This is a genomic window from Mixta mediterraneensis, assembly GCF_014946725.1.
GTDB classification, from domain to species: Bacteria; Pseudomonadota; Gammaproteobacteria; order Enterobacterales; family Enterobacteriaceae; genus Pantoea; species Pantoea mediterraneensis.
Genome location: NZ_JACFXY010000006.1, coordinates 114,935 through 167,085 on the forward strand (window position 1 = coordinate 114,935; position 52,151 = coordinate 167,085).

At 51.8% G+C, this 52,151-nt stretch carries 73 protein-coding genes and 2 pseudogenes (2 of these 75 running past the window's edge); 17 read left to right on the forward strand and 58 right to left on the reverse strand.

All coding sequences use genetic code 11. The features are described 5' to 3' along the window. A protein-coding gene (locus H2P46_RS12445) for a D-ribose ABC transporter substrate-binding protein (protein WP_193405362.1) crosses the window boundary here: on the reverse strand, positions 1 to 62 show its 5' end (the start). 880 nt of this gene lie to the left of the window's left edge; only the first 62 of its 942 coding nucleotides appear in the window; it begins with the start codon at positions 60 to 62; its stop codon lies beyond the left edge, outside the window. 184 nt (positions 63 to 246) lie between these two features. On the opposite strand from H2P46_RS12445, the gene H2P46_RS12450 reads away from it, so the two are divergent. Further along, positions 247 to 1,194, forward strand: a complete 948-nt coding sequence (locus H2P46_RS12450) for a sugar-binding transcriptional regulator (protein ID WP_193405363.1) — start codon at positions 247 to 249, stop codon at positions 1,192 to 1,194. A gap of 26 nt (positions 1,195 to 1,220) precedes the next feature. On the opposite strand, the gene emtA is transcribed toward H2P46_RS12450, so the two are convergent. Beyond that, complete coding sequence (gene emtA, locus H2P46_RS12455; RefSeq protein ID WP_193405364.1) at positions 1,221 to 1,850, reverse strand: membrane-bound lytic murein transglycosylase EmtA; 630 nt, start codon at positions 1,848 to 1,850, stop codon at positions 1,221 to 1,223. A gap of 167 nt (positions 1,851 to 2,017) precedes the next feature. Here emtA and ldcA point away from each other — a divergent pair, with 167 nt between their 5' ends. Further along, the gene (gene ldcA, locus H2P46_RS12460; protein WP_193405365.1) at positions 2,018 to 2,938 is read left to right on the forward strand and encodes a muramoyltetrapeptide carboxypeptidase; all 921 of its coding nucleotides are present in this window, start codon (positions 2,018 to 2,020) and stop codon (positions 2,936 to 2,938) included. A gap of 24 nt (positions 2,939 to 2,962) precedes the next feature. After that, complete coding sequence (locus H2P46_RS12465) at positions 2,963 to 3,625, forward strand: MBL fold metallo-hydrolase (RefSeq protein ID WP_193405366.1); 663 nt, start codon at positions 2,963 to 2,965, stop codon at positions 3,623 to 3,625. On the opposite strand, the gene H2P46_RS12470 is transcribed toward H2P46_RS12465, so the two are convergent. The 4 genes from H2P46_RS12470 to H2P46_RS12485 all read right to left on the reverse strand — a co-directional run bounded on the left by H2P46_RS12470 (position 3,626) and on the right by H2P46_RS12485 (position 5,075). Further along, complete coding sequence (locus H2P46_RS12470) at positions 3,626 to 4,039, reverse strand: GNAT family N-acetyltransferase (RefSeq protein WP_193405367.1); 414 nt, start codon at positions 4,037 to 4,039, stop codon at positions 3,626 to 3,628. A 21-nt stretch (positions 4,040 to 4,060) separates the two neighbouring features. Next, positions 4,061 to 4,444, reverse strand: a complete 384-nt coding sequence (locus H2P46_RS12475) for a hypothetical protein (protein ID WP_193405368.1) — start codon at positions 4,442 to 4,444, stop codon at positions 4,061 to 4,063. Between the two features lie 108 nt (positions 4,445 to 4,552). Next, positions 4,553 to 4,777, reverse strand: a complete 225-nt coding sequence (locus H2P46_RS12480; RefSeq protein ID WP_193405369.1) for a YgdI/YgdR family lipoprotein — start codon at positions 4,775 to 4,777, stop codon at positions 4,553 to 4,555. 118 nt (positions 4,778 to 4,895) lie between these two features. Continuing rightward, positions 4,896 to 5,075, reverse strand: a complete 180-nt coding sequence (locus tag H2P46_RS12485) for a hypothetical protein (protein ID WP_193405523.1) — start codon at positions 5,073 to 5,075, stop codon at positions 4,896 to 4,898. Between the two features lie 213 nt (positions 5,076 to 5,288). Between H2P46_RS12485 and H2P46_RS22985 the strand changes: the two genes are divergently transcribed. Together H2P46_RS22985 and H2P46_RS12490 are read left to right on the forward strand one after the other, a co-directional pair. Then, positions 5,289 to 5,618, forward strand: a complete 330-nt coding sequence (locus H2P46_RS22985; RefSeq protein WP_238938991.1) for a hypothetical protein — start codon at positions 5,289 to 5,291, stop codon at positions 5,616 to 5,618. A gap of 65 nt (positions 5,619 to 5,683) precedes the next feature. Beyond that, positions 5,684 to 6,241, forward strand: coding sequence for a hypothetical protein (locus H2P46_RS12490; protein ID WP_193405370.1), 558 nt, complete (start codon positions 5,684 to 5,686; stop codon positions 6,239 to 6,241). A gap of 153 nt (positions 6,242 to 6,394) precedes the next feature. On the opposite strand, the gene H2P46_RS12495 is transcribed toward H2P46_RS12490, so the two are convergent. Next, the gene (locus H2P46_RS12495; protein WP_193405524.1) at positions 6,395 to 6,601 is read right to left on the reverse strand and encodes a DUF2767 family protein; all 207 of its coding nucleotides are present in this window, start codon (positions 6,599 to 6,601) and stop codon (positions 6,395 to 6,397) included. A gap of 187 nt (positions 6,602 to 6,788) precedes the next feature. On the opposite strand from H2P46_RS12495, the gene H2P46_RS12500 reads away from it, so the two are divergent. Further along, positions 6,789 to 7,037 (forward strand): ElaB/YgaM/YqjD family protein, encoded by a 249-nt coding sequence (locus H2P46_RS12500; RefSeq protein ID WP_193405371.1) that lies wholly within the window; start codon positions 6,789 to 6,791, stop codon positions 7,035 to 7,037. Between the two features lie 239 nt (positions 7,038 to 7,276). Beyond that, positions 7,277 to 7,447, forward strand: a complete 171-nt coding sequence (locus H2P46_RS12505) for a YgdI/YgdR family lipoprotein (RefSeq protein ID WP_193405372.1) — start codon at positions 7,277 to 7,279, stop codon at positions 7,445 to 7,447. A gap of 41 nt (positions 7,448 to 7,488) precedes the next feature. On the opposite strand, the gene H2P46_RS12510 is transcribed toward H2P46_RS12505, so the two are convergent. Together H2P46_RS12510 and H2P46_RS22795 are read right to left on the reverse strand one after the other, a co-directional pair. Continuing rightward, positions 7,489 to 7,656 (reverse strand): hypothetical protein, encoded by a 168-nt coding sequence (locus H2P46_RS12510; protein ID WP_193405373.1) that lies wholly within the window; start codon positions 7,654 to 7,656, stop codon positions 7,489 to 7,491. A gap of 716 nt (positions 7,657 to 8,372) precedes the next feature. After that, complete coding sequence (locus H2P46_RS22795; protein WP_202987437.1) at positions 8,373 to 8,585, reverse strand: hypothetical protein; 213 nt, start codon at positions 8,583 to 8,585, stop codon at positions 8,373 to 8,375. Between H2P46_RS22795 and H2P46_RS22800 the strand changes: the two genes are divergently transcribed. Next, positions 8,565 to 8,888, forward strand: coding sequence for an HXXEE domain-containing protein (locus H2P46_RS22800; RefSeq protein ID WP_202987438.1), 324 nt, complete (start codon positions 8,565 to 8,567; stop codon positions 8,886 to 8,888). The genes H2P46_RS22795 and H2P46_RS22800 overlap by 21 nt on opposite strands. Positions 8,889 to 9,120: 232 nt before the next feature. Here H2P46_RS22800 and H2P46_RS12520 read toward each other — a convergent pair whose 3' ends face one another. Beyond that, positions 9,121 to 10,080, reverse strand: coding sequence for a glycosyltransferase domain-containing protein (locus H2P46_RS12520; protein WP_193405374.1), 960 nt, complete (start codon positions 10,078 to 10,080; stop codon positions 9,121 to 9,123). A 552-nt stretch (positions 10,081 to 10,632) separates the two neighbouring features. Continuing rightward, positions 10,633 to 10,803: pseudogene (locus H2P46_RS12525) on the reverse strand (NADP-dependent isocitrate dehydrogenase); the annotation flags it as partial. 148 nt (positions 10,804 to 10,951) lie between these two features. Between H2P46_RS12525 and H2P46_RS12530 the strand changes: the two are divergent. Next, a complete protein-coding gene (locus tag H2P46_RS12530; RefSeq protein WP_238938992.1) occupies positions 10,952 to 11,293 on the forward strand; it encodes a hypothetical protein in 342 nt (113 codons plus the stop codon). 450 nt (positions 11,294 to 11,743) lie between these two features. On the opposite strand, the pseudogene H2P46_RS12535 reads toward H2P46_RS12530, so the two are convergent. Continuing rightward, positions 11,744 to 12,343, reverse strand: a pseudogene (locus H2P46_RS12535) (phage antirepressor N-terminal domain-containing protein); the annotation flags it as partial. Positions 12,344 to 12,440: 97 nt separating this feature from the next. Next, complete coding sequence (locus H2P46_RS12540) at positions 12,441 to 12,608, reverse strand: Arc family DNA binding domain-containing protein (protein ID WP_193405377.1); 168 nt, start codon at positions 12,606 to 12,608, stop codon at positions 12,441 to 12,443. 118 nt (positions 12,609 to 12,726) lie between these two features. Between H2P46_RS12540 and H2P46_RS12545 the strand changes: the two genes are divergently transcribed. After that, on the forward strand, positions 12,727 to 13,170 hold the full coding sequence (locus tag H2P46_RS12545) for an Arc family DNA-binding protein (protein ID WP_193405378.1): 444 nt from the start codon (positions 12,727 to 12,729) through the stop codon (positions 13,168 to 13,170). Positions 13,171 to 13,269: 99 nt separating this feature from the next. Beyond that, positions 13,270 to 13,515 (forward strand): DinI-like family protein, encoded by a 246-nt coding sequence (locus H2P46_RS12550; RefSeq protein ID WP_193405379.1) that lies wholly within the window; start codon positions 13,270 to 13,272, stop codon positions 13,513 to 13,515. 282 nt (positions 13,516 to 13,797) lie between these two features. Here H2P46_RS12550 and H2P46_RS12555 read toward each other — a convergent pair whose 3' ends face one another. The 27 genes from H2P46_RS12555 to H2P46_RS12685 form a co-directional block, all read right to left on the reverse strand. Beyond that, positions 13,798 to 14,334, reverse strand: a complete 537-nt coding sequence (locus tag H2P46_RS12555; protein WP_193405380.1) for a tail fiber assembly protein — start codon at positions 14,332 to 14,334, stop codon at positions 13,798 to 13,800. Continuing rightward, positions 14,331 to 15,377, reverse strand: coding sequence for a S66 peptidase family protein (locus H2P46_RS12560; protein WP_193405381.1), 1,047 nt, complete (start codon positions 15,375 to 15,377; stop codon positions 14,331 to 14,333). The genes H2P46_RS12555 and H2P46_RS12560 overlap by 4 nt, the downstream gene beginning before the upstream one ends. Then, on the reverse strand, positions 15,364 to 15,951 hold the full coding sequence (locus tag H2P46_RS12565; protein WP_193405382.1) for a YmfQ family protein: 588 nt from the start codon (positions 15,949 to 15,951) through the stop codon (positions 15,364 to 15,366). Before H2P46_RS12565 ends, H2P46_RS12560 begins: the two co-directional genes overlap by 14 nt. A gap of 2 nt (positions 15,952 to 15,953) precedes the next feature. Next, positions 15,954 to 17,033, reverse strand: coding sequence for a baseplate J/gp47 family protein (locus tag H2P46_RS12570; RefSeq protein ID WP_193405383.1), 1,080 nt, complete (start codon positions 17,031 to 17,033; stop codon positions 15,954 to 15,956). After that, positions 17,026 to 17,439 (reverse strand): phage GP46 family protein, encoded by a 414-nt coding sequence (locus tag H2P46_RS12575; RefSeq protein ID WP_193405384.1) that lies wholly within the window; start codon positions 17,437 to 17,439, stop codon positions 17,026 to 17,028. The genes H2P46_RS12570 and H2P46_RS12575 overlap by 8 nt, the downstream gene beginning before the upstream one ends. A 4-nt stretch (positions 17,440 to 17,443) precedes the next feature. Further along, positions 17,444 to 17,974 carry a phage baseplate assembly protein V gene (locus H2P46_RS12580; protein ID WP_193405385.1) on the reverse strand — a complete coding sequence of 177 codons (531 nt, stop codon included), beginning with the start codon at positions 17,972 to 17,974 and terminating at the stop codon, positions 17,444 to 17,446. Then, on the reverse strand, positions 17,974 to 19,038 hold the full coding sequence (locus H2P46_RS12585) for a phage baseplate assembly protein (RefSeq protein ID WP_193405386.1): 1,065 nt from the start codon (positions 19,036 to 19,038) through the stop codon (positions 17,974 to 17,976). The genes H2P46_RS12580 and H2P46_RS12585 overlap by 1 nt, the downstream gene beginning before the upstream one ends. Then, positions 19,035 to 20,360: a DNA circularization protein gene (locus tag H2P46_RS12590; RefSeq protein ID WP_193405387.1), complete on the reverse strand. Its 1,326-nt coding sequence runs from the start codon at positions 20,358 to 20,360 to the stop codon at positions 19,035 to 19,037. The genes H2P46_RS12585 and H2P46_RS12590 overlap by 4 nt, the downstream gene beginning before the upstream one ends. A 65-nt stretch (positions 20,361 to 20,425) precedes the next feature. Then, positions 20,426 to 20,878: a hypothetical protein gene (locus tag H2P46_RS22990; RefSeq protein WP_238938993.1), complete on the reverse strand. Its 453-nt coding sequence runs from the start codon at positions 20,876 to 20,878 to the stop codon at positions 20,426 to 20,428. A 12-nt stretch (positions 20,879 to 20,890) separates the two neighbouring features. Beyond that, the gene (locus tag H2P46_RS12600) at positions 20,891 to 22,798 is read right to left on the reverse strand and encodes a phage tail tape measure protein (protein WP_193405388.1); all 1,908 of its coding nucleotides are present in this window, start codon (positions 22,796 to 22,798) and stop codon (positions 20,891 to 20,893) included. A gap of 84 nt (positions 22,799 to 22,882) precedes the next feature. Further along, entirely contained in the window at positions 22,883 to 23,209 is a 327-nt protein-coding gene (locus tag H2P46_RS12605) for a phage tail assembly protein (protein WP_138211565.1), read from the reverse strand. After that, the gene (locus H2P46_RS12610; protein ID WP_138211566.1) at positions 23,206 to 23,562 is read right to left on the reverse strand and encodes a phage tail tube protein; all 357 of its coding nucleotides are present in this window, start codon (positions 23,560 to 23,562) and stop codon (positions 23,206 to 23,208) included. The genes H2P46_RS12605 and H2P46_RS12610 overlap by 4 nt, the downstream gene beginning before the upstream one ends. Beyond that, positions 23,562 to 25,076, reverse strand: coding sequence for a phage tail sheath subtilisin-like domain-containing protein (locus H2P46_RS12615; RefSeq protein ID WP_193405389.1), 1,515 nt, complete (start codon positions 25,074 to 25,076; stop codon positions 23,562 to 23,564). The genes H2P46_RS12610 and H2P46_RS12615 overlap by 1 nt, the downstream gene beginning before the upstream one ends. Next, positions 25,060 to 25,230: a DUF2635 domain-containing protein gene (locus H2P46_RS12620; RefSeq protein WP_138211568.1), complete on the reverse strand. Its 171-nt coding sequence runs from the start codon at positions 25,228 to 25,230 to the stop codon at positions 25,060 to 25,062. Before H2P46_RS12620 ends, H2P46_RS12615 begins: the two co-directional genes overlap by 17 nt. A 20-nt stretch (positions 25,231 to 25,250) precedes the next feature. After that, positions 25,251 to 25,808, reverse strand: coding sequence for a phage tail terminator protein (locus H2P46_RS12625; RefSeq protein ID WP_193405390.1), 558 nt, complete (start codon positions 25,806 to 25,808; stop codon positions 25,251 to 25,253). Continuing rightward, positions 25,805 to 26,317: a hypothetical protein gene (locus H2P46_RS12630; RefSeq protein WP_193405391.1), complete on the reverse strand. Its 513-nt coding sequence runs from the start codon at positions 26,315 to 26,317 to the stop codon at positions 25,805 to 25,807. The genes H2P46_RS12625 and H2P46_RS12630 overlap by 4 nt, the downstream gene beginning before the upstream one ends. Beyond that, on the reverse strand, positions 26,289 to 26,693 hold the full coding sequence (locus H2P46_RS12635; protein WP_193405392.1) for a phage head closure protein: 405 nt from the start codon (positions 26,691 to 26,693) through the stop codon (positions 26,289 to 26,291). Before H2P46_RS12635 ends, H2P46_RS12630 begins: the two co-directional genes overlap by 29 nt. After that, the gene (locus H2P46_RS12640; protein WP_138211572.1) at positions 26,690 to 27,013 is read right to left on the reverse strand and encodes a head-tail connector protein; all 324 of its coding nucleotides are present in this window, start codon (positions 27,011 to 27,013) and stop codon (positions 26,690 to 26,692) included. The genes H2P46_RS12635 and H2P46_RS12640 overlap by 4 nt, the downstream gene beginning before the upstream one ends. An 84-nt stretch (positions 27,014 to 27,097) precedes the next feature. Next, positions 27,098 to 28,327, reverse strand: a complete 1,230-nt coding sequence (locus H2P46_RS12645; protein WP_193405393.1) for a phage major capsid protein — start codon at positions 28,325 to 28,327, stop codon at positions 27,098 to 27,100. A gap of 10 nt (positions 28,328 to 28,337) precedes the next feature. After that, the gene (locus H2P46_RS12650) at positions 28,338 to 28,940 is read right to left on the reverse strand and encodes an HK97 family phage prohead protease (protein ID WP_138211574.1); all 603 of its coding nucleotides are present in this window, start codon (positions 28,938 to 28,940) and stop codon (positions 28,338 to 28,340) included. Further along, entirely contained in the window at positions 28,933 to 30,159 is a 1,227-nt protein-coding gene (locus H2P46_RS12655) for a phage portal protein (RefSeq protein ID WP_193405394.1), read from the reverse strand. Before H2P46_RS12655 ends, H2P46_RS12650 begins: the two co-directional genes overlap by 8 nt. Further along, the gene (locus H2P46_RS12660; protein ID WP_170879849.1) at positions 30,153 to 30,308 is read right to left on the reverse strand and encodes a hypothetical protein; all 156 of its coding nucleotides are present in this window, start codon (positions 30,306 to 30,308) and stop codon (positions 30,153 to 30,155) included. The genes H2P46_RS12655 and H2P46_RS12660 overlap by 7 nt, the downstream gene beginning before the upstream one ends. After that, a complete protein-coding gene (locus tag H2P46_RS12665) occupies positions 30,305 to 32,035 on the reverse strand; it encodes a terminase large subunit (RefSeq protein WP_193405395.1) in 1,731 nt (576 codons plus the stop codon). The genes H2P46_RS12660 and H2P46_RS12665 overlap by 4 nt, the downstream gene beginning before the upstream one ends. Then, positions 32,035 to 32,472, reverse strand: coding sequence for a phage terminase small subunit P27 family (locus H2P46_RS12670; protein WP_141176095.1), 438 nt, complete (start codon positions 32,470 to 32,472; stop codon positions 32,035 to 32,037). Before H2P46_RS12670 ends, H2P46_RS12665 begins: the two co-directional genes overlap by 1 nt. Positions 32,473 to 32,581: 109 nt before the next feature. Further along, the gene (locus H2P46_RS12675) at positions 32,582 to 32,944 is read right to left on the reverse strand and encodes an HNH endonuclease (protein ID WP_193405396.1); all 363 of its coding nucleotides are present in this window, start codon (positions 32,942 to 32,944) and stop codon (positions 32,582 to 32,584) included. A 1-nt stretch (position 32,945) separates the two neighbouring features. Continuing rightward, the gene (locus H2P46_RS12680) at positions 32,946 to 33,566 is read right to left on the reverse strand and encodes a methyltransferase domain-containing protein (protein WP_193405397.1); all 621 of its coding nucleotides are present in this window, start codon (positions 33,564 to 33,566) and stop codon (positions 32,946 to 32,948) included. After that, a complete protein-coding gene (locus tag H2P46_RS12685) occupies positions 33,547 to 33,960 on the reverse strand; it encodes a hypothetical protein (protein WP_193405398.1) in 414 nt (137 codons plus the stop codon). Before H2P46_RS12685 ends, H2P46_RS12680 begins: the two co-directional genes overlap by 20 nt. Positions 33,961 to 33,994: 34 nt before the next feature. Here H2P46_RS12685 and istA point away from each other — a divergent pair, with 34 nt between their 5' ends. Further along, positions 33,995 to 35,023, forward strand: coding sequence for an IS21 family transposase (gene istA / locus H2P46_RS12690; RefSeq protein WP_193403243.1), 1,029 nt, complete (start codon positions 33,995 to 33,997; stop codon positions 35,021 to 35,023). Then, entirely contained in the window at positions 35,020 to 35,808 is a 789-nt protein-coding gene (istB, locus tag H2P46_RS12695; RefSeq protein ID WP_193403211.1) for an IS21-like element helper ATPase IstB, read from the forward strand. The genes istA and istB overlap by 4 nt, the downstream gene beginning before the upstream one ends. Here the strand turns inward: istB and H2P46_RS12700 are convergent. From H2P46_RS12700 to H2P46_RS12790, 17 genes are all read right to left on the reverse strand, one after another. Continuing rightward, on the reverse strand, positions 35,769 to 36,383 hold the full coding sequence (locus tag H2P46_RS12700; RefSeq protein WP_193405399.1) for a hypothetical protein: 615 nt from the start codon (positions 36,381 to 36,383) through the stop codon (positions 35,769 to 35,771). The two genes, istB and H2P46_RS12700, sit on opposite strands and share 40 nt — an antisense overlap. 7 nt (positions 36,384 to 36,390) lie before the next feature. Further along, complete coding sequence (locus H2P46_RS12705; protein WP_193405400.1) at positions 36,391 to 36,930, reverse strand: hypothetical protein; 540 nt, start codon at positions 36,928 to 36,930, stop codon at positions 36,391 to 36,393. A 41-nt stretch (positions 36,931 to 36,971) separates the two neighbouring features. Continuing rightward, positions 36,972 to 37,169, reverse strand: coding sequence for a hypothetical protein (locus H2P46_RS12710; protein WP_202987439.1), 198 nt, complete (start codon positions 37,167 to 37,169; stop codon positions 36,972 to 36,974). Then, complete coding sequence (locus tag H2P46_RS12715) at positions 37,141 to 37,695, reverse strand: DUF2514 domain-containing protein (RefSeq protein WP_193405401.1); 555 nt, start codon at positions 37,693 to 37,695, stop codon at positions 37,141 to 37,143. The genes H2P46_RS12710 and H2P46_RS12715 overlap by 29 nt, the downstream gene beginning before the upstream one ends. A gap of 3 nt (positions 37,696 to 37,698) precedes the next feature. After that, positions 37,699 to 38,106, reverse strand: coding sequence for a structural protein (locus tag H2P46_RS12720; protein WP_193405402.1), 408 nt, complete (start codon positions 38,104 to 38,106; stop codon positions 37,699 to 37,701). Further along, positions 38,103 to 38,435, reverse strand: a complete 333-nt coding sequence (locus tag H2P46_RS12725; RefSeq protein ID WP_193405403.1) for a phage holin family protein — start codon at positions 38,433 to 38,435, stop codon at positions 38,103 to 38,105. Before H2P46_RS12725 ends, H2P46_RS12720 begins: the two co-directional genes overlap by 4 nt. A gap of 177 nt (positions 38,436 to 38,612) precedes the next feature. Next, positions 38,613 to 39,665, reverse strand: coding sequence for a DNA-methyltransferase (locus tag H2P46_RS12730; RefSeq protein ID WP_193405404.1), 1,053 nt, complete (start codon positions 39,663 to 39,665; stop codon positions 38,613 to 38,615). Positions 39,666 to 40,215: 550 nt separating this feature from the next. After that, on the reverse strand, positions 40,216 to 40,911 hold the full coding sequence (locus tag H2P46_RS12735) for a bacteriophage antitermination protein Q (RefSeq protein ID WP_193405405.1): 696 nt from the start codon (positions 40,909 to 40,911) through the stop codon (positions 40,216 to 40,218). A 21-nt stretch (positions 40,912 to 40,932) separates the two neighbouring features. Then, complete coding sequence (locus tag H2P46_RS12740) at positions 40,933 to 42,000, reverse strand: DUF968 domain-containing protein (protein WP_193405406.1); 1,068 nt, start codon at positions 41,998 to 42,000, stop codon at positions 40,933 to 40,935. Continuing rightward, complete coding sequence (locus H2P46_RS12745; RefSeq protein WP_193405407.1) at positions 41,997 to 43,724, reverse strand: DNA cytosine methyltransferase; 1,728 nt, start codon at positions 43,722 to 43,724, stop codon at positions 41,997 to 41,999. The genes H2P46_RS12740 and H2P46_RS12745 overlap by 4 nt, the downstream gene beginning before the upstream one ends. Continuing rightward, positions 43,717 to 45,051 (reverse strand): phage N-6-adenine-methyltransferase, encoded by a 1,335-nt coding sequence (locus tag H2P46_RS12750; RefSeq protein ID WP_193405408.1) that lies wholly within the window; start codon positions 45,049 to 45,051, stop codon positions 43,717 to 43,719. Before H2P46_RS12750 ends, H2P46_RS12745 begins: the two co-directional genes overlap by 8 nt. Next, complete coding sequence (locus H2P46_RS12755; protein ID WP_193405409.1) at positions 45,048 to 45,935, reverse strand: conserved phage C-terminal domain-containing protein; 888 nt, start codon at positions 45,933 to 45,935, stop codon at positions 45,048 to 45,050. Before H2P46_RS12755 ends, H2P46_RS12750 begins: the two co-directional genes overlap by 4 nt. Further along, positions 45,932 to 47,014, reverse strand: coding sequence for a host cell division inhibitor Icd-like protein (locus H2P46_RS23530; RefSeq protein ID WP_476738971.1), 1,083 nt, complete (start codon positions 47,012 to 47,014; stop codon positions 45,932 to 45,934). The genes H2P46_RS12755 and H2P46_RS23530 overlap by 4 nt, the downstream gene beginning before the upstream one ends. Beyond that, on the reverse strand, positions 47,014 to 47,193 hold the full coding sequence (locus H2P46_RS12775; RefSeq protein ID WP_193405412.1) for a DUF4222 domain-containing protein: 180 nt from the start codon (positions 47,191 to 47,193) through the stop codon (positions 47,014 to 47,016). The genes H2P46_RS23530 and H2P46_RS12775 overlap by 1 nt, the downstream gene beginning before the upstream one ends. Before the next feature lie 4 nt (positions 47,194 to 47,197). Beyond that, positions 47,198 to 47,902 carry a phage antirepressor KilAC domain-containing protein gene (locus H2P46_RS12780; protein ID WP_238938995.1) on the reverse strand — a complete coding sequence of 235 codons (705 nt, stop codon included), beginning with the start codon at positions 47,900 to 47,902 and terminating at the stop codon, positions 47,198 to 47,200. Between the two features lie 174 nt (positions 47,903 to 48,076). After that, positions 48,077 to 48,634, reverse strand: coding sequence for a YmfL family putative regulatory protein (locus H2P46_RS12785; protein WP_193405413.1), 558 nt, complete (start codon positions 48,632 to 48,634; stop codon positions 48,077 to 48,079). Positions 48,635 to 48,679: 45 nt separating this feature from the next. Next, positions 48,680 to 48,931: a transcriptional regulator gene (locus tag H2P46_RS12790; RefSeq protein WP_139569946.1), complete on the reverse strand. Its 252-nt coding sequence runs from the start codon at positions 48,929 to 48,931 to the stop codon at positions 48,680 to 48,682. Between the two features lie 99 nt (positions 48,932 to 49,030). On the opposite strand from H2P46_RS12790, the gene racR reads away from it, so the two are divergent. Continuing rightward, a complete protein-coding gene (gene racR / locus H2P46_RS12795) occupies positions 49,031 to 49,516 on the forward strand; it encodes a DNA-binding transcriptional repressor RacR (RefSeq protein ID WP_193405414.1) in 486 nt (161 codons plus the stop codon). A 305-nt stretch (positions 49,517 to 49,821) separates the two neighbouring features. On the opposite strand, the gene H2P46_RS12800 is transcribed toward racR, so the two are convergent. Further along, the gene (locus tag H2P46_RS12800; protein WP_193405415.1) at positions 49,822 to 50,157 is read right to left on the reverse strand and encodes a hypothetical protein; all 336 of its coding nucleotides are present in this window, start codon (positions 50,155 to 50,157) and stop codon (positions 49,822 to 49,824) included. A gap of 339 nt (positions 50,158 to 50,496) precedes the next feature. Between H2P46_RS12800 and H2P46_RS12805 the strand changes: the two genes are divergently transcribed. The 3 genes from H2P46_RS12805 to H2P46_RS12815 all read left to right on the forward strand — a co-directional run. After that, entirely contained in the window at positions 50,497 to 50,868 is a 372-nt protein-coding gene (locus H2P46_RS12805) for a hypothetical protein (RefSeq protein ID WP_193405416.1), read from the forward strand. A 57-nt stretch (positions 50,869 to 50,925) separates the two neighbouring features. Then, a complete protein-coding gene (locus H2P46_RS12810) occupies positions 50,926 to 51,753 on the forward strand; it encodes a YfdQ family protein (RefSeq protein ID WP_193405417.1) in 828 nt (275 codons plus the stop codon). A gap of 137 nt (positions 51,754 to 51,890) precedes the next feature. Next, positions 51,891 to 52,151 carry the start of an HD family hydrolase gene (locus H2P46_RS12815; protein WP_193405530.1) on the forward strand. It continues 282 nt past the right edge of the window, so only the first 261 of its 543 coding nucleotides appear in the window; its start codon is at positions 51,891 to 51,893; its stop codon lies off the right edge, out of view.

Sequence of the window (52,151 nt, forward strand, 5' to 3'; positions counted from 1 at the left end):
GAAACGGCTGAAAATGCCATTATTGATGCCAGTAAGGTAATTTTGACGAGAGGTAGGGTCATCGGTTATTCTTCGCTTGAATAAATATTCACGTTCGATTTTATATTCAAACAGACTATGCGCCGACCTTTACGCGCCGTCCAATGCCGGATTGCTAAAAAGCGAAAACGATCACAGTTTGTCCTGCATTGTGATTTTGACCGCCCTGGTTAACAATATCGGGCAGAAGCAGAGAAGGAATAACTGATGGCTAAACAGGATGAACAGCGACTAATGGTAAAGATTGCCACGCTTTACTATGTCGAAGGGATGAAGCAGTCAGAGATTGCCCAGTCGTTAAAACTGTCACAGTCTTTTGTCTCACGCATTCTGAATCGCAGCGTGAAAGAAGGTGTAGTGAAGATTAGCGTGGTGCCGCCTGCCAATGTCTTTCCCGAGCTGGAAAAAGCCATTGAGCAGATTTATAACCTGCCGCAAGCTATTGTGGTGGATGTGCCAGACAACGCGTCGGCGTTGCAGGTTAAACAGGCGATTGGTTCGGCGGCGGCACACTATCTGGAAACGCGTTTACGCGCTGATGAACTGATTGGCATCTCCTCCTGGAGCGGTACTATTCGCGCCATGGTCGATGCGCTGCATCCACTTAACGCGCCTTGTAAAGGTGTCATACAGTTGCTGGGCGGTGTCGGTGCCAACGGCAACGTGCAGGCGACAATTTTAACGCAAAATCTGGCGGCGCTGTTGGATTGTCCGGCATGGTTATTGCCTTCCCAATCGATTGAGCATTCGGTAAGCGATCGACAGCGCCTGGCGGCAAATGTCGATGTGGCTGAAGTGCTGCGTAAGTTTGACGAGGTAGATTTAGCGATTGTCGGTATTGGCGATCTGGAGCCTTCGGCGCTGCTGCGTAACTCTGGCAATTATTACGATGAAGAGATGCTGCGTATCCTCGCTGAACGCGGCGCGGTTGGCGATATTTGTTTGCACTACTTTGATGATACGGGCAAGCCGGTTTTGCATACCGACGAGGATCCGGTGATTGGTATGGAACTGGCGCAGGTTAAACAGTGTCCGCAAGTGGTGGCGCTGGCTGGGGGCACGGATAAAGCCCAGGCCATTCGCGGCGCGCTGCGCGGTGGCTATGTAAACGTGTTGATCGTGGATTATCCGACCGCGCGGTTATTGCTGGAGTAGCTGAACAGCGCACTTCTGCCGGGCCGTCAAATCGTTCGATAGGCCGTGGTTACTTTCCACAAATAGCGCGGCGCCTGCGCGGCGGGATGTTTATTCTGCACATGCTGGTAAAACTCATCGGGCGACATCGCATTGATCATCGCAATGGCACGATCGCGATTAGGTGAAAATGTACGCAACAGCGCACCGGCGCCATTGGCATAAGACACGATGGTTGCATAGCGCAGCGTCAGCGGGTTGCGAATGCCTGACAGCGCCGAATCCTGCAAAATTTTCAGATAGGCTGTACCAATATCGATATTTTTCGCCGGATCACGCAATTCAGCGTTTGACGGCTGACCACGACGCCCCTGAGTGCGGTACACCTCGCGCCCAGCGGTAGAGGCTTTAATCTGCATTAATCCCACCGCATTAGAACGGCTTACCACGGTTGGATTCCCACCCGATTCGACACTAATAATGGCGCTGATCAACTTTTCATCAACGCCATAATGACTGGCGGCATTTTCGGTGAACAGAGCCCAGGCGTCATTGACACTGGAAGGCGGTGCCTGGGTTAAGGGCGTGTTTTTCTCTTTGACGTAGGTTTGTGGCGGTTCGCTGGCACAGCCAGTCAGAAGTAAAGCCGAGAGCACAACGCAGCGAATTTTCAGCAATTTTTCATCTCGTCGCAGGGATCACGCGAGCTATCATACCTGGCGCGCCGTTCAGCAAAATTACCATTTATCCTAAATACATAAAAAAGGGGAGCGTGGGATGACTTCACCGCCACTTTTCGTCATCATCGCCAGAAAATACACCCCGCTAACAGCAGGAAAGCGTTATGATTCCCCGTTCAATCCATCTCATCTCCCCTTCCGGTTATTGTCACAATCAGCCTGCAGCGAAACGCGGGGTTAATTATCTGCGTGATGCCGGGCATCAGGTAGAAAATGACGAGGTCATTGCGCGCCGGTTCCAGCGTTTTGCCGGAACCGATGCCGAACGACTGGCAGATATTAATCAGCTCGCACAGCTTGAAACGCTGCCGGATATTGTACTGGCGGTGCGCGGCGGCTATGGTGCCAGCCGCCTGCTTGAAGCAATCGATTATATCGGCCTGCAACGCCGGTTACTCAACCAACCGCTGGCCCTGTGTGGACACAGCGACTTTACCGCCATTCAGTTAGCGCTGTTGGCGCAGGTGGGATTGATCAGCTTTAGCGCGCCGATGCTGGCAGGAAACTTTGGCGCGGAGGCTTTATCTGATTTTACCCTGCAGCACTTTTGGCAGGCGTTATCATCGCCTACAGTCAATGTGGCGTGGCAAAGCACGACGCCGGATAACGGCAACTGGCAGGGTACGCTATGGGGCGGCAATCTGGCGATGATCTGTTCGTTGATCGGGACGCCGTGGCTGCCGCAAATTGAGAACGGTATTCTGGTCATTGAAGATGTGAATGAGCATCCGTTTCGCATTGAACGCATGCTCATTCAGCTCCAGCAGTGCGGCATTCTGGCGCGGCAGCGCGCTATTGTCACGGGCAGCTTTACCAGCACGGCGCTCTCGGCATATGACAACGGCTTTGATTTTTCTACCGTCTGGCAGCGTATCCGTGATACAAGCGGCCTGCCGGTTATCAGCGACTTAACCTTTGGTCACGCCCCGGATACCGTAACATTACCGTTAGGCGCCAGCGCACGTTTGCAGGTGATGCAGGGCCAGGCGCAGCTGCAGGCGACCGGACATCCCGTTTTGCGCTAAACCTTATGGTTTGGGAGATCGACATTGAAGCCGCTGTATGACGATTTGTGGATCTCAACCCCGGAATTTCCGGTGGAAGATGCTGTGAATGACTTAATGATGCACGGGTTTATGCTGCGCCATCCGCGCGGCAACCTGTTAATTGGGCGAGTAGAAAATCCGCTGGACCATGAAGTGTTAGCGGATGCCGGAGGCGTGATCCGTCACTATTTCACCCACTGGCATGAGTCTGCACCCGGCGCTGCGGTGATTCAGCAGCGTTTTAATAACGCATTGTATTGCCATAATCGCTCGCTCGGGCCAGTGAGCCGTTATGTGGAGCCGGACAATACCTTCAGTCAGCCGGAAACCCACTTCGGTGATTTTCATCTGCTGCCAACACCAGGCCATACGCCGGGCAGCTGCAGTTTTCTCTATCATTCACCGCTGGGTCTGACTTATCTGTTCGTCGGCGATACCATTACGCGTTCGCACGATCGCTGGGTGACCGTGTTAGTCCCGGACAGTAACCCCACCGAACTACAACAGTCGCTGGAATTTTTGCGCACATTACGACCGGATGTGGTGTTGATGAGTACCACGCACGGGCATCTTTCGTGGCAAAAAGTGACACTGCAAAGCTGGCTGGCAGCCATTGATGAAGCGGAGCAACAGCCGCTGGATCTGCGCCAGCAGCCGCTATTTTGATTACAGCATTTTACTCAGGTAATGGCGCTGGTGGTGATGAGGATAATGGTCGAGACTAAAACGCAGCGTATAACCCAATTTCTCGTAAAACGGACGAGCCTGAAAGCTGGCAGTATCGACCTGAGCATATAAACAGCCGCGCTGGCGCGCTTCCTCTTCTGCCGCCTGAATCAGCTGTCGCCCCACCCCTTGACCACGCAACAGATCGCTCACCCACAACATCTCAATACGCAGCCAGTTGCCGTAAGTAGAACCGGTCAATCCCGCCAGTTTTTTGCCGTTTGCATCGCTAACGAACACGCCGATGGTTTTGAACGTATCGATATTAATAAAACGGCTATTAAAAGCATTCAGGCCCAGACGAATTTCATCTAAATCGTGTTGCATAACCTTATCAGTGACGTTCAGCTGCATAGATGCTCCTGGCGTGGCGGGTTAAGAATGAGGGTGCTGGCTGTCGTCGTAGCGCTCCAGACTTAATACATCAACGTCACGCTTATCGGTGCGGCTACAGGGCAGCAGCTTATCGCTGCCGCGATAGACGAAGAAGATCTGTTCGCTGTTTTTGTTCACGATAAGCTGATCGCCATTACGAAAACGGGTGATGGCCACTTTGTCGCCGCCCTCAAGCCGCGTGCGCTGCTGACCGGACGCAATCTGGAAATGCCCTTGCGGCCACATCACAGTGCTGAGTCCGTATTCGGCGCGAGAAACAGTCATTACTGGGCGTCCGGGACAGTGGATTTGAAATTCGCTTTCACTCCAGGCTGGCGCAGTCTGGCAAGCCAGCAAAGTCGCGACAATAATTGCAGCCTTCATTCGGTTTCTCCGCTGAAGTTTTTTGATTTTACTGTTTTTTTTAGCTTAACATAATCGAGGAGAGAAGAAAGGCAATCGGCTCGCGGGGAACGAGCCGAAAAAGTTCAGTCAGTTGCCAACAGAAGACATATCTTTCAATTGATCCCGGTTGATTTGCTGCTCATGGCCGTAAATATCTTTATAGGAGATCATACCGGTATCTTCATCCACCTGCGGTTTGCCTTCAACCACTATGGTGCGGCCATCATTCGTGTGAAGAACATGGTCGTTTGCACAGCTCGCCAGCATGAAACCGCTGGTAATGAGTCCAATCAGCATCAGCGTCTTTTTCATGGAATACCCCTTGGTTGTAAAATACCAGGTTTAGCACAGCGTAAAATAATTGAGACCAGGAAAAGGTAGAATACCAGCAAAAGTCGCATCGCGTCCTGCGATGCTGACCAGTGAAACGTTATTCTGCTGCGACTTCCGCCGCAACTAACATCAATGCTAACCCGGCGTAATCGCGATCGTACGCCTGCATGACTTCACGAATTGCATCGGCACATGCGTTAACCTGCTGCTTTCTCTCAGCCTCAAGCTTTTCAATCGCATGCCGAACAATCATTAGACTGGCTTCTTCTTCTTTCATCATTTATCCCTGAATTTGCTTAACTGGTGCGCAAAGATGGCAAGAGTACCGTTTATCTGCTACTAAAGTCACCCCTTTACATTTCTGTTGTTTAACAATTAAACAAATGCAAATGGGAACCTGTTTTAAAACTGCTATGATCAAGCTATAAGTGACGCAACGCGATAGAATCAGCGCCACACGATTCCGAGGGAATGATGCAGGAACAGGATTATGTTGCGACGCGGTATTTTCACATTATTTCTCCTTCTGACTGGATGCGCATCTGGGCCGCAGGGCGTTGATTGCCTTGGCGAAGTCACCACCCTGTATGGGCAACCGCTAGGACAAACGCATGGCCTTATTTTTGACCTGGTCAGCTCATTTTCAGTCAGTAAGAAGGATGTCACGGTACAGAGTGGGACATTGAAATCGTTGGATCGTTTCAGATATGTGCCTTCTGCTGTCACGCGCGAGGGTTATTATGCGCAGCGTCTTTCTGATAAACAGTTTCGTCTTATCAATCCTTATCAGGATACCCAGATTACCTGGACATGCCCTTAAAGGATGAATCCTGCCGCAAGATGGTTTATTGTCAGGAAATCTTAAATGAGAGGTCCTCTTCTCTTATGGAAAAGCGTCTGGATAATAACGGTTATATCGATTTCCCTTTCCCCACCACGCATAATGCTGATGGGTCAGTGAATCCCTGCGGAATCGATCTCACGCTCGAAACCGATCGTATCGAAGAGATTGCCGTGACTCGTCATTCCGCTAATTTGCGGCGGTTGCTGGAAGAGGTAAATTTGCAGGACGGCATATTTATGACGCTGGCCTGCGACTGGCAGCAAACGTCAGATGCAATATGTGGATTTGTCGATGTGGCCTTTCGCCCGGTTTTGCTTCAGCACAACCATAACGAAGCCCTGCAGCTTGAACATGCCTTTTATAACTATCTCAGCGAACAGGAAACGCAGCATAACATGGCGGCGGATTCACTGGTGAACTATGCCCGCTCGGTGCTGGACTGGTGCTGGTCACCGCTGCGTCAGCGTCAGCGAGAATACGAAAAAATCACTATCCAGTATTATTGCCAGCAGGCTGAAGATGCTGAATGGTGTTTCGACCATTTGCGCCACTTCCTGGTAAGCTGGTATCCCCTTTCAACCCACCCTGCTTCGCCATAGCGGCAGGGAGCCGCACCGCTGTAGGTTCAGCTAAACGTTCGCGCTACCCATGGCGCATCTTTCCAGGCGGTGAAGGAAACGAGTAAAAGCCGTTTGCTCAAGCGTGCATTTCAGCAATAAACGATAAAACCGGCCTGAAACCGGTTTTTTACATCAGAGTTTTACTAAACGAATCGCGTGTTCAAGGATACGTTGTTCATCACGTTCACTGTGTGAACGATGCTGTCGGGTGCGTTTTAACAGGTCAAATATTTTATCACGTCGGGTTTCCTGACCAGATTCAGCCAGCATGATCACAGCATCGCCAATGACCCGACAAACCTCATCATAATCGTCTTCATTCAGCACATCACGTTTCATCATCCCTCCCTATTTCGCTGTGAGCGAATCTCTGTTTCGACAAGGTTAGACAGTAAACACTTAGCCTGCAAAGTTGTGGACATTCACAGCCAGAAATGATTTTTACTGAATCATTTACGCTCTTTTTCCGCGGATCCGGCCACATTTGCTACGCTTTTAGAGTGTAACTAAAACCAAGGAGATAAAGATGTCAGGAAAAATCGAAGATGCAGTAAAAGAAACGGCGGGTGCTGCACAGGAACAATGGGGTGAAGCAACGAATTCACCTAAGCATCAAGTGAAAGGTGCCGCGCGTCGTTATACTAACCAGGCTAGCTATGCGGCCCGCGATGCAGCGGATTGCATTAAAGACCAGGTTCAGTCGAACCCGTTTGCCGGGCTGGCTGTTGCCGCAGGCGTCGGTGTTTTCATCGGCTTTCTGCTGGGACGCAAATAATCCCTTTTACTCACGGAAGCCACTGGCTTCCGTTTTGTTTTCTTTGCCCTTGCTGCTCCCTCCTCTTCTTTTGCCAGACATGGCCCTTAACCAATCGCTAAAAATTTATTACATTTAGTTTTAGGATAAACCCTATGAAAAATAACGCTATTTTTCTGAGCAGATGCATTTCCTTGTCTATGCTTAATGTTTCCTCAGCTTAGAAACGCCTTTGTTAACTTTTCAGAAAAGGGGATCACATGAAGAGAGCTTCAGCATTACTGCTGGTCGTCGCAACGCTAACTGCCCTGGCCGGTTGTTCACATCGCAGCAGCGCGGTGAAAGAAGATGGTCGTCCACATGCGCCAGGTGGCCAGGCATCACCAGGCGGCACGCTGGGTTCAGGTCCGGTAGGTCAGCCCCAGTCCTGATGTTAAAAAAGCCGGCCAGCGCGCCGGTTTTTACTTTTTTACTAACGGCTTATGACGATCGCGCCCACTACCAGCACAGCAAACATGATACCAAACGTAAGGAAGCCATGCTTTCTGGTACGTGACATCCCCACAAACACGGAAACGACCAGAAACAATAGCGTCAACGCCCCCGCCATCACCCAAAAAAGATACTGCTGATTTGCCATGGTTGATTCTCTCCGCACCCACATAAAACTGGGCAGATTGTATAACAATATCCACGCGCTTAATAATCGCGCCGTTTTGCCTGTATAAGAAGCAAAAACCCGCGATAACGTTTTGTCATCGCGGGGCGTTTAATCACTCTAGAAATTACATATTTTTGCTAATCGCGTCACCAGACGCTGAGCATATCGGTGACTGTATACGAGGCAGTTTTAGCTTTACAAAGCTAACTTAACGCATTGTTTATTTTTTTATTAATTAAACGCTCGCAATTAAGCTCTGTGACCAGGGGTGATCATTCAATCAGATCAAAGCGACAGAATTAATTTTGCACAACGACGCTGAGTAAAATTCAACCAACAGCTAAAGCATTGTTTACTACGCTTATACTCATCATTACGTTGGCTTAGCATTTGCCGAAACGGGATTTTAAATCGGGCATTTTTTCAAAAAAAATACTATTTACTTTGATTTAATAATTTTTATATCAATAAGTTGCAAAAATCCACACTCTCTCGTTATAAAGAATGCCGTTTATCATTCAGCCAACAACAACCGGGCACCGGAGTAGCACTGTGAATTTCTACCGGCAGAACTGGTATTACGTCGGAGGCGTTCTTTTTGTCGCCCTGGCTTACATGATGGGGTTCTGGGGCGTTTACCACCTGACATAAATTCAGATTATTCTCGTCTACAGCTTTATGGCTATGCTGGCGCATCAATTTGAAGAATACGCGCTCCCGGAGGATTTCAGGGCATTGGCAACATAGTCATGTTCGGAGAGCGAGTGGGGCCAGACCGGTATTCCCTGAATGCCAGTCAGGTGATTTTTCTGACCTATCCGTTCTATATCATTCCAGTCTTCTTCCCGGATCTGATCTGGTGAGGCCTTATACCAGTCGGACAGGGGATGATTCAGATCATCAATCATGGCATCCTTACGAACGTCAGAATGAAGACATTCTATAATCCCGGTCTCGTCACCGTGCTGCTGCTCCAGTGGCCGTTAGGCATCTGCTATATACACTTCGTGAGCGCGCATCATCTGGCAACGAATTCGGACTATATTTTCGGCCTGATCGGTGCCTTTGCCTCGATAGTCGTATTATGGCTCGGACCCATTCGCCTGTTACGCGACCGGAGCTCAAAATACCCGTTCCCGGAAGCCGATATGTTCAAATTTATAGGGCGACGTCTTCGGGAGATGCTGGCAGCGCCTCCACGTTCTGAATAGAGGACGCACGTAGAAAAGCTAATATTTCTCATGACGATGCGGAATTTAGTGCCTCATCACCCATCACCCGCTCCATAACCTTCTCAGCCCGGCGCAACGTCGTTACTGCCCGTTCGCCGGGGCTTCTTTATGCAGCAAACCGACGCTATCTATTTGTGTGCAGATAGTGTTCGCTAATGTCTGTTAGGGCTTTACCCATATCTGGAACAGGAGAGCGGTTTATTATCACGCATTAGCGCCATCTTCTTCCTTCTTTCCAGCCATGCGAGAGAAAATGTTGAACTGGATCGACACCTGCTGCAGCCACATCTTTGTGAATTGCCAAATAAAGTTCAGGATCAAAACCCTCTGGCGTTTTAGTAGGTTTGTATTTTTCTACAATCTCTTCCTTCATTAATATCAGGTCGTTAATCTTCCTCTCTACTTCATTCTCAATATTCTTTATATTTTTTATTTTTTCGAAAAGTGGCATTGCACCTGACAAAGAGGGTGACCATGATCGCGTGCTGAAATCACGCTTACTTTGGATAGGCCATTGATGATATTGTGATTCATTATTATTAATGACTATTTTGTTAATTTTGATACCTGTCATTAACTCCGAATAAACTAAGGATAGCTGATCTCTTCTACTGTATCTTAAAATTTGCCCATACCACGTTTCCATTAATTCTATTACGTCAGGTTCCATATGATTTCTTATTATCATTCCGGCCCAATAGGGTTTACGATGAAGGGCATCAGGGCTAATTATTTGATAATGATTCATCTGCTCAAATAATCGAGCCGAATCATCTAGCCCTGACTGAACAACGGCGAAAAATTCCTCATAAACACTGTTTCTAAAAGAGTGTATTGGAAAAGAAACATTGCCAGCTTTGCAAAAGTCTTTAATCAATTTAACAGGGTCAACAAGTAGCTTAACCGTATTATCTATATATACTGAGCTTTTAAATTCCGGCAGGAATTTATGTGGATTGACTTTCACCATCCTTTGACTTCTTACCGAGTCAAGAGGGAAGGCAGGTTTTACAATTCTAATCTCCCAGGTATCACTGGTAATATTTTCATCATCGGTAAAACAAATCTTTTTAACTTTTGACGCTTTTGCTTCGCCTTGCAACTCATTTAATTCCTCATAACCACCAAAAACTCCAGTATAAAGACAATATGAGCCAGCAGTAAAAATCATATCTAGTCCTAAATTTTTTCAATCAATATATTAAAGAATACATAATTTTCTAACCGGTCTAAAGGAAATAGCGGATAAAAATGACATCTATCCACCGTATTTTGAGCCTTTAATATTTTACTTCATGTCAAATGAATTCCACTGGCCAAACGAACATATTATCAGTGTTCGCATCCAAACGGCTAATCACGATGCGGACTTGCAAAGCAGCAAGAAGCTTCTCTGTACTTGTTAACACAATGAGAGAGTTTTGGGCCAGAAAGAAATCAAGGCTCAGGGAGAATGGAACCCCGCCCACTTTCCACAAACAGAAAGCTCTGGCAGAACCTCTTTAACACGGTCAGGATGTAGATAATCAGCGACGGCCTCGTCATAAAAGCCAGTTCAGACCGATAAAGATAACAATGGCAGAGGAAAGAACTGTCTTGTTTTGGCGGTATAAAGGACGTATTTATTAAGCTGTTTTGCAGAAGGTTTTTGCAGAAAGAATGATGAACGGGTGAAATCACACCGACCGCCATAAGAGAGGTCGGAGTGAAAGTACGTCTGTTATTACATATTTTCGATAATCGCGTCGCCAAACTCTGAACATTTCAGCAGCTTAGCGCCATCCATTAGACGTTCGAAATCGTAGGTCACGGTTTTGTTGGCGATAGCGCCTTCCATGCCTTTAACGATCAGATCGGCGGCTTCGAACCATTCCATGTGACGCAGCAGTAGTTTTAGCAATCAAACTTATTTTATTGAATTTAAAGAGTTTAATGTTTTTCCTGCAATTATACCCACTACTTTTACTTTCATCATAACAAGCTGATTTTGTATAGTTTACGTAGAGTTTTGATAACCACGTTTGGACTAAATGGAGGTAAGTTTGAAAACTTCTGTTCTCATTCAGAAACTGATGGAGATTGATAAAACTGTGCCGTTCGATGCGGATGTAGTAACCGGTGAAGATTGGTGGCCAACCCCGATTTCTCGTGTCTATCACAATCCGCCACATACTTTTGTCGAATTTGAAACAGGCGAACAATCACAAGATGACCCTGATGAGCTGAGCATTTGTAGTGAATTACAGATCCGCGCACACCAAATGATACAAATCAGAGACTTCGTGCAATCCAACAAGGAGCTGCAACCTGAAGCAATTGTCACGGAGTTAAACGTTCAAATTGAACGTTTGAGGGCAATGGCTAAGGCAATTTTAAAGCAATAAATCGCACTATATCCTTGGTGCATAGCGGTGGGTTCAACTCCCGCCAGCTCCACCACTTCAAGTAGGACAGTGCAAGGACAGCACCAGCAAAAACAGGAAGTTAGCAGTTCCGGCAGGACACCGACCAGACGGTAACGGGACAAAAAAGGATACGTAAAGGAGCCGCGGCTCCTGAGCGATGAGAAAGCCCGCTTAGTGCGGGCTTCTTTCTGTCTAGTGGAATCTCGCAATCTCCCCAGGTAGCAGCATGCCCTCGGTTCTTCGCTTAATAGACGACATAAACATTTTTCCATCGGTAAAGCGATCATGAAGCCGCCCGGCCAATGGAGACTCAATAGCCCTCAATGCAGGCTCAACCTGGCTAAACCATGTATCGCAAATGATATTGAAGTATTCGGCCATCGTTTCGGCATGATAAGCGAGCATTTCCCTTTCGCTGGGTAAATCATCCGGTGTTGGGCCGGGATCCATTTTCCCGATATATTCACCTTCAAGCGGTACACGTGCTGCAATAGATAATGCCTCAGTAAACTGCTCAACGCTGATTTCTTTATAACTACAGCCAAAATGTGATTTCAGGGACGACCACATAGTAATCATCGCCTTGGCCTGGCATTCCTTCGGGAGTGCTTTACCGCGAGTCATGACCAATTGCTTGATCGCTTCCTGCTGGTCACTGGTAATTTTACCAGCTTTCCCCTGCTGCACTTTTCTGGGATTTGTTACCTGCCCCTTGGTCCAGTACTGATAAAGTACATCATCGCACTCTTCCTGATACTGAATGACGCGATCGCGGATTTCAGGCTTTACCTTGTTAGGGCTGATGGTGTTGAGCCAGCCAGCCAACTTGCGAAGTGCAAGGCAGCTCATCAACTGCATGCCGCCTTTTGAAGGTATGGTGATTTCAACCATACCTTTGAAGAAACGCTGGGTGAGTTTTTTATGTTGAGATTTCCAGTCCAGACCCATACCTTCAACAACGGGCTTCATCGGTGTATATGGTTCGCCGTTGTGGTTTACAACATAAAGCTCAGTGCCGTGGAAAGGCACGTTGATTGCACGATCTGCAATTGCTAAAATTGGCATGTCAATATTTCCTTCACGAATTGTTGATATAGGAGCCTCGATGGTTGCACCCATCGGGGCTTCATTCTTGTGCTCCTCGACCTCCTATCAGTCCATAAGCTTTTCTTAGCTGGTGAATAACTTCTGTGTTGAATTGACGACTCTGCCGTTCACCATTAATCACAATCGCACGCTTAACATCATCCGGTATGCGGATTTTACGTTGATACATTTCTTTAGCTTTTTCCATACATCCTCCTTCGTCACACGGTGTGACGATCGAAGTGTCACACCGTGCGTCATTGATGTCAACCCCACAGTGGGGCATAATTTCAAGTCTTATCATTTTTTCTAACACCGGAGTTAGAATGAGCCGTGAAGATCCGCAATTTAGAATTAGGCTACCTATTGAATTAAAAGAAAAAGTGGAAAGCGCAGCCAAAGTGAACAATCGCTCCTTAAATGCTGAAATAGTATTTAGGCTAGATGCCAGCTTCCTCAATGAGATCCAGGAAGATGAAGTGATTTCTGCGCAAGAGGCCATCCAGATTGTTAGTAAAGCCAAGGAAGAGCTATCGGGCATTATTTTTAAAAGGACATTTGCCGAAATCAATAAGAAGATAAGGATTGGACACACCACACTTCACGTTGATCTTTATGACCTAGATCTCGAAGGCCTTAGCGATGATGACTTCACATTAGTATTTCAAAAAACTTTTGAACGACTTAAAGCGCTGGGGTATGAGGTCTGGGAAAAGTCATGGGATGCCACAGGTTTTTCAGTAGAGATACCTTACAACTCCCCATCCTGAGCTGATTAATCATTCCGTCAGTATTTCGCACGCTTGACACTGTGTATTTATACAGCCTAAAATTTAACTGTATATCCAACCAGTGAAGGAGCTATCAAAATGCGTGTCGAAATCAGTATTGCCAAAGAAAAATACGGAAAGTTACCGAAGACCGCGCCTTCCGCACTTCAGGAAGAAATGACAAAGCGCCTGAGTAAACAATACCAGGACATTGAAGTTATCGTTAAACCAGCTGGAAGCGATGGTCTTTCTGTCTTCCGTGCAGCGGATAAAGATGAAACCAGGAAGAACGTGGAAAAAATGCTGCAAGAGGTCTGGGAGTCAGCAGATGACTGGTTCTTCTGACATGGAGTAGCTACTCTTTGACATCTGCCTTCCCCACACTAAAGGATGGGTATTCCTACAGCATTCAGACTGTAGCCAGCCCTACCTCGGTGGTTTCCTGCTTCGGCGGGCGGTCTGACTGCCCCATCCCTCTGGCAATAACGGCATGTCCTGTCGATAATAAAATCACAAGCGGCGGGACTCGTCGTTTCTACCCATGGAGGACAGCCTAATCCATCATACAGACGGTAGTAGCCTGAGTAGTGGAAATCTCGTCGTTCACGGCGGGGATCTGTAACTTGATCATGGTTTTATAGGCCAAATTAGACTGATAAAACCTGCCTCATCCTTAACCGTTGACAAATCCAGCGCCTTCACCGCTTTGATATACGTCATCCAGTCGACCAGCGTTGCTTTATCACCATCACTGATGATCCCTAGGTTAAGCTCGGTTCGCCAGTCTGCTGTAATGCTGTTCGCTTCGTCCAGTAGTTCCTGACGTTTATTTCCAGCCAATGATTGCCATTCACTGGCGCTGTAGGTTTTCTTTTTGATACCGTTGCCATCAAATATCCAGCGCCCATCAACACAGAAATCAGCAGGTACACTGCCCGTACTCACTTCCGCCACACTCGCCCCCACTGGCCACAGGCCAGAAACATCTTTTGCCGCAGAAATGATGATGTCGTCAGCATTAAAAACGACCTTGAGTGTTTCTGCATGAAATAGTTTCTGCCCCTCATACCAGTCATTATTATTTTCATCTCGAAGATACTGTATTCCTTCAGCAATGGTTTCTTTCGGAGTATATAAAGAAAAAGATTGCATGATGAGCATCATATGTCCCCAATGGTGAACCAGTTATTATTAATACAGATTTGAAGAGGGCGGTAGCAGAAGCCAAGGCCAGCCGTGTTCGACGTTCCGTTATTTCGTCCGCCTGTGACAAAGTGTCCTGCTGGTACTTCTAATCCCCCGCCACCACCTATAGCCGCCAACCAGATTTGGGAACCCCGGCGCACATTCGTCACGGCCATCGATGTAACAGGTGGAGGGTTGTTAGGGCTGTAAACGCGCTGTCCTCTTTCAGAGACTGTCCCGGATGCATTAAGGCTTCCGTCACCACTGATAGACATTTCACCCGACTGTTTTGAATTATCAGCATTTACAATGCGGAATTTGAATCCCCCTGTGCCTGAACCTCGATTATTAATAAAATTTGATTCGCCCTGACCATTGCTTTCATTCCATCCAATCCACGTTCCTTGCTGGTTAAGCGCACCATGACCTTTCACCATCATGAATGGGGACATAAGTCCTTTATTGCCCACAACTCCACCATCTGCTGGGAAAGCCCCGCACTGTGCAGCTGTAGGAGGGGAGTGCTCACAAAATACCTTCCCTAACGGAGTTGCATCAACCTGTGCAACCAACTTGGCACCATCCCAGCCCAAATAAATCTTGTTTGTAGCCATGCCAGTACCGCCCCCTTGTTGCACGGCACCTACATCACCAGCAGCAATTGTAATATCTTGTGACAAAGCTTTGTTATTTACTTTACGTGTAGCCGGCACACCGCCAAGGTTTGAAAGTGCGACGGCTTTATTTACCACATCGGATAAATTGTTATTCCGAAGTAAGGCGTCAGGTATCCTGGAGGTAATGATATTTACGATGGCCTGGTAAAGTTGATCATGCTGTTCTTTTTTCAATACAAGACCTGATTTTTCAATAACGCCGCAGATTTCCTCCTGTACTGCGTCCCACATATCACTGTTAAGATCGGTAGCACGACGGCCTGTCGCCGGATCGCCATTGGTAAAACCGTTTTTTCCCTGCCCAAATTTGTCGATTTGAGCCGTGGACGTATCAATTCGATGCATCTTCTGTTCCTTCCGGATAAGCAAAAACTACGACGGTGTGAGAGGGACAAAGCTTATCGATCACACACTCGGCTACAGTGTCACCCCACGTTCTGATCGCTGAATCGCAGGTGCTGGTACAGGTCTGCCATGCGATATTGGCATCAGCCGGAATATTCACGCGCCAGTAATAGCGCCAGAACTCGCCCCATTCAGGGTCCGGTGAGCTGTCAAGGTTCTGGAATTGTTCAATCGTGGCCGTGGTGTAACCAAGCGCGTTAAGCTGCTCACGATAAAAACGCTCATTAATTCCACCAGCAACATTAGCTTTCGCATCCAGCCTCTGCTGGCGCTGGCGCAACGTCTGAACACCAGGCGGCGCACAGGAGTCCGGCAAACCATAAAGCGCTTCATACCGATCTATGAGTTCAGAAGTCTGCCCCGGATCAATCTCCTTCATGAATACGCCAGCGCGCTGGTGTACGCGGGTTAACGACGGAGCAAGGCCCTCGATAAGTGGATTCTTTCCTTCCCAGGCTGGCCCGGGTGGCAACAAATGGTAAAGCAGCTGCGTGTACTCATCATTCAGCGCCATGGCTACTCAGTCGCCTCCGTGTAGGTTTGCCAGGTGATTTCTCCCAGCACTGGCAGTTCGGTTTGCCCCAGCATTATATCAACCGTCGGAGAGCGGAGTTGATGTGCCACTTCATCGGTTGCCAGACTGATTGCTTCGCTTATACGCGACAGATAGACCTTCCCGGACGGCTGACCATCACGAAGCATGAGCGAATTCAGTTCAGCAGCGACCGCCGTGCGGATTTCAGGCGTGTCTTTTGCCAGGGCGATTGTCATCGGGATAACATGCTCAGTTGCAGCAAAGACAAACAGGCCGCTGCCGGCAACAGGTGCAAGCGGAAGGATATGCGCGCGCACTGCCTGTACCTCATCATCCGCTGGCGCAGGGTTCGCCGGATCACTGGTGGCGACCATCACACCAACGGTACCTGTCCCCTGATAATGACGGAACGTCCAGGCACGGGTGATCCCCGCAATTTCTTTCGCCCAGATGATGTAATCCGGATCTGCGCCGCCCTGCGGGATCCAGTAGTAACGCTCCATCACGCGCGCGCGCCACGTCTCCAGCGCTTCCACATCATCCCCGCCGTTCAGCGTGTCGGCGTACCCGGTTGATGGAATACCGCTAATCGGCGTGCCCAGGCGCAACGCAATGCCGTCGTCAGTATTCCCGGCCCTCCCTGCCACATCGGCAACAACCGGCACACGTAACAGGCCGCCGGAGGCTTTAACAGTTTGGGTGGTGGTAAAAGTAACCTGATCGTCGCGCTGAATCTGCGTTCCAGCCGGCAGGGTTGGCGTACCGCCGAGTCCATCCCAGCGGATAAACCCCGAAGCAGCAACAGCATCTTTTCGTGGACAGCGCTTGATGCGCGCATGGCGATAAAGCCAGTCCTCATCGCACAAATCAGGCAGCATGTTGCGTGCCAGATAATCAAGGTAGCCATACAGTGTATGTACGGCGGCAGCCTGCACCCTTCCATAAACTTCTGCATCCATGCGCCGCAATACCGTATCCTGCTGAAAGCGCGTCAGTAAATCGCTGCGAATAGTGGCGATCAGCTGCGGGAGTTCAGGGCGTGCAAATTGACTGTCAGCCATTCAGTTCGCTCCAGATATCATCAAAGGTAATGTTGTGAATGGCCCCGTCCCGCTGATAAACCGTTACGCCAGCGGCCAGTGTGTCTATTCCGGTACGCTCAGAGGTCACATCAATGCGCGCCGCAACACCATCCTCAGTCATCCACGACAGCGCCTGCTGCATATATTCGCGGGCATTCTGCGGGGTTTTGTTGGTGAGTTTCCGGCGTTTCAGCAGATACAGGCGGGAGCCGATACGGTCATTCTGAACCGTGGGCCACGTATCGCCCCACCAGCCGTAAGGCTGCGGGGTTTTATCGTCCCGCTCAGCGCGGCGCCACGTGAAAAGAGAAATCACTACGGCGCGCGTCAAAAGATTGAGCGGATCCGTGGCATCCTTTCGGATTCCATTAACATAGAGGATCATGGTGTCAGCTCATAGGTTGGTCTGGCTTGTTGGTCGTTCCACCACCGTCGCCGTTTTCTTTATGGGTGTGGCCGTTATACGTTATGCGCATTTGAGCCATAGTTTTACCGCTACCATTGCAGTTATCTTTGATGTCGCCAGTGGATTCGATCGGCATTTCAAAGCGGGCTTTAGGGGCGTTTTTGAACACGATTGGCTTCCCGCTACCATCAACAACGATCCCGGCGCGGGTTAATGTAACGGACTGACCCTGGTCGTCATAAATGGCAACCTCGCCGCGGGCAAGACCTTTAAGCCGGTACCGCCTGTCAGCAACAATAACCGCCATACCATGGGAGCGGTCGCCGCCGGGAAACAGCACCACTGCCTCAGCACCGTTTTGAGCGGCGGAGGTGAAACCATAAGGTTCAAGATGCTCAACGCCTTCCTTGGGGTCACCGGCAATCAGCCTCAGACCGGCCGTCTGGCATTTTTTCGCGGTATCGAGCGCAGTAATAACAGCACGGGCCACGATATTTCGGAGGGAGTTATTCATCAGAATTCGATCCCCCCACTGGACTTTTTCTTCTTCGCCTTCGGCTTTGTCGGCTCAGGCAGATAAGCATCCGCTGGCCCGACCCTGATTTCAGTGATCGTGCCGTTATTGTCCTGGCTGTAAGTCACCTCGGCGATCACCAGCGTTTCATTATCAAAACCATTCAGCGGGTCATAAACCACCACGGACTGATTTGGCTTCCACAATTCCCCGTTCCCCTGGCGCCAGCCCTGCACGGTGTAGGTTGTCTCCTGCGTTTTAGCTGCACGCTGGCGCGCCTCGAATTCACATCGGGATTTGCAGCTGTCGGTAGTGGCCGTGCCGGACTGCTGGAGAGTATGAGGCCGATAGCGGGTTACGCCAAAATCAGTGGTACTCTGCCGAATAGCGGCAATCGTGGCTTCGCCAAAATCATCGTCAGTGCCAGGACGTTGCCCGGTGACAAGATAGCTGGAGAAACGATCGCGCACGCTACGCTCAGTATCGCAGGACAGGATATTATCCCCCAGCACCAGCGCTGTGACGGCTTTGGCGCTTCCGGGCGTACCCAGCACCAGCCGCCCCTGCTCATCGTCATACGCCAAAGCCTGAACCTGACCCAGCAGGCGATTAAGACAATCCACTACCGTTTCACCATGCTCAGGCTGAGCATCAATCACAGCCGCTACCGGGGCACCAGCATCAACAACATCAATCCCGAATGGCTGGGCCAGCGTGCTGGCAATACGAAACAAATTTTTCCCGCTTTGCTGAGCAGGTGCCGCACTGCAATCAATAAGATCGGCAGTTTTGCTTCTGCCAACGATACCGCGTGTAATACTGCTGGCATCGTAACGCAGCGGCAGCGCTTCAACCCATCCGGTTATCACCAGATCTTCACCAATCAACACCTCTACCTTATCGCCATTTTTAATCTGCAGGGTGCCATCAGGGCTACCGGGCCACTGGCTGGTAATCGCAACGTTGAAATCCCGGGCAATACGATCGATGCCGGCACTGATACGAACCGATGTCCAGCCGCCCCATTCGCGCCCGTTGATGCGCAAAAAAACAGTATTGTTCATCGTACCGGCACCCTCAGCGGTTCAACCGGCACAAAGCCGGGATGGCGGACAGGATTACGGATCAAAATGTCAGATTCGCGCCCGGCGTCGTCATACCAGCCAGCGGCCAATACCAGAGCAGGCAGAACATCATCCGGCGTTCTCTGTGCGGTGCGCTCTACCTGCGCCAGCCGCGCCGAAATATCACGGTTCAGGTCTGTACGCATCGTGGATATCTGCTGGAACAGAGAATCGTCACTGATCCGCAACTGCTCCTGGTCTATTGCCGCATTGAGCGCGGCGCGGATATCGGTTAGGTCATCCCAGTTTGGCGGAGGAGTGGCACTGCTGACTGTCTGCGCACCATCAAGCGCCGGGTGCGTGACAGTGATAATGTCCGAATCACTGGTCGTTGCGGTATTTTGGGCTGACGAAACACGTGGCTGCGCCAGCGTCGTCACCGCAGCAGTGGCCGTACTGATAGCCGTTGCCCTGATGGCCGCCGCGACCAGATTACTCTGCGTTTTTTGGGTGACTACAGATCCAGAGTCAGTGGACCAGGTGCCACGCGGCGAAAGACCAGGATCCAGCATAATACCGGACAGGGTTTTTATCATCGTGACCAAATCTGAAGTATCGCCACTAAGACGATCTCCTGCCCGCCAGGCTTTCTGAAGCGCTCTGACAAAATCATTCGCGGCGCTGGGCGGCATCAGAATGACCGACAAATCCCCCTGCAATAGCCGCATGGCCGCTGACACGCCCGAATCGACCATCTTGAATGCATCCGAAACGGTGTTGATCATCGCCGTGGCATCGGCAATCACGTCATTCTGGATAAAGTCCGGGATACCGGAGAGGCCAAATGCGGAGAACATACTGTCAATGGCATCGTCAAACAGCCCGCCTGACTCATCAAGGCGCTGCGCCGTCGCCATGCCCGCAACCGGGAAGGTTAATTCTCCGCTCTCCACAAACTCGAACGAAATGCGCGCCATGCGCCCTTCTGCACTGCTGTGTGACACCTTCACAGTGCCGTTTATGCTGCCCTGCATTTCACCATACTGAGGATGAACCAGCGTGCCGGGGCCGTTCGTCTCCACTGCGGCAATCAGGCGATCCCGCTGGTCAGCATAATCGCCCCCAATTACGTAGGCGTTGATTGTCAGCCTGCGCGCTGCTCTGCCAAGATCCTCCGCCCAGGGCTTATCCCTGTTGGGGTACTCATGCAACTGTACCCGGCGGCCAAAGGATGCATCATCGTCCTCAACAGAGAAAGGCACACCCCGAAATGACGCATCGCGCAGGCGATCGCGCCAGTCTGGCGTAGAAAAAAATGCCATCTTTCCCCCCTAAATACAAAACCCGCCGAAAAGGCGGGTTCATAGATAGCTTCTGATAAAAGTAATTACTCCGGCTTAATCACTTTACATTTCACCTTGGCAACACCAGATGTTCCATTTACATTAACACCAGCTGATGCCTTCCCATCTTTCATTACAGTTACGAAAAGCTGACCTCCATGCATCTTAAAACCAAATTCATAACCATCTACTTTATCAGAGCTGAAATCATCATTATGAAATTGGGTAGTAATGGACATTAGTATTGCAGGAGCATCATCTGTATTTGAAAATATAAATGCTCCTTTCGAACTCCCATAATCATATGAGGCTCTTGTGATAAGAAGTCTCCCACTAGCAGATTTTGTGGGGCACTTTATATCAATAGCTTCGGATATAACCCCATCCCCATTGGCAGCAATTTTAACTTTCTCGATAAAATTGGAAGCCAGTTCACTTCTTGCAAAAGCGGAATAAGACAAACAAAAAATCATTACCCCTATGATTACTTTTTTCACAACGCCTCCCGGTCAGTTCTTTTTTCTAAATGGAGAATAACCCACATCATGGGAAATACCCATCAGAGGATTGCCGGAGGCCGGAATATCCGCCACGCGCATGCCCTGTGGGGCGTTTTCGAAGGTGACTTTCAGCTCACTTCGCTGTGTGCCGGGTGTCGCAGCACGATCAAGCATTGGGGGTTTGCTTAGAGGAGCCACTGGCTGGAAATTATCCCGGGTATCCTGCTGTATCATTTCACGATTTTTCTGGTTGTTATACCAACCGCCTGAGCCCCAGCGATTTTTTAGGGACTGCCAGAAAGAATCCGTGTGATCAGCCTGCTTAGTGGCTTCAGCGATCTCTTTGAGCTTTTCGAACATATAGATAGCGACCGCTATCTGTATCGTCGTCACCCCAATCGCGGCGATTTTCCCCAGCACACCGGAAAGGTCTTTTGCCAGCGACAGTGCCGTTCTGAGGGAACCTATCGTCTTCACGGTAAACGCGCCTGCCATGTACAGACCAACACCACCGAGCACATTTTCCCAGCCTCCCATTGCCTGTGCGACTTTATCCACCTCCTGCCATACCTCCTTGATAACCGGACCAACCTCATCCCAGTTATCAATAATCAGCATGGCCCCTGCAGCCAGGGCTGCTATGGCTATTTTTGCCGTAGACAAATTGATAACGCTGCTAAGGATTTTAATCGCCCGGGACAAGGTACCGATCGATACACCAACAGCCAGCAATGCGGCACCAAACTTAGCCACAGACTGCACAAGCTCCGGGTTAGCCCGTACAAATTCACGGACATGCTCCAGATAAGGCATAACCGCTTTAGCGGCCTCGTTGATGGCTGGCAGGAAGGTATCGCCCAGCGTCACAGAAATCGCGTTGACGCTGTTTTTCAGTAGGATCAGCTGATTTTCCGTCGTGGCGGCGCGTGAGGCATATTCCTTCTGCATTGAGCCGCCATACTCCTGAGCGTCTCCGACACGTTTAAAGTTGGTGCGCAGCAGATCCAGATTGGTCAGCAAGGGAGCTATCGCGCTGAGAGATTCCTTGCCGAACAGCGCGTTCATGACGGCGGCCTGCTTAGCTTTTGGCACCTTCGCCAACGAATCCAGCACCTTCAGCATGGCGCCGCGGGAATCCTTCTGCATATCCTCAGCGAGTTTCTTCGGATTCAGCTTCAGGAAAGCCATCGCCTGCTTCTGTGCCTTCGTGGCAGAATTGCCGGCAGTCAGCGATAGCATAAAGTTTTTGATGCCGGTTGAGGCTATCTCTGACTCCACCCCCATCCCGGCGATGGTGGCCCCCATTGCCGCAATCTCCCCGGATGCTACCCCGGCAACACTACCCAGGGGGCCGATCCGGGTCACAATGTCCGAGATTTTCTTCGCGTTCGCAGGGCCGGTATTCCCCAGATAGTTAATTTTATCGGCGAGGACAACGACATCATCCTGCGTCAGCTTAAACGCCGTGCGCCACTGTGCCATCATCTGGCCCGACTCTTCGGCGGTGGTATCAAATGCCACCCCCATCTTCACCGCATCACTGGCGAACTGCATCAGGTCGTTTTGGGCGATACCGGCCTGACCACCAGCAGCGACAATTTCTGCAATCCCTTCCGCCGCCATCGGCAGTTGGGTGGAAAGCGTCAGAATGTCGTCGCTCATCTGCGCAAAGGCTTTTTTATCGTCCAGGCCGTCAACCACCTTACGGATGTCGGCCATTTTTGATTCAAAACCAATAGCAGAGTTTATTGGCATCGCCAGCGCACCGAGAATCGCGGTACCGGCCGCCGCAGCCCCCAGCGCCAGACCGGCCATTTCCTTCTGGAACCCCTTCAGCTGCCGCTGCATCCCTTTCAGCGGGCCGGATAGCTGATCAACGGCGGTGATGATGGCCTTTAACTGGAAACTGTCAGCCATGCTTTATTTCCTCATTAATGCGAACGGCCTCCGATTCCAGTTCCAGAAATTCAGATATGGCCGCCCGCCGAAGCTCAAGGGGGTTTAGTCGCCAGAAGTGAGCGGTGTTGTAGAGCCGGTTTCGGAGGTTGTCTCCCCCGCCGATTGAGTAAAAAAATTGAGGATCAGCATGCTGGCTTTGAAAATATCGAGTTTCGCCAGTTTCGCCGCGGACGAACGTGGGATACCCGCCAGCAGCGGGATATATTTCAGCGCAACGGAGCTGTCAATTTTAATCGCGCCTTCCGAGGAAACCGTAAACGGGAAACCGATCGCTTCGATTTCGTCATATGACGGTTCACGCAGTTCCAGCACATGCAGTTTTTCGTTATGAGCCATGATCGGCTCTTTAAGCTTCAACTCTTTTGTCATTGGTAAAATCCTTCTTCACCGTGGAACTCCAGATCCACCGTGCCCTCTTCGGGGTTATGGTTAGCTTCGCCGTGCAGCCAGGCATTGGACAGCACGTACACCTGACCGTTAGCCAGCTCAGATGTGATGGTCATGACATCAGACGAGGTTATTTTGTCGACGGGAAAGTTTTTCGGAACTTTGGCAGTGACCTTCGTATACGCTGCGCGGCTCGTTTCTTTGTAATCAACAGATCCGTCCAGGCCGATCACGTCATCACGGACTTTGGTGTTCATGGGGACTTCAATGCCGCCGGTAACTGATAGCTGCTGGCCGTCGATTTTGAAATAGGTCGTTCCCGCAATCTTTGCCATTATGAGGCCTCCTCGTTGTACTGCAGGCGGAACTGATTAAGCACAGCAAACACGCGCAGCTGGTTGACATAATCTGGCGGGAACAGCACATCCAGACGGTTCGGATCGTTCGTATTACGCTCGACAATCAAGTATTTCTGGAACAGGTCAAAGTTCTCGACAATACCCTCACGCTCAAGCTGACGGTAGGTTGAGCCCAGCTCACCACGAATAACCGCAGGCGTGACAATCGCTTGGCCAGGGCCAAAACGCGTTCCATCATTGGCGAGTTTATGACGACCGTATTTGCTGGTGATCACCGACTTCAGGCGGCGCAGTACATAGGCGCTGGTATGCAGCGTTTCGCTATCGAGGTAGCTGTTGTCTGCCACGCCATACGCATTGGTCTTGTAGGTGGTGATGTCACGCTGGATGCGCAGCACGCCAGATTCCGTGTAAGCAGTCGCAATGCCATGTGTCAAAAGTGACTGCTGCTCGGTGATGGTAAAGCGCTTGCCAGTCGGCGCAGGCAATACACCAGTGAGTTCACCAGTCTGCGTCGGACGAGCGGGATCGATTCGCAGGAAAACAGCATCACGCGCCAGGCGATACCCCACCAGCTCATCGACACAGGTTTGCACCTCTTTCTCATAGCCAGCGATGGTGATGTGCTGGTTGTTGAGCGAATCACCAAATGCCACCAGTTCAGACAGCGAGCCGGTTTTGGCAGTGTAAACATGACCATAAAGCTGGCGGATGTAACTCCATCGCCCGGCGCTGTCGTTCATTTCAACCGACATCAATTGCAGGGAGTTCGCATCGCTGAATGGCAGCCCGATATAATCAAAAGGCTCGTCCCCCATAGCAGCAATCGCCTGAGACAAGTCTGGATCACCAGCACCACCGCTCATTTTACCCGTCTGAATACTTAACCCCGCGGGGATCTCTTCACCGCTGGCGGTACCGTAGTAATTCAGGGTTAACGGAATATTATTGCCCACCGGGCCGCTGTTCACAGCAGAGAGAATAACTGTGCCCTGCGCTTCCCCGGCAGAAGTCGTCTGATATTCCGCGCTGACAGGCAAATCGGGGTTATTATTGATAATACTCAGCATGGCCTGTGCCACCTGATCGCCAGTGTCCCCCGTTGCCACTGTTACCTGTACCTTACGGGTGCCAACGTAGAGGTTCACGGTACCCGCATCCGTCGCTGTGCCGGTGATGGTAATAGTGCCCGACGCCGCTTCACCATTATCAGGAACGGCAATCACCCAGAGTTCACCAAACGGATCCACCTGGCGGTATGCCTCCACCATGCGAGCCAGCTGGCTGCCACGGCCCGCCATTTTTTTAGCTAAATCCTTCGATGGCATAATCACCAATTGATTCAGCGGCATATCCGATTCAGGTAGCGCCATCCCAATTAGCAGAGAAGGGGCACTGTCCTGTGCGGTGTTTGCCGCGCTGTTATCCATTTCAGCATAAAATAGCGGCACCCGGTTATCAGCCGGGATGGTGTTAAAGCTTACGGTCATTTTTATCCCCTTTACGCGAGATTTTCTCAATATCGCCAGCAGCTTCGCGGCGATACCAGTAGGCGTTTACTTCCACATTTCGCCCAGATTCAGGCAAAAGATCGCCGCGGGTCGGATCCGGAACGGATCGCCCCCTTTTGGGTTTCACAAACATTATTTTTTCCAGGTAGAGGGTTACGGGAAGGTGATTTCGGTGTGGTGCTCAATATTACCGTCTGGCCCGCCGCCGGGGCCGATATAGTCCACATCGATACTGAGTGTCTTCAGCTCTTCCAGCGCGTCGAGATCATCCTGCTGGCGGGAGTCAGCCTCGTCGATCTCATATTTCACCGTGAAGTCGAACTGGTAATAAAGTTCATAGCGGTTCAGCTCCAGCAACATACCACCAGCGTACTGAATTTCATGGGCGTCAGGATCCGGGCACCATCCCAGAAGCGCTTTCCAGATTTCATGACGCACATCATGCACCGCGTCATAGGATGCCCACTGGCCTTTTTCGTCACGCTCATTATTGAGAACGACGATCACAGAAAATCCCTCTGTCAAATCCTGCCAGTAGTCAGTCTGGGAGCGTTGTTCCCCGGTTACATCCTCCGCCGGTACCACATAAGCGGCGGGAAGCTTCAGTTTTCCGGCATCCGGGATCGCCTTAAACTGTGCGGCGCCACCCACGCGATTTTCAAAACGCAGGCATCGGGCCCGCAGTGCGGCCACAATCGGCGTCAGTTTCATTTCTTTTTCCTTCTCTGCGGACGAAGGGACTTGCGCAGCTCACGCGACAGCACATACCGGGTCCAGCTGCGACGACGCTCCAGTACTTCGACCATGTAGTTATTACGTGGAGCAATTTTCCAGCCACTGCCGCCGGACGCACCGCGATGATGCCCTTTTTTACGCTTAGCGCCGCGGCGCACACCGTAAAACAGAAACGCCGGATAAAAGGCACCAGAAATATGGCGATTCCCCTCGCCGTTCTTCTGGTTGGGAGCAATCTTCACCATCAAACCCGGGCGTCGTTTGGATGCGCGAGGAACGTAATAACCTATTGAGCGGGCCAGTTTCCCTGTACGGTATGCCGGGTTTTCGCCGGGTGCAGAGCGTCCCCGACGCATGACCAGACGGCGGGCATCCCGCATATGCACCTGACCAATGGTGACAAACGCCCGGCGCATGCGGGCGCGATTGAAAACCAGCTCTTTCGGCTGTTCAAAATCAACGTGTAAAAATGCTTTGTTCTGCATAGCTGACCCCTCGATCCGTACCAAGTTCCTCACATTCCAGCAGTAGATAGCGGCGCTCACTGTTCAGGTCACGCACGCGGCGAATGCGATAAACCTGCCCTTCGCAGAACACCTCATGATCGGCGGTTATCTTCGCTCGCCAGCGGATCGTGAAATAATGCGTTACGGTATTTTCCGTCTGTACAGAGCCCTGATAAGCCGCTGCGCCGGGCTGGGCTAACTTCGCCCAGGTTCGGATCTCATCCGGGTACGTGGGAGATACGCCAAAATCATCATTCGGCTCATCCACCCGCAGGCGAATCGCTATCCGCTTATCCAGCTCGCCCGGGTCAGGAAAAAGGTAGGTGGCGCTGGTCTGCGCCTGTCGCAGTTTCATAACGGGATATACCTGTAAGGCCCAACCAGCCAGTTAAAGCTCATCGGCAACTCAAGCTTTTCAACCTCGGTGACCGTTGAGCGGTTCTCGTAGAAGTGGGTGACCAGCAACAGTAGCGCCAGCTTGATTTCATCCGGCATCACCAGACCATCGGGATCGTCTTCTGGCAAATCGGCTGCCGTTGCATAAAGCCTGCGGTTGAGGAAATTTTCGGTCCGGCTCTGCACCGCCTGCCCCATCAGTTCCAGCAGACTGTCTTCATCGGTGAAATCTTCGTCCAGCCTGAGCTGGGCTTTGATCTCCTCCATTTTGAGCAGCATAAACCCTCCTGTGCCCGCCGGAAGCGGGCACAAAAAAACCGCGTTAAGCGGCGTGGCGTGTTCCGTCAGAAGTTACAAAAGTTATCAGCTGCTGGCGCTGCCTTTGCCCACCAGCGCTTTAATAGCGGAAGTGTCTTCCAGAATGCAGTCGAAGCGATGGAACGCCAGGAAGCCGGTCTGGTCGAATTCAGCGTAACGCTCCACCAGGCGCTTCAGGATCATGTAGCGCACGCGACGGATAATGAAGCGATCAAAGTCACCGCAGAACATGAACTTTTTACCCGCCCCGATATCATCAATCTCCTGATCGATTACATATGGCACGTTGAGCACCGAAGCCGGAGCCACGCCAACAATATCCGGCAACCACAGCGGGCGGCCCTGACCATCTTCCATTTCGCTGATAAGTTTCAGGGTGCTGTCATTGAAAGCAAGGCGGAACTTCGGCCCGCGGCGATAAGCCGGGTCGATACTGTGTTTGAGTGCCAGAATTTCCTGCCATTTCACCGCCGTTGCAGCGGCTGTCTGGGTGGTGCCGGTCACAGATACCGCCAGGCCTTTCGGCTGCTTCGGCGTACCAGCGCCAGTCCCCTGGATCAGATAGCGGGCTTCACCGCGCCCAATACGCTCCGCGATACGGCGGGCAAGATAGGCTTCCATGTCGATCGCGCTGTCCTGCAGCAGTTCGTTAGATACGCGAATGATTTTAGAGGTCATTTTCAGCGCACCCAGGCTGTCCATGCCAAATTCGGTATCTTCTTCCCCTGCCTCTTCGTTCTCGCCCAGCAGCACACCCACCTCAGCGGTACCATCGGCGGTAGCCCACTCCATGGTGCGGCCCTCTGAGGTTGTCAGGATCTGCGCTACGCTGGCGATACCACCGTAAGCCTTCATCTGCTCGACGACTTTCGCAAGGAAAGTGTCCGGCACGGTATAGCCGCCCTTTTCATCCGGCGCGACACCCTGAGCACGCAGTTCACGCAGGGCCTTACGCTCTTCAGCGGTCAGCTCGCTGGCGCCGTGGCGCATCCATTTATCAAAAATCTGGCCGCGCTGTTCGTCCGGCTTTTTACCGTTATCCTTATCCAGATTGTCGCGCTGTTCATCGCTTTTATCATCGATGTATTTCTGATCCATATCGCGCAACTCTTCTTCGCGGGCAATACGCTCATCCAGCCCTTCCAGCTCGGTTTTAGCCTTATTCCACTCAGTGCGCTGCTCATCAGTCCAGGCGTTATCCCCGATCTTTTCGTTCAGCGCACGCATTTCGGTCGCGATGGTGTTGCGCTTTTGTTTCATTTCATGAAGCTTCATGGATGTTTCCTTATGCATTAAGAAGTGTCAGGACGCGCTCGCGCGCCATTCGTTGGTTAATGGCAAGCTTCAGCGCGCCGCTGTCGCGTGCTTCCTGCCAGGCTTTCAGGGAGCGAACCCCGGAATCAGCTTCCTGGTACGCCGGATACGTTACGGGGCTAACATCAAAGAGACGTGAGAAGCGCGAAATTTCACGAATAACCACGCCCTCTTCATCCTCATACCAGCGCTCGCCGTCCCGGGCGACCCGGAAGGCGAAACTGGACTGGTTGATGTCACCGCGAAGCATTGGTGCCAGCACCAGATCGCGGATGGTCTGAGTGTCAGGTGCTTCGATGTCATAACGTAAACCACGCTCATCGGTCGAAACCGTCAGCGTGCCGGACGCGCTGCGCCCCAGAATAAAGTTAGGATCATGGTTGAACAGGCCGCGCACATCGTCGCCCAGCACATCATCAAACGCGCCTGGCTTAATAATCTCGCGGAACCCCCATAGCGGTTCAGAGCGCGAATTGAACACCGAGCCATAACCGATAATGCGCGTCGGCTGCTGATCGTGCTGCTCGGCCCTGACCTCGCCGCTGTAGCAGCGTGTTTCCCGATCGTCACTCATCGGAATTGCCCTCCGTTTTATCGTCGTCTTTAAAATCTTTTGCCGGATCGGCAGCGTTGACGCTCACCAGCATCTCGTCGAGCCCGTCTTTGGGATTCATATCCTCAAAGGCGCGGGCCTCATTGCGGCTCATCCAGCCATCTGTGATGGCAAAATGGTAGAACTGAGCACGCTCTTTCGGCGTACCGCGCAGCAGGCCCGTCAGGTTAAAGCGGACGTAATACCCGGCCTCCCGCTCGGCACGGGTGAACAGGCGACGGTTTATCTCCTGCTCCCAGTTCGTCACCCAGGGCATCATCGTGTAGCGCACAAACTGAATGGCCTGCTCGGAGATATTGGAGAATGTCGCTTTTTCCAGGTCGTTGATCATGTGTGCCGGTACGTTGAAGATTCCGGCAATCATTGAGCGGTTAAGCTTCATCATGTCGATGAGCTGTGCATCAACGGGGGAGACGGTCAGGGCTTTATAGTCAAGCTCTGCCGGCAGCAGCATGGTTCTGTTTTCCTGGCTTCGCAGCATGGCAGAAGCTTTCTGCCACATCTTTTTGAGACGATCCCAGGAGTTGTCGTTAAGTTCCCCTTTTACCGACACAATCCCCGCCGGACGGGCATTCCCGCTAAAAAAGCTCTCGGTATATTTCTGCCCGCTCATCCCCATACCGATCGTTTCAGCGTGCTGGAGAATCGGACTCAGCCCCATCTTCTGGTTATTCCCCAGCGCCCGGATGTGGATCATGTCGTCAGGGCTGATAGCAAAAGAGCCCTCTTCGTTGTACATGCCGTAGGTATAGCGCCCGCCAGTATTCAGCAGCGTCGTTTCCCATGGCATGCAGGCTTCAAGCTGGATAACTTCCCCCCGGCGATTGCGCTTAACGTGGGTATAGCCATTCCCCCACCCGAGAATGTGGCGCTGCTTCAGTTCGCGCCATTTGTAGCTGGTTTGCCAGTCGTTCGGCTCATCATGAACCAGATAAAAAACGGGGTGATCCCGCGCCGGCTCCACAAACTTCCCGGTTCGCCGCATAACGTGTAGCGGCATCTGGGCAACGTTGGAGGAAATGACGTAAATACAGGCATACACCGCCGCCAGCTTCATCGCCGTTTTGGGGTTAACGATCACGTCACCGTTAAAAACCCCGTCGTTTTCGGCTGCTTCAGCAGTCAACGGAACAGCAGGATTTTCAAGCGAGTTGCTTCTGAACATGGCATTAATCAGCATTTTGATCCCCTTGCCGCCAGTAGCGCCCACAACAGAAGCCCGGCACCACCAGCCATAAGCGCAGCCGCCGCGCCGTATTTTAGGTAAATACCGCCCACCAGCGCGCTGAAGCCAGACAACCCGGCAACATCGATAATTAGTGATTTCACAGGAATAAAACGTCCTCGTCTGGATCGAGATTGGAGAGAAAATCTTTTGGCTCGTTCAGCATTGCGCGGCCAACACCCATCATCATGCTCACCGCACCATCAATCTTGTTGCCGCCCCCCTCTTTCACCGGACGGACTACATCATCGCTGCCCGGAAGATACTTCCCGACCACGTTAGAAACACACCAGTTCATTAGCGGATTACCATCATGATGAAAACGCCCGGCGGCGATTGCCGCTTCGATTTCACGCATTGGATCGCTCATATTGGTGTAGTTCTGAGTGATGGTTATGGGCTCCAGGCCTTCATCCAGCAGCATGTGGGAAATGCTGGTCGCCCCGTAGGGGTCAATCGGGCATGTCGCTATCTTCACCGACTCACGCAACTGAATGATGGACTCAAAAATGATGCGGTAATCCATCTCTGCGCCATCGGTGGGCACCAGAACCCCTTGATTGACGAATGACTGATAACGTTCAGCCGTGGTTTTCAGCGCCGGATCGGTGGAATACACCGTATCCTCTGGCACCCAGAACATCGGGCCGACACAGTAAAAATGGCTAAGTCCGTTAATTTCTCGCCTGAAGATCGGCGCAACAGCGTTGAGGTCCAGCTTCGACGCCAGGTCAATCCCCAGGTAGCATTCCTCTCCGGCAAAATCCGACAGCTTCAGCGTTTTATCTGCTGCTGCCATCCACTTCTGCAGGTTGTAGAAGGCTGCTTTCGAACTCACCCACTTGTTAAAGTGTTTGGTGAGGATCTTGTTGGTCTGGCTGGGTGTGGACATGGCCAGCAGCTGCTTAGCCCTGAGGAAGCTTTCCTTTATCGACACTCCGTAGTTTGGGTTTGCCTTTATCAGCGCTTCCGGCTTTGTCCAATCGTCATCATCATCAAGGGTATAGATGATGCCAAATATGGCCTCGTTTTCGCCTCCTTCCCTGATGCGCTCCAGTATTTCTACCACCTGAGCGCGCTTCTCGTAACAGGGAGATGAAATGTCATATCCTGCGGTGGTAATGATGAGCGTTACAGGCTGTTCACGCGCCCCCATACCCGTTGTCATAGTGGTATAGAGCGCATCGGTATCATGCTCGTGATACTCATCGATAATGGCGCAGGACGGTGAGTCACCGTCTCCGGGGTCACCGATGATTGGCGCAAAAACGGAACCATCCGGGCGGGTCATCCGTTTAGCCCAGGGCTTAATGCTGAATTTCTGACGCAAAGACGGCAGCTTTTTCACCATCGCCAGCGCCGGCGCAAACACCTTCCACGCCTGCTTTTCTGTCGTGGCGCCACAGTAAACTTCCGCGGCATATTCACCATCGGCGCAGAACATATAATTGCCGATCGCCGCCGCTATCGCGGATTTACCGTTTTTACGCGGCACCTCGATATAGATCTCAGTAAAGCGGCGAAACCCGGTGTCTTTGCGTACCCAGCCAAAAGGAACACCCAGGGAGAATTTTTGCCAGGGCTCAAACTCTATCCTGAGCTTACGCCGCGCCCACTCTCCGGAGGTGTGGGGCATCTTCTGAGAAAATCTTAAAAAACGTTCAGCCTTATTCTTATCGAAACGATAGGGCCAGTTTGGATCCTTCGCGCGTTCGAGATCATCCAGGTGACGCTGACAGGAAAGAATGGTTAACCGACATGCCAGAATCTTCCCGTTCACGACGTCCCGCGCATACTGGTTCGCCGCATTGACGTTCGGATATGTAGCCATCAATCAAACTCATCGAATTCATTCCCTGCATCGTCCGGATCATTCTTACCGCTGGTCATACGTAGTCGACTCAGTGGGTCAAGTCCGAGAAGCGAACCCAGACGGGCAACCTGAGAAACAGAGTCATTTCTGACGTTGATAGCGGGGTGCTTCTTCTCCCCTCCCATCTCACTGGAGACGGTCAGCCCCTCTTTTGCGATAACTTTTTCGGCTTCAATCATCAGATGAAACGCATTGCAGTACGCGAGAAGGATCGGCGCATCCTCGACCTCGAACACACCCCGCTCAATTAAAATTTTGCTCTGGGTTTTCCATAGCCGGATCGCCACATCCCCCATCAACTCCGGAGGAGGTGCAATTCTGGTCAGTTTGCTGGTTTGCCCAGTGGGTAAATTTCTTTTTCGACCGCCGCCGGAAGATCGCACGGATACACCCATAAATACCTCCTGATCAATAGGCGTCGCCTTCCGGAAAAAAGTTTCTTATTTTGGGCGCGTAAAAATATGACGAGGCGGGCAGTCCGGGAAGGCAAAGGCGGGAGAGATTTTACCCCGCCCCCCTGCCCCGACCTTCGCGGGCTGTTTTGGTACGGTGACAGGCAGTGCACAGACTCTGCAGGTTGCCATCGTCGTCCGTACCGCCCTGAGATTTAGGAATGATGTGGTCAACATGCTTTGCCACAACAGCCACCCCCTGCCTGCGGTGCTCACAGCACAGCCCACCATCACGCTCAAGGATCCGCATACGACGCCGATCCCAGGCCGTGCCATAACCGCGCTGGTGGCGGGTCTGACCAGGCTTGTACTGCTGCCAGCCATCCCCCTTGTGCTCGTCACAGTAGCCGCAACGGTCCGTTGTGGTATTCCTGCATCCTCGTTTTCTACAGGCTTTTGGCGTTCTCGGCGGCATGCTATTTCCTCCGGAATGCGTAACTGCTGATACCATCGCGGCCCAGCGCGCTCTCGATCGTGTTGTGCTCGACGCAGACAAAGCCCTGAGCCTCAAACCACTTCAGCAAACCGTCGTGCGTCCAGTACCAGATATGCTCATCTTTGCGGTAGTGACGGGATTTCAATATATGCTCGGCGTCCCTGAACACAGGCAGTGACACGAACACCCACTGGCCTGCTTTCGCTACAGCCGCCTCGGGTTCGTCGATGTGCTCCAGTGAATCCCAGAACGTTAATGCCGGAAAAGTAATATCAGCAGCGTACAGATCAGCCCAGCGCATTCGGGCCTGTAGCCATGCAACGCCTTCCGGGTTGACGTCATATCCCCACGTGTCCGGGCGGCACTCGACGAACTGGCCAGAGCCAATTCCCACATCCAGTACTTTCCCCAGATAATGGCGACCAACCAGCAGCAGGCGCGCCGTAGTCAGCTGGAGGCCCATTGAGGTTTCAGCCATCTGGCGGTATCTGGCGAAATAGTTCGCATCATATGGCCGGGCGGCGGGAACGGGATAACGCCCCATACCCAGCTCGGGCAACCACACCAGGCCGTTTTGCAGTTCATTTGAGAACGATGTCATGTAACCAGCCTTTGAATTTGTCGTTGAATCCGGAAATGTACTTGCTGCAGTCGTGATCCATGCTGGCGCACATGCAGTAATCGTCAGGCTGAGCCCACCCAACCCGTGATAAATCCATCTCAGGGTCAGTAACGATATGAGGTGCATTGTGAGCACCACAGCCGCCCTGCACGATGAAGACGGGCGTTTGATAGCAGATAGCCGCCGGCAACGCCCAGCCCACCCCGGAAATAACTACCGCCGCCTGCTCAACCAGCGCCAGCATTTCGGTTAGTGACAGCTCGCCTTGATGCAGCTGCAAATCGGCTTCCGGTTGTTCGCCAACCAGCCATTCTTCGTCTTCTGTCGCTACCGATGTAAAACTGGCCCACCTGCCGATGTAAATCTGACCCACCTAGGGTAAAAATGGCAGTTTTAAGGCACTGCCAATGATGACATTGGAGACCAGAGTGGAGATTAGTGTTTTACACCGTCAGGGCATGTCGATACGCGCCATCGCGCGCCAGCTTTCATGCTCTCGTGAGACCGTTCGCAGATATATTCGTAGCCCGCTGCCCGTAGCGGATATGCGCTACAAGCCTCGCGCACCCAGACCCTGCAAGCTTGACCCGTTCAAGACCTATATCCTTGAGCGCGTGGCCGCTGCCAGGCCCCTCTGGATACCCGCCAGTGTGCTGCTGCGCGAGATCCGTCAGCGTGGTTACGAGGGTGGTTACAGCATGCTGACCGCTTTCCTGCACCCCATTAAGCAGCCCGTCACTGAAGAGGTAACACGCTTCGAGACCGAGCCTGGCTTTCAGATGCAAGTTGATTTCACCATCATCAGACTCGGTCATAACCCATTGCTGGCCTTTGTCGCCACGCTGGGCTGGAGCCGCGCGACTTTCGTCAAGTTTTACAGCAACCAGGACTCCGCTGCCTGGTGTGACGGCATTGAGTCTGCGCTCAGGTTCTTCGGCGGGACGCCGCATCAGCTGCTGTTCGACAACGCCAAGGCCATCATCATTGAGCGCGATGTCTACGGCCCCGGTAAGCATCGCTGGAACCCGCAGTTGATGCACGTCGCCGAGAAGTATGCCTTTACTCCCAAGGTCTGCCGACCCTATCGCGCCAAGACCAAGGGTAAGGTTGAGCGGTTTAACCATTACCTCAAGAACAGCTTTATCGTGCCTCTTACCGCGACCTTCCGGCAGGCCGGGCTGGTACTGGATGTACCTGCTGCCAACACACGCATCGGCGAGTGGCTGGTCACCGTCGCGAACACACGAGTGCATGGCACCACAGGCGTACCGCCTGAGCAGCGCATGCCGCGCGAGCGTGCTGCGCTATTGCCGTTACCGAAGGTCACGTTGGCATTGCCTGCACCTGTCCCAGCGCTCAGCCAGCGTCCGGTGCCGACCGAGAGCCTGCAACATCCTCTGGCAACGTACCAGGCCTTGCTCGAGGTGCCAGCATGAACCTTCAACATGATCGTATTGCCGCGCTCTGCGAGCAACTCAAGCTCGACCGCCTGCCGGCAGAGTGGCCGGGTGTGGCACAGGCGACCATCGACAACAGCGGCACGCATGCCGACTTCCTGGAAGCCGTTTTGCAGCTCCAGCATGATGGCCAGAACGAACGGCGTCGCCAGACCATTTTGCGGTTATCAGGCCTGCCGGTGATAAAAACACTGGAGCAGTTCGATTACGCCTATGCCAGTGGCGTTCCACGAAGTCAGATCCAGGAGTTGGCGGGTCTGACATTTATCGAACGTCAGGAGAACGTTGTCCTGCTCGGGCCTTCTGGCGTCGGCAAAACGCACCTGGCGACCGCCATTGGCTATAAGGCCGCGATGGCGGGTTTAAGCATTCGGTTCATTACCGCCGCCGACATGATGCTGCAACTGATGGCGTCACATCGTCAGGGTGACCTGAAGGGCTACCTGAACCGCGTCGTAGGTAAACCTAAGCTGTTGATCATCGACGAAGTGGGATATCTGCCGTTCGGTAAAATGGAGGCGAACCTGTTCTTCCAGGTAGTCGCTAAACGGTATGAGTCAGGCAGCGTGATCCTGACCAGCAACCTGCCGTTTACGCAGTGGTCCGGAACGTTTGGTGATGACGAGACACTGACGGCAGCGATGCTGGATCGGCTGCTTCACCATGCGCATATCGCCCAAATCAGCGGCCAAAGCTATCGACTGAAAGATAAGCTGAAAAGCGGTCAACTCCAGAAGAAAACGAAAGCAACAACGCTCGAATGATTCAAAGGGGGTGGGTCAGTTTTACTTTGGCAGGGTGGGTCAGAATTCGATCGGTATTGACAGTCTTCTTCCAGATCTGCCAGGCTGACTACGTAGAAGTGCCTGCGGAGTTCTCGCGCGGCGGCGGCCAGATATTTCGGATCAGGATTGCGTGCCGGGTTCGCCCACTCTTTACGGACGGTGGCAGGACGAATCACGGCTATCGGCTTATCCGCCTTCACTGGCGATTCACCATACGACGGCAAATCGAACACGCTGGCCGCCTTGCCAAACTGCCACGTCATGGCGTCGACAATGGAACCTTTTTTCAGCTCTTCCGGACCATAAAAGATGGTCAGGACTTCCGAAGGTCGCGCTGGCTCCCGAACGTAAGTCACGCCCGTTCTCTCTTCGTTTTTACGCTGCGTGCGCAGGCTGGTGTTGGAGCGAACAAACTGAACATCCAGATCGCAATAAAGCTCAGGCCACGGTGTACGCAGGAACGCACCGTGGAACTGGCGTACAAATGCGCGCTGATAAATAGAATCACCAAGCCCGTACATCCCACGGATGCTGACTTTTCGTCTTAATGCCATAAATATCCTACAGAGAAAGCACAGCCTCTAACGACTGGCGAGGAAAACAGGTGAGCCGCGTATAGCGGGAACAGTTGATTATCTCAGTACCACCAGCGATGGTATCGAGGCGGCTAAATTCATCATGCCAGCGCGCCACGCTGAATTTATCCGGGTTGGCCAGCAACTGGTGATTACCGTGCCAGTGGGTGCCATGACGTATTGAGCAGTCATAGCCCAGCAACAGGATCCTGCTGGAACCTAAATGAATCGCAAGTTCAATAGCGCGCTGCCCGGAGTTGTAGGAGCCTGGCAGCACCGAGGGAAAGCAGTTGATGCCAAAGCGGCGAGCGGTAAATTCATCACCGCACCACCGTTCAGCCGATGAGGTGATGGTGCTGTAATGCTCTTCCCACCAGCAGCAATCCGCCGCGTATATTGCAGAACAGTACGGCACCGCGTGCCACGAACTGTTCACAGCGATTATCGGGATATTTGCACGATGGAGAGTCAGGCAATCAGTTGATGCCAGTGATGGGCCGCTGGCCGCACATGCGATTGTAACCATGTACGAGTCCTGAATAGCGTGGTGATGCCTGCTGGAATGTCTTACCCTAACTTAGCGCGGACTAATGCATCCTTCGCCTCAAGCAGTTTCCTCAAGCCAACCGCCTTCTCCGGGCCATTCGGCAGCATTGCATCCATCAGCTTAGCCAGATCACCGATAGGTTTACTAACTTCCTGCAAATGCGGAGGTAAGTGCTCATACTCAAAATACTTAATGATCGGCGTGATGATAGTTGCCATCGATAACCCCTGATTGATTGTTGGATGTTCTTACCGAGTCATAAATGCGTTCACACGTCATTCCGGCACGGTAGCGTTCGTCAGCGATTTCAGCATAACGTTGAGCTTCTGCTGCAATATCTCCGAGCACGTCGGCGAGCATTCCGGCGTTGGCGCTGGCTGTTTTGCTTCGGACGGCAGCGGCAAGATCTGCGGTGTACTTTGCGGCGTCCAGGTGGGTGGCAAGTTTTTTGGCTTGTTGCTGCAACTGGCTAATAGTGGCAGACAGACCAGCAGCAGTGGCAGCAGCTTTTGCGGCTTGCGTTTGTGCATCTTTCACGGCCTCATCACGGGCAATAATGCGCCCTTGTTCAATCATACGGGCGGCGGTCTGCGCGTTCGCGGCCTGTGAAGACTCTTCGGCGTCACGATCGGCCCATTTTATTCGCCACGCTCGATCGCGCCAGCTATCACCTGTAACAAACGCAATGACCACCAGCAGTATGATCGTCAACGGCTTCCAGAATGTCTTCAGCAGAGAGAACATCTGTCACCCCGCCAGATCGATGGCCTTAACAAAAACATCAAAGCTGTACGGCTGGTCCCCGTTTTCATGCTGAATGATGGCCTGCAACAGTTTCATCATGAATCGGCTGTCGCTGGTATCAATACGCTGGTCAGGATCAACGCCCGTCGCTTTCGCTACGCTGTTGATATAGGCCTGTGTGTCGTTCTCATTGGTCGGTGCCCAGCGGTTTATGATACCGCTGATGGTGCTGAGCCCATGTTTACGCTGGTAGTTGCGCAAGATGATAATCATCGCTCTGATGCCATACTCCGCCGATTTGAACTGACAGAATGATTTATCAGTGCGCTGAGTTTCTGGCACCAGCCCCTTCCACTCGTCACCCCAGCGGATATTGCCGGGGTTATTATTGCGGATCCCGCGTGCTGTCATTTATTGCTCTCCGTTGTGTTGATGCCGGCTCTCCTGGAAACAACAGCCAGTGCCATATCGCGTAGGCGATCAGCACCAACGAAGCCCACCAGCGCACCCACAAACGCGCCGGAATTAGCAGGGAGGCCGAAGTATTCAAGTAATGCTGAAATGGCCAGGGCGAAAATACCGCAGATCAGCGCTCCCGTTGCGGTGTACAGCTTCGGCTTTCCTGCCCTGATGTCGATCAGCGCTGAAATACCCAGGGCGCACAGACCTGCGTATACCGAAGGGAGGTACATCTCGATCCATTTCATAGTTTGCTCAAAAATCCCGTTTGCATGGTTCATGAATCCACCTCCGAAGTGATGTTCGAGGTGCTGTGTTGGGGGAAATTCAGGCTTCAGGATCGTGGCGCTACATGGCTATATTGAGGATGAAACCCTGGGCCTGAAAGAGATGACCACCACAGCATGACAAACGTGGCGAGCCGATTGATGACGCTTCCGGCTCATTGAGTGAGCCGTTTATTTTTCTGGTAACACTCTGATTTCTTCAACGGTCTGGTTAAACCGCTCTGTTTCCAGCTCGACGCCAATAGCCTTACGGCCTAAATCGATCGCCGCTTTTAACGTGGAACCGGAGCCCATGAAGAAATCAGCCACCACATCCCCGGGTCTGCTGCTGGCACTGATGATCTGCTCCAACATGTCAGCAGGTTTTTCGCATGGGTGTTTGCCGGGGTAAAACTGAACGGGTCTATGCGTCCAGACATCGGTATATGGCACTTCAACTGACACAGCAAAATACCGCCGGAGGGATTTGTACTCCTCCAGCAGCTCAGAATATTTACGGTTCAGTGACTGGTATGTTGCCACCAGTTGGTGATGAGGCTGCGCCAGTTCGGCACGCTGATGCTTCTCGATAGCGATCTGGGTGAAGAGCTTCTGCAATTTAAGGTAATCCGCTTCACCCGGCAGCTGCCACTGGCTGGAACCAAACCAGTGAGAAGCCATGCTCTTCTTACTGGTGGCCTCGGCGATTTGTTTCGAGGTAACGCCAAGCGCTTCCCGCGCATCCTGGAAATATGAAATAAGTGGTGTCAACACATGCCGTTTGAGTTCACCACATTTTGCCGCATAGCCATCGTCTTTGGGCTTAAATGGCCCCTGATAATGCTCAGCAAAAAGAACACGCTCAGTGGCCGGGAAATACGCGCGCAGGCTTTCTTTATTGCAACCATTCCAGCGGCCACTCGGTTTAGCCCAGATGATGTGGTTCAGGATGCTGAAACGGTCGCGCATTAATATTTCTATATCTGCAGCAAGTCGGTGACCACAAAACAGGTAAATGCTACCGGCGGGTTTCAGCACACGCCAGAATTCAGCCAGGCAGCGATCGAGCCAGTGAAGATAATTTTCATCCCCCTTCCACTGGTTATCCCATCCGTTTGGCTTCACCTTGAAGTAAGGCGGATCGGTAACAATTAAATCGATGCAGTTATCAGGAAGGGTAGCTATAAAGTGCAGGCAATCAGCGTTGATTAGCTCACAACTGGATATTTTTACAGTGTTATTCATGGATCAGTAAGCGGGTCTCTGATAGGCTCACTATGCTTTAGCGCTAAAGCGGTGAGCCTCGGTTCGCTTGTGACCTTTAGCATGAGCGAATGGCTGGTCGGGTGCTACCAACACCCACCAGCCGCTCATTTCAAAAGCTGCAAACTGCCGTTTATCGACAGCGTCTGAAGTTTTCCCCGCTGGTATCCTCTATTGCCAGCCCTGCCATAACCAACTGTGTCAGTATCAACTGGCAGCGCCCTAGGCTCATACGCATAAGGTTTGCCAGATATTCGACTGACTTCCAGTTTTTATCACTTAGGCAGCAGTAAAGAATACTAGCGGCGTGGGTCATATCTTGCTGATTTAGCATGTCTTTTACCTTAAAAAATAAAGTAACATACAGATAACTCTGGTTGCTGGCAGCAGCAAGAAGTCTTTGCAAAAGACATAAAAAAACCCCGCCAGAGCGAGGTTGGGTAGAGCTTTGACAACATATCAAATTAGGCTTAAATATGACTCTTTTTGTTGCATTTTGCAAGCCCATTAGAAGGAGATAGTGAAATTTAGGTCATATTTCCAGAGCTTTCGCTTCTTCCAGCTCTTCGCGCCTGATGAGGATCGTTTGTAGTGCATGAGTGTCCAGTTCGACAAATGCCGCTTTTAAACTCGCCCAGCGCGATGCATACACACGTAACCAGGTTGAACGATCCACAGACATCATGCGCGACAGCGCCGCACCGGCATACTCCTTATAAGTGTCATTGTTTCTGGCCGCCGCAACATCCTGCGCCGCCAGCCAAACCAGACCTACCACTTTTTTTACTACCCGTGATTGCAGCTTTTTCTCTACCTGGCAATTCTGAAACTCATTCCAGACGTGCTGGCAAATCAGCGTCTGGTACCTGAAGTTCAGATCAAAACCGTAGCAGTAACGGATCCATGCCTGCTGGTAGTCATCCAGTGAATTGATTACCCGCCGCCACGATGTGTAACTAAATTCCAGATCCTGTATTGGCGGGAATGGTCGGCGGCGGCTTCTCGTTTCCAGCACATAAACAGGCGTGGTTAATGCCTTCACAAGCGAGCGTCCACAGCCTTCCCCGCCCTCCAGTTCGATAAGAGGCTGCCCGCAACGGGGAGTTTTATTTTTGTCTGCTGGTGGATGATCGCTAAACGCCTGCAGCTGCCCCTTTGTCCCTTCAGATAAATTCGCCAGGGCGCGCCTTACTTCTATCCGGGTATATTCAATGGCCTGTAAGTTCATTCAGATTCGCGCTCCATACACTTACGCTTTAACGATTACGCCGATCGCCATCGCCCTATCCAGAAATCGAAACAGCAGCTCCAGTTGCGTGCCGTATTTCTGCTCGAACGCCGCTACATCGGCATGCAATTTGTCGTGGCACTCTCTGCACAGAGGGAACACGAACAGGTCGTGGGCTTTGGTAGCAGCACCGCCCATCCCATGACCGATAACATGATGCGGATCATCTGCCGGACGGCGACAACACTCGCAGGGCTGGCTTTTTACCCAGCGCGTATACTTCTCATTCTCCCAGCGGCGGCGCTTAGGCCGTAACATGAACGACTCCGGTGATTCCGGATCTGCGCTCAATGCTATAACCTTTGGCTGCTGCTCCTGCATTACCTGCTGATTTCCCTGGGGCCTGCAGCTTTTTAACGATCCAGCAGTCTTTATCCTCCTCTGCAGAGCGACAGTTGGCCTATCATCTGATGCGATGATTTCGCTTTCCTTATAGACAGATGGAAAAGGTTCATAAGGCATCTGCAGCGCCCTTGCAGCCAGTTCTTCAGGTATAGCGTCGGCCACACCGACATAAATTGCCCACCAGCACAGCTCAGCGATCGACAATTCCCGCTCACGATTAAACCGAAGACCGATCAGCACGATATCAATGATCCATTCAATGACGTTGCGACGCGCTATAGCAGCTAGCAGATCAGTTGTGTGCTCACGAAGTTTGTTATCGCAGTGCCAGCAAAGCATCATCGCGCCCGGGGCGTGCCGCATAGTCACCAGCTCATGATGGTGATAATCCGAGTGCGGGTACTGACATTCACAGGCATTCCGCTCAAGCCAGTGATCCAGCCCGGAGAGACCACCCGCAGCACGGATCACCCTCTCATCAGTGAAAAATGGGATCAGCGTTTCATCCTCTGCCAGCGGCTGCCGGGCATCGGGTACCCGACCAGTTGACAGCCTGGCCATATTCTCCGGTTCAGGTTCCACCAGCACGCGCCCCGCAGAGAACAGGCGCATTAACTCTTTACCCGGTTTGAGCAGTACCACGCCAAGGCGTGGCACAACTTCAGGGGTTAGCAGTGCTCTCATGCAACCTCCTGCTGCTGGTTGCATAACTCGGGCAGGTTGACCTCTACCAGCGCACGGGCAAACGGGGGCGGAACGGCGTTACCACAGCGCGCAACCTGCTTGTCTTTTGCATAGCGCTGGCCACGATAATCACGATCGATAATATAACCTTCGGGAAAGCCCTGAGCCTTATACAACTCATGAGGTTGCAACATGCGCATGCCAATATCGACGATCTGGTAGTCGGCACCATCAACCGTTACCAGGCCGAAGCGATCATTGGTTGTGACGGTTCCCAGCGGTTCATCCAGCGATACGCCGCTTTTTTCATTGCCGTAGTACTTCATCAGGAAGGCGCGAACCTCTCCGATATGCAGGCCGCCAGCGGTCACCGTAGGCATGGGCTGATCCACTTTCCGACCATCTTTGCAGGTACCGCGCAGATGAACCAGGTGTGAGGTCACAACAGCATGGTGATCAGTGGTCGTTACGGTATGCGCAGGTGCATCCATAGCGGCACCCGGCCCCGTATAATTACCGCCGAAGTGTTTCGCCAGAAAGGTGGTCACCAGTTGCGACTTTCCACCACCGCCAGCGGTTACTGTTCCATTGGGTTCATCAGCGCCGTGTCCAATACTGTTACCAAACTGGCGGGCTATCATTGGCGCCACCAGGCAGGCGCGGGACTCTTTCAACACGGTGTGGGCCGGTTTATTTATCGCCCGCGGCTTCGCCTGATATTCGCTACCACCATTACCGGCGATAAACGGGGTCACAACAGCGTATCCGTGAGTTTTGGTAATAGTCTGCAGCGGACTATCAATGCCCTGCCCACGAAAGCAGTCATATGCCGTGCGATTGCTGGTGTGGTTACACTTCACAATAAACGGCGTCGGATTGTTCAGCACAAACCGCTCAATACCACGCGCAATGCGCTTCAGCGTATTTTCCGCCAGCGGTTTTGGACGCTCAAAAATGCTTTGGCAGGGAATTGACCAGTCGATACACTCCGCTGCGGTACGCCATGGCGCCAGCCTGCCGCTCTGAACTTCCAGCGATTTAGGATCGCCATGAGTTGGCTCTGGCCAGTGAATTTCCTCACCATCACAGCGCATGACCATGAAGAATCGCTTGCGGATCGTCGGCGCACCGAAGTCGCAGGCTCGCAGCTCGCGGTAATCAATGCTGTACCCCAACCCGTTAACCAGTGCCCGGGCCTGATTACCGTCCGGTGGGATAGACAGGAACTCGCATGCCTCGACCAGAGCCGGGTGATCTGCCGGAATTCCATCAGACAGCATGCTGACAAAAGCACGGAAAGTTTCGCCAGCGCGAGCAGGGTCCGGACGCATTTCATCAGCCAGCAACGGCCCCCAGGTTTTAAACTCTTCAACGTTCTCAAGCATCATCACCCGTGGGCGTTTTGCCAGCGCCCAGCGAACGACGACCCAGGCAAGCCCGCGAATCTCTTTCTTCACAGGCTTTGCGCCTTTGGCTTTTGAGAAATGACGGCAGTCAGGACTGAACCAGGCGAGGCCGACCGTGATTCCGCCAGTTGCAGCTACCGGATCCACATCAAACACTGATTCGCAGTAATGCAGGGTGTCGGGGTGGTTAGTTTTGTGCATGGCGATCGCGTTTTCGTCGTGGTTGATGGCAATATCTACACTTCGCCCGATCGCCAGCTCAATCCCGGTACTCGCCCCTCCGCCACCAGCAAAGTTATCAACGATAATTTCACGCATTGACGGCTCCCTGCATGCTGTTGATCAGACCACCAGCCACGGAGATTATTTCGCTGGTGGGCATACGCTCAAGCCAGAGCTGATTGATGTTTGCCTTCAGCTTATTCTGCTGGGCCGGAGCCAGAGAATCCGCCCCCTCAATCTGACTGAACACCAGACCAACCTCCAACGGCCAGATGCGGGACTCAGGCAGCGACTCAGCTGCAGGCTTCGCTTTCTCACGAATATGTGCGCGGATCTTGCGTATATTGGACCACTTTGAAACGTCGAGGTCACTCAGCGCTGCAATAAAGTCATGACTGTTAATCCCATACTCGGCGGAGGCTTCAACCGCCACAGTGCGAATACGATCGGACGCATCCGCACGTGCAGCATCATCATAGAATTGAAGTGATAACAGCCACTCATCCACGCCAAACAGGATACTCTCGCGAATAAGCTGCTTCGCATTGTCGATAGTGACTGGCGAAACCTGAGCAAATTCCGGTGCTTCAACTGAATCCGCCGCCCAGGTATGACCGAATTTCGATTCGCTGAAGGTGTACTCTTCCTTATCACCAAATGCGGCCCTTACGCACGCCCAGACCCTGACGCCACTTTTACTGAAAATCTCTTTCTGACTCAGCGGAAGTTCTGACTCAGCCTTGTCAGCTACAGGTTCGTTGGCAACGTGCGACACAACAGCAGGCTGATGTTTCCCAAAGGCAAACTGCGCAAGTGACATAAACGCCCGCCCCTTTGCTTCCAGTTCTGTACGGCTGACATAGCTGAAACGCTCCCCGCGCCATGCCTTATCGAAGACAGCTATGGCACCAGCAAAGAAAGCGCTGGTAGGCTTCTGCTTGTCGTCGGCAGGAACAAACCACGCAGGGAGATCGAAGCCAATACGACCGCGAATAAACATGATGTGATCGGCATCTTCAGGCCACCATGTTTCACTGGGAGCTGCTTTGATGAGGAATACGTAACGCCCGCCCTTCTCACGCATGTCAGCCGTATACCGCATAATGTGGGTCATGCCAGTAATCGCCTGCTTACCGTCGTATTGCGATCTGCTATAGGGTGGATTGCCGAACGCCGCCCCGCCGATTGCTGCCAGCATTTCTGCCCAGTCCTGAGTCAGCGCGTTATCTTCGACGGTGTACCAGACCGGGCATTTTGCGTTAACGTCGTCAGCGAACAAATCCAGCACCAGCGGCCCAAACATCGCATTAATACCCCAGAACAGCAGATCCGGCGTACGCCACTGATCACCAATCTCTTTAAGTTCGTGTGAAGGCTGTGCGCGGAGTGCTGACAGCGCCTGGCAATATTTATTCATCGTCATGATGTGCGGAATCCTGAATTTTCTGGCAGTGAATAATCAACATCGGCATACGTAGCGCGAAAACCCGAATCTGCTGTGCCATTTAACTGCCAGCGGCCGTTGACACACTTCGGCCTTCCGCGCTTACACCACTTCGTGGCCTTATCGAAATATTCAACGCAGTTATCAGGGCCAAACAGCGTGCTTGGGCGCAGATAGTCGTCCATTTTCGAATCACCTCGCCACTTAGCAGTCAGGTAATCAACAACCAGCATCAGGTCTTCGGCGCTGTAGTCCTCCGCCAGGCGGCCACGAATATAACCGAGCGTGGTTTTAGTCCTGCCCCCTTTGCCGTAGCTTGAACCAGTAACCCGGTTGAAATGCTCCAGGACTCGCATTGCCGGATCCTGATCGGGGTCGTCGGGTTGCGATGCAACCTGACAAGAGGGTTTTGAATTTAATGACGGATCATGTTTTGAATTTAATGACGGATCCCCGCCAGATTCTGACGGGTCAAACCCGGTCGGCTTACCGGATTCCGATGCCTCAAATTTTGATGGGTCAGAATTTGATGCGTCAGAATTTGAGGTGTCAGATTCTGACAGGTGAGAAAGAGCCGCAATCCGAAGTTTCACCACGTTGAGCTGATAGACATTTGAGGCATTGCGGTTACCCTGGCGACGCTGTTTGCGGGCCAGCCAGCCATCTTTCTCAAGCTTCGCTATCGCCGTCCTGACAGTGCTTTCACCTGCACCAATCTGGCGGGCAATTGTCGCTATAGACGGCCAGCACACCCCTTCATCGCTGCTGAAATCAGCCAAACGCGCCATGATTACTACGCTGGATATTTTCATTCCTGCGGCAGCGCAGCCATCCCAGACATATGACGATAATTTTACGCTCACTGCGACACCTCCCTGATGATGCGGGGACGTTTGCTTTTAACACGGCGGTGACACTCTATGAGTTCAAGCTCATAAAACGGCTCATGTGGCTTTCGTGCCTGGCGTTCAGTGTTTGCTCTGGAGTGAAGAAAAACGGGTAAGGCATCAGGATCATTGTTCCTGACTGCGCGGAAAATGAATATAAAACGGGGAGGGATCGTAGCCATAGTGGCAACCTCAGTAGGGAGTTTTGATAACTCACCACCAGAGTTTCCACGCTCATGGGTGGTGAGACGTACAGGGGTGGAAATACCGGTCCCTACTGAACCCGGCCAGCCTTTCGGCTGCCCTGCACGCCCCACCATTGAGAGGTGTAGCCGTGCGACGCACACAAAAAAACCGCAAGCGCGGTTGTGCGCAGTAAGGATTTCCGGGTTTCCACGCCCGTCAGCGGAATTCGCCGCTGCCAGAGCAGTGTAGCGCCCGGAATCCAAAGAATCAACGTTTGACTTCCTATTTAATGTAACTACAATAATTGTATGAAAATTGAATATGACCAAGGCAAGCGAGATAAAACACTGCTGGAACGCGGTATTGATTTCGCCAGAGCCCCAGAGGTTTACGCGGGTATCCACTTCACCGCAGAAGACAACCGGCAGGACTACGGAGAAGTCAGAAACATTACCGTAGGCAAACTGGATGACAGGCTTGTTGTTATGGTCTGGACGCAGCGCAATCAGACGCGCCGCATTATCTCGATGAGGAAAGCTAATGAACGCGAAATTAAACGATTTGAAAAGTACCTGGGTTGACTCTGATGACGCGCCAGAGCTGGATGATGTTTTTTTTAAAAGCGCCAGCCTGCATGATGGCAACAAACTAATCCGGCGCGGAAGACCAGTATCCTCTGCCCCCCTTAAGAAGTCGGCTACCATCCGGTATTCTCCGGAGGTAATTGACGCATTCAAATCAACCGGCAGGGGCTGGCAAACACGCATGGATACTGTATTAAAGGACTGGCTGAAAAAGCACGATCCCTCTGACGTAAAAATCTGACCCTCTGCGGCACCCTGCACGGTGCCGCTTCTCGTTTTCTCCATCACTTGTCGAGCCTCCTGAATCGGGCACGGAAGATAAGCAGAGGTGCTGCGCATTCCCATTCATAACCCGGGCGGCGATAAATCACTTTCTGGCTGTCTGCTTCGTATCTGATGACATTGACCACAATTCCATGGTGGTCACGGTAAAGCCTGTTCATTAACTGGTGGTTCAGTGACATTTCTTTAGCCTCCCATCAGTTCAGAGGCGTAGCGCTCAGCGAGCCACTGGACCCCACGAGGTGTGACGCGGGTTTGCGTGTAAGCATGTCCGAAATCAGACGTGCCGGTTTTAACAGTAAACAGACCATCACGCTGGCGCAGTGCATGCGGTAATAGGTTGCCTGACTGGCGGAACAAAACCTTGTCGCGCAGCAGCACATCGATCATCGCCTTTTCAGGCATGTTGAGGATCTTCGCCGTCTCACGCAGACTTTTGGCACCGCCGGACTCTACGTAGTGGTTAACGAACGCCACCTTTGGCGCGTCCTGCTGTACCTTATGCGCAAGCTGCGCATTTTGTTCAGCCATATCAGCCGCCAGACGAAGTGCCTCCGGAAGCGTCTGAGGAATGCCCATACCGCCCTCCAGTTCCTGCCAGCGATCCACAACTGCAGCGGTAAACTCTGGGGAAAGGCGGGCTACTAATACCAGCGAGTCACGCTTATTGAAACGGTACTCCTGATACACATTGCCGTTATGCTCAAAATCGAACTGCGCCAACGGCGCGGTTAAAAGACCAGCGGCATTGAGGCGCTCTGCTGAGCGCTTTACGTCACCATGTTTACTCTGAACCAGAGCCGCTATTTCCCGGCTGCTCATTGTTACGACGCTGCCGGCGAAGGGCATAACCATTGGTGTGGAAGTGAAGCTATTTGCCTGTTGCGACATTGTTCTGCCCTCCCCGGGAGATAAAATCACCCACAGCCCATTCAGTGAAACTGTGGTTCACCTGTGCCCACCCACCCGGTACTCTTACGGCATAGCAATACGCCACCTCGCCTTTACCACCACGAACCGGTAAAACGCGCAGTTGCGATCGCTGATCATTTGCGGTTAAATTGCTCACGCGGATTTCTCCATACACAATGATTTATTCGCCACGGCGCCCGGAGCTGCACACTCGCGGGCGTCACTCTTTTCTGAAGCACAGAAAACGCGATATAGCAGCGTTATATGCTCCTGAAACTTGGCGATAACCTGATAGCTGTTCTCCTCTATCTGTGCCCGTTCAGTCGCATCGATGATGCCGTCTGCCGTCGCTTTACGGATGTAATGCGAGTGCTTGCCGATCCACTCAATGGATTCCATTAAGCGCTGGTGAATATCCCCGTTATCAATCTCTTCCACTTCTGCCAGCGACACGAATACACCGTGCGAATGCCGTGCTACTGCGTCAGCGATATGGTTGGATCCACCAGCACTCTGCAGCACCATCGCCCACCCAATTGGGAAAATTTGATCCCCTTCAGTACGCAGGCGGTTGAACAATGCGTTTTCAGTGACTCCCAGCCATTCCGCCGCTTCGCCATATCCACGAGGAAGCTCAGTGATGGTCTTTTTGATAGCGGCCACCAGCCAGGATGGTTGCTTATCGACTTTCCATTCAGGTTCTATACCCACGGTTAACCCCTTACTTCTGTGGTGATGAAACAGCCTAAGAGCGTGTTAGGCTGCATTTGTTTTATGGTCGGTAGAACGCCGTAAATATGACCAGTTGACGTCAGGGCGTAGCTCTTCACATGTCACCACACCGTTAGTTGCTTTCTCTATTTCCGGGCAACGCTCAGCAGGAATCTGCCGTATCCCCTTCACCCACTGATTAATTGTTGGGGAAGATACACCTAAACATCTGGCCATAGATGCTTGCCCACCAACTCGGGAGCAAGCCTGTTTTAGTGCAACGTTTTCTTCTTTCATGAGTTAGGCTCCAAATTTCCAACACCTGAATATTAGGCTACGCCTAACTGACGGTCAATAGGAATTGCCTAACCGAAGACTAATGAGGATGATTAGGCAATGCTTAGTGGTAAAGAACTGGGCCTAGCCATAGAGCAGGCTATCAACAAGAAAATATCTTCGGGTGCCATTAAGACCAAGGCTGAAATCGCACGCCATTTCAAAATAAAACCGCCATCAATCCATGACTGGATTAAGAAAGGCTCTATCAGCAAAGATAAGCTTCCTGAGTTATGGAAATACTTTTCAGATGTAGTAGGTCCTGAACATTGGGGGCTTCAGGAGTTCCCTACACAAGATCAGCAATCTATTCCCCTGCAAGAGTCCAGTCATTGCGATAACCCTATTTATGACGCTTACAAGCTCGCAACTGCTGAGAGACGCGCTATTGTTGATTTTCTATTATCTATTAACAGCACAGAACCCAGCTGGGTTGATTCAGATGTAAGAGCCTATGTTTCAACTATGGATTTAAAAGTTCAACGTTGGTTACAGGAAAGCAAATCCACCAATAAAAGCCCTACCGCCAAAAAGACCGGTACTTAGGCTGGTTTGGTCCCAAGATAACCCCATCACAAGCTAGCTTTTCCTCCTAATGTTTCATTCACCATAGGCATTCTTCGCTCAGAATATTAGGCAAAGCCTATTGACATAAAATTAGGCATTACCTAATATCAATCACATCAGCAGCAAACTGGCGGGACGCCCACGAAGTAGCTGCCCGGGGCATACGAAGGCCGGGATGATTCGCAATAGTGAGCGGTGAGGTGAAAGTGAAAAGAGTCGAGCTGGAGCCAGGATTTACTTACGTGCTTGTTGAAACAAGATGCCCTCATTGTGGAATGACAACCTCACAGAATCTTGATGCCTCGATAAATCAGGTATGCGCCGATGAGGTAAAGGACAACGCCGGGAAAGCTAAGGCTTCGCCTGAAGCCCGTACCGTGCCAAACCTTGCCGTACGCTGGCACCAGATGATTAAAACGCGTGTGGCTTTTCCATTCACCACAAAAGAAAAAGACTCCGCCGAGCGAAATAAGCAACGTCGCATTCGTGGGAAGTTTTGGTAACAAACCTGCCGCCGTGGACAGAAAAACAATGGTGCAAATTACGATCGCCACTTTATACCACACGTCCAGTTTCAGGCTTGATAAAGGGTTATTCATCGGAATGAATCCATCGCTCATTGTAGGGGGAACAGGATCTTAACCGAATTCTCGTTGTAGGGGTACACGGGATGCACCTCGCCTGATGTGGTTAAAAGCAGGCACCGATATTGCTGTGTGTAGTCTTGGCGGTACCCGGGTCTTCAACCCAACACCAGGAGAGCGAAGATAATGTTCTGCCGTGGTACCGCCCTTTTTACATAACAGACAAGAGCATCACCGGGCGACGGGCTCATAACCCAATCCACCCGGGCGTTAAGGAAGTGGTCTTCTCACCCATGACCAGCGCGCAGGTGCTCTTTTCTGTTGTGTATGGAGAAACTTACGGCGGCGGCAGCCGCTTAACCGAGAGGAAATGCTATGAGCAATGATCGCATGACCGTAGTACCCGATTTTCTGGGTGAGCTGGACGCCGGCGTGTTCATGAACAAAATCGCCGCCGCGCTTAATACCACCGCGTTGGGCGTTCTGAATAACGGCACCAAAGGTAAAGTGGTCCTCACCTTTGATTTTGAGCGTATGGGTAATTCCGTTGAAGAGAAGCGCGTCAAGATCAAGCACAAGCTGAACTACAGCACCCCGACGCCGCGCGGTAAAGCCTCCGAAGAGGACACCACTGAAACGCCTATGTGGGTTAACAAAGGCGGCAAGCTCACCATCCTGCAGGAGGAGCAGGGGCAATTGTTCAGTATCAACGGCGCCACAGACGGAAAGCTTAAAGCGGCTCAGTGAACCGCTGACAACTAATTCACTGCCACCAATTCGATCATTTGTTAATAAGGAATTTTTATGTCTCAGGTAGACAGCGGTACTTTCAAGCAGGTTAAAGATCTGGTTCTTTCTGGTTATCACCTGAATGATATTAACGGCCTGGCTTGCCCAACAGCATTACTCCCGGAAGAAACTCGCGTTGAAAGCCTCGAGCGCTTTTCTCTTGAGCGCTTCCGTTTCCGTGGGGCCATGACCACAACCAGCATTGATGATTTTGCCCGTTATTCTAAAGGCTACGCCAGCACCGAGGAACCTGCTCGCTGCTTTATTGATGCGGACAATATGACTGCGCGCTCCGTGTTCAATATCGGTACGCTGGATAATCCGGGCCATGCTGATAACGTTGCTGCAATCACCCTGAAGCAGACTGCTCCTTTCCGCGCGCTACTGGCAATTAACGGCGACCGCCTGAAGCAAAAGCAAATCGCTGAATGGCTGGAAGACTGGAGTGATTACCTGCTGGCCTTTGATGCTGACGGAAATACCATGCAAATTTCACAGGCTGCTCAGGCTGTTCGACGCATTACTATCCAGCAGGCCACCCAGCAGGATCATGAAGACGGTGATTTCAGCGGGAAAAAATCGCTGATGCAGAGTGTTGAGGCCAGCAGCAAAGATGTTATGCCGGTAGCGTTTGAGTTCAAATGCGTGCCGTATGAAGGACTCGGTGAGCGTGCATTCAGCCTGCGCAATAGTCTGCTCACTGGTGACGAACCTCGTTTTGTTCTGCGCATTGTTCAACTTGAAGCACAGGAAGAAGCAATCGCCAACGAATTCCGCGACCTGCTGATCGGCAAATTCAACGGCGAGCCAGTAGAAACCTTTATCGGTAACTTTAAAGCGTAATTGCTCAGCCTTAATTGCCCTGCCCCGCGGGGCAATTAGTGAAGCGTAATTCATTCAAATATCGCCATCTGGCGAGGGATTCGTGCAACCAAAAATCAGCCGCAGGTGCAGCTGCGATAAATGGAGAAATAAAGCTAATGAGCTACATACAGACGTTATCAGGTAAGAAGTTCGATTACGTGAACGCCACTGTTGATGATATTGAGATCGAAGATATAGCAATCGCGCTTTCCCACATTTGCCGATTTGCCGGCCATCTGCCGGAATTTTATTCCGTAGCTCAGCACTCAGTTCTGTGCAGCCAGCTGGTAGAGCCTGAATTTGCCTTCGAAGCACTGATGCACGACGCCGCCGAAGCATATTGCCAGGATATTCCGGCCCCACTCAAAGCCCTGCTG

Bases quoted from the DNA above. Each gene is read 5' to 3' on its own strand.
- H2P46_RS12450 (WP_193405363.1), top strand. From the start codon at position 247: ATGGCTAAACAGGATGAACAGCGACTAATGGTAAAGATTGCCACGCTT.
- ldcA (WP_193405365.1), top strand. From the start codon at position 2,018: ATGATTCCCCGTTCAATCCATCTCATCTCCCCTTCCGGTTATTGTCAC.
- H2P46_RS12470 (WP_193405367.1), bottom strand. From the start codon at position 4,039: ATGCAGCTGAACGTCACTGATAAGGTTATGCAACACGATTTAGATGAA.
- H2P46_RS12475 (WP_193405368.1), bottom strand. From the start codon at position 4,444: ATGAAGGCTGCAATTATTGTCGCGACTTTGCTGGCTTGCCAGACTGCG.
- H2P46_RS12480 (WP_193405369.1), bottom strand. From the start codon at position 4,777: ATGAAAAAGACGCTGATGCTGATTGGACTCATTACCAGCGGTTTCATG.
- H2P46_RS12485 (WP_193405523.1), bottom strand. From the start codon at position 5,075: ATGAAAGAAGAAGAAGCCAGTCTAATGATTGTTCGGCATGCGATTGAA.
- H2P46_RS22985 (WP_238938991.1), top strand. From the start codon at position 5,289: ATGTTGCGACGCGGTATTTTCACATTATTTCTCCTTCTGACTGGATGC.
- H2P46_RS12490 (WP_193405370.1), top strand. From the start codon at position 5,684: ATGGAAAAGCGTCTGGATAATAACGGTTATATCGATTTCCCTTTCCCC.
- H2P46_RS12495 (WP_193405524.1), bottom strand. From the start codon at position 6,601: ATGAAACGTGATGTGCTGAATGAAGACGATTATGATGAGGTTTGTCGG.
- H2P46_RS12500 (WP_193405371.1), top strand. From the start codon at position 6,789: ATGTCAGGAAAAATCGAAGATGCAGTAAAAGAAACGGCGGGTGCTGCA.
- H2P46_RS12505 (WP_193405372.1), top strand. From the start codon at position 7,277: ATGAAGAGAGCTTCAGCATTACTGCTGGTCGTCGCAACGCTAACTGCC.
- H2P46_RS12510 (WP_193405373.1), bottom strand. From the start codon at position 7,656: ATGGCAAATCAGCAGTATCTTTTTTGGGTGATGGCGGGGGCGTTGACG.
- H2P46_RS22800 (WP_202987438.1), top strand. From the start codon at position 8,565: ATGATTCAGATCATCAATCATGGCATCCTTACGAACGTCAGAATGAAG.
- H2P46_RS22795 (WP_202987437.1), bottom strand. From the start codon at position 8,585: ATGATTGATGATCTGAATCATCCCCTGTCCGACTGGTATAAGGCCTCA.
- H2P46_RS12520 (WP_193405374.1), bottom strand. From the start codon at position 10,080: ATGATTTTTACTGCTGGCTCATATTGTCTTTATACTGGAGTTTTTGGT.
- H2P46_RS12540 (WP_193405377.1), bottom strand. From the start codon at position 12,608: ATGGAAAAAGCTAAAGAAATGTATCAACGTAAAATCCGCATACCGGAT.
- H2P46_RS12545 (WP_193405378.1), top strand. From the start codon at position 12,727: ATGAGCCGTGAAGATCCGCAATTTAGAATTAGGCTACCTATTGAATTA.
- H2P46_RS12550 (WP_193405379.1), top strand. From the start codon at position 13,270: ATGCGTGTCGAAATCAGTATTGCCAAAGAAAAATACGGAAAGTTACCG.
- H2P46_RS12555 (WP_193405380.1), bottom strand. From the start codon at position 14,334: ATGATGCTCATCATGCAATCTTTTTCTTTATATACTCCGAAAGAAACC.
- H2P46_RS12560 (WP_193405381.1), bottom strand. From the start codon at position 15,377: ATGCATCGAATTGATACGTCCACGGCTCAAATCGACAAATTTGGGCAG.
- H2P46_RS12565 (WP_193405382.1), bottom strand. From the start codon at position 15,951: ATGGCGCTGAATGATGAGTACACGCAGCTGCTTTACCATTTGTTGCCA.
- H2P46_RS12570 (WP_193405383.1), bottom strand. From the start codon at position 17,033: ATGGCTGACAGTCAATTTGCACGCCCTGAACTCCCGCAGCTGATCGCC.
- H2P46_RS12575 (WP_193405384.1), bottom strand. From the start codon at position 17,439: ATGATCCTCTATGTTAATGGAATCCGAAAGGATGCCACGGATCCGCTC.
- H2P46_RS12580 (WP_193405385.1), bottom strand. From the start codon at position 17,974: ATGAATAACTCCCTCCGAAATATCGTGGCCCGTGCTGTTATTACTGCG.
- H2P46_RS12585 (WP_193405386.1), bottom strand. From the start codon at position 19,038: ATGAACAATACTGTTTTTTTGCGCATCAACGGGCGCGAATGGGGCGGC.
- H2P46_RS12590 (WP_193405387.1), bottom strand. From the start codon at position 20,360: ATGGCATTTTTTTCTACGCCAGACTGGCGCGATCGCCTGCGCGATGCG.
- H2P46_RS12600 (WP_193405388.1), bottom strand. From the start codon at position 22,798: ATGGCTGACAGTTTCCAGTTAAAGGCCATCATCACCGCCGTTGATCAG.
- H2P46_RS12605 (WP_138211565.1), bottom strand. From the start codon at position 23,209: ATGACAAAAGAGTTGAAGCTTAAAGAGCCGATCATGGCTCATAACGAA.
- H2P46_RS12610 (WP_138211566.1), bottom strand. From the start codon at position 23,562: ATGGCAAAGATTGCGGGAACGACCTATTTCAAAATCGACGGCCAGCAG.
- H2P46_RS12615 (WP_193405389.1), bottom strand. From the start codon at position 25,076: ATGACCGTAAGCTTTAACACCATCCCGGCTGATAACCGGGTGCCGCTA.
- H2P46_RS12620 (WP_138211568.1), bottom strand. From the start codon at position 25,230: ATGTTTGTGAAACCCAAAAGGGGGCGATCCGTTCCGGATCCGACCCGC.
- H2P46_RS12625 (WP_193405390.1), bottom strand. From the start codon at position 25,808: ATGAAACTGACGCCGATTGTGGCCGCACTGCGGGCCCGATGCCTGCGT.
- H2P46_RS12630 (WP_193405391.1), bottom strand. From the start codon at position 26,317: ATGCAGAACAAAGCATTTTTACACGTTGATTTTGAACAGCCGAAAGAG.
- H2P46_RS12635 (WP_193405392.1), bottom strand. From the start codon at position 26,693: ATGAAACTGCGACAGGCGCAGACCAGCGCCACCTACCTTTTTCCTGAC.
- H2P46_RS12640 (WP_138211572.1), bottom strand. From the start codon at position 27,013: ATGCTGCTCAAAATGGAGGAGATCAAAGCCCAGCTCAGGCTGGACGAA.
- H2P46_RS12645 (WP_193405393.1), bottom strand. From the start codon at position 28,327: ATGAAGCTTCATGAAATGAAACAAAAGCGCAACACCATCGCGACCGAA.
- H2P46_RS12650 (WP_138211574.1), bottom strand. From the start codon at position 28,940: ATGAGTGACGATCGGGAAACACGCTGCTACAGCGGCGAGGTCAGGGCC.
- H2P46_RS12655 (WP_193405394.1), bottom strand. From the start codon at position 30,159: ATGCTGATTAATGCCATGTTCAGAAGCAACTCGCTTGAAAATCCTGCT.
- H2P46_RS12665 (WP_193405395.1), bottom strand. From the start codon at position 32,035: ATGGCTACATATCCGAACGTCAATGCGGCGAACCAGTATGCGCGGGAC.
- H2P46_RS12670 (WP_141176095.1), bottom strand. From the start codon at position 32,472: ATGGGTGTATCCGTGCGATCTTCCGGCGGCGGTCGAAAAAGAAATTTA.
- H2P46_RS12675 (WP_193405396.1), bottom strand. From the start codon at position 32,944: ATGCCGCCGAGAACGCCAAAAGCCTGTAGAAAACGAGGATGCAGGAAT.
- H2P46_RS12680 (WP_193405397.1), bottom strand. From the start codon at position 33,566: ATGACATCGTTCTCAAATGAACTGCAAAACGGCCTGGTGTGGTTGCCC.
- istA (WP_193403243.1), top strand. From the start codon at position 33,995: ATGATGACATTGGAGACCAGAGTGGAGATTAGTGTTTTACACCGTCAG.
- istB (WP_193403211.1), top strand. From the start codon at position 35,020: ATGAACCTTCAACATGATCGTATTGCCGCGCTCTGCGAGCAACTCAAG.
- H2P46_RS12700 (WP_193405399.1), bottom strand. From the start codon at position 36,383: ATGGCATTAAGACGAAAAGTCAGCATCCGTGGGATGTACGGGCTTGGT.
- H2P46_RS12705 (WP_193405400.1), bottom strand. From the start codon at position 36,930: ATGGTTACAATCGCATGTGCGGCCAGCGGCCCATCACTGGCATCAACT.
- H2P46_RS12710 (WP_202987439.1), bottom strand. From the start codon at position 37,169: ATGGCAACTATCATCACGCCGATCATTAAGTATTTTGAGTATGAGCAC.
- H2P46_RS12715 (WP_193405401.1), bottom strand. From the start codon at position 37,695: ATGTTCTCTCTGCTGAAGACATTCTGGAAGCCGTTGACGATCATACTG.
- H2P46_RS12720 (WP_193405402.1), bottom strand. From the start codon at position 38,106: ATGACAGCACGCGGGATCCGCAATAATAACCCCGGCAATATCCGCTGG.
- H2P46_RS12725 (WP_193405403.1), bottom strand. From the start codon at position 38,435: ATGAACCATGCAAACGGGATTTTTGAGCAAACTATGAAATGGATCGAG.
- H2P46_RS12730 (WP_193405404.1), bottom strand. From the start codon at position 39,665: ATGAATAACACTGTAAAAATATCCAGTTGTGAGCTAATCAACGCTGAT.
- H2P46_RS12735 (WP_193405405.1), bottom strand. From the start codon at position 40,911: ATGAACTTACAGGCCATTGAATATACCCGGATAGAAGTAAGGCGCGCC.
- H2P46_RS12740 (WP_193405406.1), bottom strand. From the start codon at position 42,000: ATGAGAGCACTGCTAACCCCTGAAGTTGTGCCACGCCTTGGCGTGGTA.
- H2P46_RS12745 (WP_193405407.1), bottom strand. From the start codon at position 43,724: ATGCGTGAAATTATCGTTGATAACTTTGCTGGTGGCGGAGGGGCGAGT.
- H2P46_RS12750 (WP_193405408.1), bottom strand. From the start codon at position 45,051: ATGACGATGAATAAATATTGCCAGGCGCTGTCAGCACTCCGCGCACAG.
- H2P46_RS23530 (WP_476738971.1), bottom strand. From the start codon at position 47,014: ATGGAGAAAACGAGAAGCGGCACCGTGCAGGGTGCCGCAGAGGGTCAG.
- H2P46_RS12775 (WP_193405412.1), bottom strand. From the start codon at position 47,193: ATGTCACTGAACCACCAGTTAATGAACAGGCTTTACCGTGACCACCAT.
- H2P46_RS12780 (WP_238938995.1), bottom strand. From the start codon at position 47,902: ATGTCGCAACAGGCAAATAGCTTCACTTCCACACCAATGGTTATGCCC.
- H2P46_RS12790 (WP_139569946.1), bottom strand. From the start codon at position 48,931: ATGAAAGAAGAAAACGTTGCACTAAAACAGGCTTGCTCCCGAGTTGGT.
- racR (WP_193405414.1), top strand. From the start codon at position 49,031: ATGCTTAGTGGTAAAGAACTGGGCCTAGCCATAGAGCAGGCTATCAAC.
- H2P46_RS12800 (WP_193405415.1), bottom strand. From the start codon at position 50,157: ATGAGCGATGGATTCATTCCGATGAATAACCCTTTATCAAGCCTGAAA.
- H2P46_RS12805 (WP_193405416.1), top strand. From the start codon at position 50,497: ATGAGCAATGATCGCATGACCGTAGTACCCGATTTTCTGGGTGAGCTG.
- H2P46_RS12810 (WP_193405417.1), top strand. From the start codon at position 50,926: ATGTCTCAGGTAGACAGCGGTACTTTCAAGCAGGTTAAAGATCTGGTT.